Origin of the sequence: Kitasatospora sp. NPDC018619 (assembly GCF_044391605.1) — a bacterium.
Taxonomy (GTDB): Bacteria; Actinomycetota; Actinomycetes; order Streptomycetales; family Streptomycetaceae; genus Kitasatospora.
The window spans coordinates 127298-184968 of record NZ_JBISAI010000004.1 but is presented as its reverse complement, the minus strand read 5'-3'; the positions used below and the strand labels follow the sequence as shown (position 1 = coordinate 184968).

The 57671-nt window shown below is 73.9% G+C and carries 46 protein-coding genes and 1 pseudogene (2 of these 47 running past the window's edge); 26 read left to right on the top strand and 21 right to left on the bottom strand.

The features are described 5' to 3' along the window. A protein-coding gene (locus ACH5AR_RS08030; RefSeq protein WP_396300511.1) for a GNAT family N-acetyltransferase crosses the window boundary here: on the top strand, positions 1–93 show its final stretch. 525 nt of this gene lie to the left of the window's left edge; the window shows 93 of its 618 coding nt (coding positions 526–618); the start codon falls outside the window, past its left edge; its stop codon occupies positions 91–93. A gap of 133 nt (positions 94–226) precedes the next feature. Here the strand turns inward: ACH5AR_RS08030 and trxA are convergent, their stop codons facing one another. The 7 genes from trxA to ACH5AR_RS07995 all read right to left on the bottom strand — a co-directional run bounded on the left by trxA (position 227) and on the right by ACH5AR_RS07995 (position 10803). Continuing rightward, on the bottom strand, positions 227–553 hold the full coding sequence (trxA, locus tag ACH5AR_RS08025; RefSeq protein WP_396300510.1) for a thioredoxin: 327 nt from the start codon (positions 551–553) through the stop codon (positions 227–229). A gap of 131 nt (positions 554–684) precedes the next feature. Further along, positions 685–1650: a thioredoxin-disulfide reductase gene (gene trxB / locus ACH5AR_RS08020; protein ID WP_396300509.1), complete on the bottom strand. Its 966-nt coding sequence runs from the start codon at positions 1648–1650 to the stop codon at positions 685–687. Positions 1651–1823: 173 nt separating this feature from the next. Beyond that, positions 1824–2729 (bottom strand): hypothetical protein, encoded by a 906-nt coding sequence (locus tag ACH5AR_RS08015; RefSeq protein ID WP_396300508.1) that lies wholly within the window; start codon positions 2727–2729, stop codon positions 1824–1826. Then, positions 2726–3436, bottom strand: coding sequence for an RNA polymerase sigma factor SigM (gene sigM, locus ACH5AR_RS08010; RefSeq protein ID WP_396300507.1), 711 nt, complete (start codon positions 3434–3436; stop codon positions 2726–2728). The genes ACH5AR_RS08015 and sigM overlap by 4 nt, the downstream gene beginning before the upstream one ends. A gap of 40 nt (positions 3437–3476) precedes the next feature. Then, a complete protein-coding gene (locus ACH5AR_RS08005) occupies positions 3477–5438 on the bottom strand; it encodes a serine/threonine protein kinase (RefSeq protein WP_396300506.1) in 1962 nt (653 codons plus the stop codon). Between the two features lie 303 nt (positions 5439–5741). Further along, complete coding sequence (gene murJ / locus ACH5AR_RS08000; RefSeq protein WP_396300505.1) at positions 5742–8240, bottom strand: murein biosynthesis integral membrane protein MurJ; 2499 nt, start codon at positions 8238–8240, stop codon at positions 5742–5744. Positions 8241–8298: 58 nt separating this feature from the next. Then, positions 8299–10803, bottom strand: a complete 2505-nt coding sequence (locus ACH5AR_RS07995) for a DUF6049 family protein (RefSeq protein ID WP_396300504.1) — start codon at positions 10801–10803, stop codon at positions 8299–8301. A gap of 365 nt (positions 10804–11168) precedes the next feature. Between ACH5AR_RS07995 and ACH5AR_RS07990 the strand changes: the two genes are divergently transcribed. Further along, positions 11169–12596 carry a CCA tRNA nucleotidyltransferase gene (locus ACH5AR_RS07990; protein WP_396300729.1) on the top strand — a complete coding sequence of 476 codons (1428 nt, stop codon included), beginning with the start codon at positions 11169–11171 and terminating at the stop codon, positions 12594–12596. A gap of 80 nt (positions 12597–12676) precedes the next feature. Here ACH5AR_RS07990 and ACH5AR_RS07985 read toward each other — a convergent pair whose 3' ends face one another. The 5 genes from ACH5AR_RS07985 to ACH5AR_RS07965 all read right to left on the bottom strand — a co-directional run bounded on the left by ACH5AR_RS07985 (position 12677) and on the right by ACH5AR_RS07965 (position 17972). Continuing rightward, positions 12677–13729, bottom strand: coding sequence for a hypothetical protein (locus tag ACH5AR_RS07985; protein ID WP_396300503.1), 1053 nt, complete (start codon positions 13727–13729; stop codon positions 12677–12679). Positions 13730–13761: 32 nt separating this feature from the next. Beyond that, complete coding sequence (locus ACH5AR_RS07980; protein WP_396300502.1) at positions 13762–14466, bottom strand: hypothetical protein; 705 nt, start codon at positions 14464–14466, stop codon at positions 13762–13764. A gap of 109 nt (positions 14467–14575) precedes the next feature. After that, positions 14576–15835 (bottom strand): MFS transporter, encoded by a 1260-nt coding sequence (locus ACH5AR_RS07975; RefSeq protein ID WP_396300728.1) that lies wholly within the window; start codon positions 15833–15835, stop codon positions 14576–14578. Between the two features lie 229 nt (positions 15836–16064). Beyond that, positions 16065–17147, bottom strand: coding sequence for an inositol-3-phosphate synthase (locus ACH5AR_RS07970; RefSeq protein ID WP_396300501.1), 1083 nt, complete (start codon positions 17145–17147; stop codon positions 16065–16067). A gap of 126 nt (positions 17148–17273) precedes the next feature. Next, complete coding sequence (locus ACH5AR_RS07965; protein WP_396300500.1) at positions 17274–17972, bottom strand: PadR family transcriptional regulator; 699 nt, start codon at positions 17970–17972, stop codon at positions 17274–17276. A gap of 519 nt (positions 17973–18491) precedes the next feature. Here ACH5AR_RS07965 and ACH5AR_RS07960 point away from each other — a divergent pair. After that, a complete protein-coding gene (locus ACH5AR_RS07960; RefSeq protein ID WP_396300499.1) occupies positions 18492–20969 on the top strand; it encodes a transglycosylase domain-containing protein in 2478 nt (825 codons plus the stop codon). Positions 20970–21379: 410 nt separating this feature from the next. Next, positions 21380–22957 (top strand): glycosyltransferase family 87 protein, encoded by a 1578-nt coding sequence (locus ACH5AR_RS07955; RefSeq protein ID WP_396300498.1) that lies wholly within the window; start codon positions 21380–21382, stop codon positions 22955–22957. A gap of 21 nt (positions 22958–22978) precedes the next feature. Here the strand turns inward: ACH5AR_RS07955 and ACH5AR_RS07950 are convergent, their stop codons facing one another. The 3 genes from ACH5AR_RS07950 to ACH5AR_RS07940 form a co-directional block, all read right to left on the bottom strand. Next, entirely contained in the window at positions 22979–24013 is a 1035-nt protein-coding gene (locus tag ACH5AR_RS07950) for an alanine racemase (protein WP_396300497.1), read from the bottom strand. A 12-nt stretch (positions 24014–24025) separates the two neighbouring features. Next, a complete protein-coding gene (locus ACH5AR_RS07945) occupies positions 24026–25144 on the bottom strand; it encodes a lipid II:glycine glycyltransferase FemX (protein ID WP_396300496.1) in 1119 nt (372 codons plus the stop codon). 294 nt (positions 25145–25438) lie between these two features. Next, positions 25439–25738: a hypothetical protein gene (locus ACH5AR_RS07940; RefSeq protein WP_396300495.1), complete on the bottom strand. Its 300-nt coding sequence runs from the start codon at positions 25736–25738 to the stop codon at positions 25439–25441. Between the two features lie 320 nt (positions 25739–26058). Between ACH5AR_RS07940 and rpsF the strand changes: the two genes are divergently transcribed. From rpsF to rplI, 4 genes are all read left to right on the top strand, one after another. Continuing rightward, complete coding sequence (gene rpsF, locus ACH5AR_RS07935; RefSeq protein WP_396247356.1) at positions 26059–26349, top strand: 30S ribosomal protein S6; 291 nt, start codon at positions 26059–26061, stop codon at positions 26347–26349. Positions 26350–26445: 96 nt separating this feature from the next. Beyond that, entirely contained in the window at positions 26446–27048 is a 603-nt protein-coding gene (locus ACH5AR_RS07930; protein WP_355256562.1) for a single-stranded DNA-binding protein, read from the top strand. A 79-nt stretch (positions 27049–27127) separates the two neighbouring features. Beyond that, positions 27128–27364 carry a 30S ribosomal protein S18 gene (gene rpsR / locus ACH5AR_RS07925; RefSeq protein WP_030059640.1) on the top strand — a complete coding sequence of 79 codons (237 nt, stop codon included), beginning with the start codon at positions 27128–27130 and terminating at the stop codon, positions 27362–27364. Positions 27365–27381: 17 nt separating this feature from the next. Then, on the top strand, positions 27382–27828 hold the full coding sequence (gene rplI / locus ACH5AR_RS07920; protein ID WP_396300494.1) for a 50S ribosomal protein L9: 447 nt from the start codon (positions 27382–27384) through the stop codon (positions 27826–27828). A 102-nt stretch (positions 27829–27930) separates the two neighbouring features. On the opposite strand, the gene ACH5AR_RS07915 is transcribed toward rplI, so the two are convergent. Beyond that, positions 27931–29277 (bottom strand): MATE family efflux transporter, encoded by a 1347-nt coding sequence (locus tag ACH5AR_RS07915; RefSeq protein ID WP_396300493.1) that lies wholly within the window; start codon positions 29275–29277, stop codon positions 27931–27933. 578 nt (positions 29278–29855) lie between these two features. Here ACH5AR_RS07915 and dnaB point away from each other — a divergent pair. Further along, entirely contained in the window at positions 29856–31373 is a 1518-nt protein-coding gene (dnaB, locus tag ACH5AR_RS07910; protein ID WP_396300727.1) for a replicative DNA helicase, read from the top strand. Positions 31374–31389: 16 nt separating this feature from the next. Here the strand turns inward: dnaB and manA are convergent, their stop codons facing one another. Then, the gene (gene manA / locus ACH5AR_RS07905; RefSeq protein WP_396300492.1) at positions 31390–32595 is read right to left on the bottom strand and encodes a mannose-6-phosphate isomerase, class I; all 1206 of its coding nucleotides are present in this window, start codon (positions 32593–32595) and stop codon (positions 31390–31392) included. Between the two features lie 336 nt (positions 32596–32931). On the opposite strand from manA, the gene ACH5AR_RS07900 reads away from it, so the two are divergent. From ACH5AR_RS07900 to ACH5AR_RS07855, 10 genes and pseudogenes are all read left to right on the top strand, one after another. After that, a complete protein-coding gene (locus ACH5AR_RS07900) occupies positions 32932–33699 on the top strand; it encodes a polyprenol monophosphomannose synthase (RefSeq protein ID WP_396300491.1) in 768 nt (255 codons plus the stop codon). Between the two features lie 213 nt (positions 33700–33912). Further along, complete coding sequence (locus tag ACH5AR_RS07895; protein ID WP_396300490.1) at positions 33913–34971, top strand: MBL fold metallo-hydrolase; 1059 nt, start codon at positions 33913–33915, stop codon at positions 34969–34971. A 16-nt stretch (positions 34972–34987) separates the two neighbouring features. Continuing rightward, positions 34988–35932, top strand: a pseudogene (locus ACH5AR_RS07890) (NTP transferase domain-containing protein). Continuing rightward, positions 35929–37137 (top strand): molybdopterin molybdotransferase MoeA, encoded by a 1209-nt coding sequence (locus ACH5AR_RS07885; protein WP_396300489.1) that lies wholly within the window; start codon positions 35929–35931, stop codon positions 37135–37137. The pseudogene ACH5AR_RS07890 and the gene ACH5AR_RS07885 overlap by 4 nt, the downstream one beginning before the upstream one ends. Positions 37138–37154: 17 nt before the next feature. Next, a complete protein-coding gene (locus tag ACH5AR_RS07880) occupies positions 37155–38195 on the top strand; it encodes a potassium channel family protein (protein WP_396300726.1) in 1041 nt (346 codons plus the stop codon). Between the two features lie 96 nt (positions 38196–38291). Beyond that, positions 38292–39269: an NAD(P)H-quinone oxidoreductase gene (locus tag ACH5AR_RS07875; RefSeq protein ID WP_396300488.1), complete on the top strand. Its 978-nt coding sequence runs from the start codon at positions 38292–38294 to the stop codon at positions 39267–39269. A gap of 155 nt (positions 39270–39424) precedes the next feature. After that, a complete protein-coding gene (locus ACH5AR_RS07870) occupies positions 39425–40231 on the top strand; it encodes a hypothetical protein (RefSeq protein WP_396300487.1) in 807 nt (268 codons plus the stop codon). 196 nt (positions 40232–40427) lie between these two features. Next, positions 40428–41042 (top strand): bacterial proteasome activator family protein, encoded by a 615-nt coding sequence (locus ACH5AR_RS07865; protein ID WP_396300486.1) that lies wholly within the window; start codon positions 40428–40430, stop codon positions 41040–41042. A gap of 301 nt (positions 41043–41343) precedes the next feature. Continuing rightward, positions 41344–42759, top strand: coding sequence for a protein kinase (locus ACH5AR_RS07860; RefSeq protein WP_396300485.1), 1416 nt, complete (start codon positions 41344–41346; stop codon positions 42757–42759). 112 nt (positions 42760–42871) lie between these two features. Then, entirely contained in the window at positions 42872–44569 is a 1698-nt protein-coding gene (locus ACH5AR_RS07855) for a protein kinase (protein ID WP_396300484.1), read from the top strand. Between the two features lie 37 nt (positions 44570–44606). On the opposite strand, the gene ACH5AR_RS07850 is transcribed toward ACH5AR_RS07855, so the two are convergent. Together ACH5AR_RS07850 and ACH5AR_RS07845 are read right to left on the bottom strand one after the other, a co-directional pair. Beyond that, positions 44607–45701 carry a phosphotransferase gene (locus tag ACH5AR_RS07850; protein ID WP_396300483.1) on the bottom strand — a complete coding sequence of 365 codons (1095 nt, stop codon included), beginning with the start codon at positions 45699–45701 and terminating at the stop codon, positions 44607–44609. A gap of 66 nt (positions 45702–45767) precedes the next feature. After that, the gene (locus tag ACH5AR_RS07845) at positions 45768–46427 is read right to left on the bottom strand and encodes a response regulator (RefSeq protein ID WP_396300482.1); all 660 of its coding nucleotides are present in this window, start codon (positions 46425–46427) and stop codon (positions 45768–45770) included. Between the two features lie 426 nt (positions 46428–46853). Here ACH5AR_RS07845 and pdhA point away from each other — a divergent pair, with 426 nt between their 5' ends. From pdhA to ACH5AR_RS07830, 3 genes are read left to right on the top strand one after another with little or no spacing between them, the layout of a single operon-like run. Beyond that, positions 46854–48008 carry a pyruvate dehydrogenase (acetyl-transferring) E1 component subunit alpha gene (gene pdhA, locus ACH5AR_RS07840; protein WP_396300481.1) on the top strand — a complete coding sequence of 385 codons (1155 nt, stop codon included), beginning with the start codon at positions 46854–46856 and terminating at the stop codon, positions 48006–48008. Continuing rightward, positions 48008–48982 carry an alpha-ketoacid dehydrogenase subunit beta gene (locus ACH5AR_RS07835; RefSeq protein WP_396300480.1) on the top strand — a complete coding sequence of 325 codons (975 nt, stop codon included), beginning with the start codon at positions 48008–48010 and terminating at the stop codon, positions 48980–48982. Before pdhA ends, ACH5AR_RS07835 begins: the two co-directional genes overlap by 1 nt. A 15-nt stretch (positions 48983–48997) precedes the next feature. Continuing rightward, positions 48998–50419, top strand: a complete 1422-nt coding sequence (locus ACH5AR_RS07830) for a dihydrolipoamide acetyltransferase family protein (protein WP_396300479.1) — start codon at positions 48998–49000, stop codon at positions 50417–50419. Positions 50420–50500: 81 nt separating this feature from the next. On the opposite strand, the gene ACH5AR_RS07825 is transcribed toward ACH5AR_RS07830, so the two are convergent. Then, a complete protein-coding gene (locus tag ACH5AR_RS07825) occupies positions 50501–51415 on the bottom strand; it encodes an LPXTG cell wall anchor domain-containing protein (protein ID WP_396300478.1) in 915 nt (304 codons plus the stop codon). A gap of 684 nt (positions 51416–52099) precedes the next feature. On the opposite strand from ACH5AR_RS07825, the gene ACH5AR_RS07820 reads away from it, so the two are divergent. After that, positions 52100–53332 (top strand): M64 family metallopeptidase, encoded by a 1233-nt coding sequence (locus ACH5AR_RS07820; protein WP_396300477.1) that lies wholly within the window; start codon positions 52100–52102, stop codon positions 53330–53332. Positions 53333–53513: 181 nt separating this feature from the next. Further along, complete coding sequence (locus ACH5AR_RS07815) at positions 53514–54911, top strand: nitrate/nitrite transporter (protein WP_396300476.1); 1398 nt, start codon at positions 53514–53516, stop codon at positions 54909–54911. Between the two features lie 40 nt (positions 54912–54951). Here ACH5AR_RS07815 and ACH5AR_RS07810 read toward each other — a convergent pair whose 3' ends face one another. Next, positions 54952–55773, bottom strand: coding sequence for a maleylpyruvate isomerase family mycothiol-dependent enzyme (locus ACH5AR_RS07810; protein WP_396300475.1), 822 nt, complete (start codon positions 55771–55773; stop codon positions 54952–54954). Positions 55774–55947: 174 nt separating this feature from the next. On the opposite strand from ACH5AR_RS07810, the gene ACH5AR_RS07805 reads away from it, so the two are divergent. Continuing rightward, positions 55948–56745 (top strand): carbon-nitrogen family hydrolase, encoded by a 798-nt coding sequence (locus tag ACH5AR_RS07805; RefSeq protein ID WP_396300474.1) that lies wholly within the window; start codon positions 55948–55950, stop codon positions 56743–56745. A gap of 150 nt (positions 56746–56895) precedes the next feature. Beyond that, positions 56896–57671 carry the 5' portion of a GntR family transcriptional regulator gene (locus tag ACH5AR_RS07800; protein WP_396300473.1) on the top strand. The gene runs 235 nt beyond the window's last position, so only the first 776 of its 1011 coding nucleotides appear in the window; its start codon is at positions 56896–56898; the stop codon falls past the right edge of the window.

The window sequence follows — 57671 nt, the reverse complement described above, 5'->3', positions numbered from 1 at the left end:
CGCACCACGCTCTCCTGGCGGGGCGACGTGGAGGGGGCGCTGGAGCGGTTGCTGGGCGGCGGGCGCAAGGAGCCCGCGCTGCGGCCGTTCTAGGGCGCGGCCGACACGCCCCTGGGGCCGACGGGCGGGAGGACGACGGCCCGGGAAGGCGACGGGCCGGGAAGACGACGGTGGCGGGGCTCCCTCCGAGGGAGCCCCGCCACCGTGCGGTCGACGACCGGAGGACCTAGATGAACTCGGCCAGCTCGCGCAGCAGCGCGGCCTTCGGACGGGCACCGGTGATGGACTTCACCGGCTCGCCGTCCTTGTAGACGATCAGGGTCGGGATCGAGATGACGCCGTACTTGGCGGCGGTCGCCTGGTTGGCGTCCACGTCGAGCTTGGCGATGGTCAGCTTGTCGCCGTGCTCGGCCGCGATGTCGTCCAGGACCGGGGCGACCTGGCGGCACGGGCCGCACCAGGTGGCCCAGAAGTCGACCAGTACGGGCTTCTCGCTCTTCAGGACGTCGGCCTCGAAGGACGCGTCGGTGACGGTGGTGGTGGCGCCGGCCACGGGAACTCCTCGGGTTAGGACGGAGGGGGCTGCTGCCAGGAGAACAACGGGCGGGCCCGTTCTGTTTCTGCCCGGCGGGGGCGGGGGTGTTCCACGTGGAACACCCCCGGGGAGTGGATCGGGGGAGGGGCTCAGACCGCGACGGCCGCGGCCTTGGCCTCCAGGTCGTCCAGCGAGGCCAGGTAGCGCTCGGCGTCCAGGGCGGAGGAGCAGCCGGTGCCCGCGGCGGTGATGGCCTGGCGGTAGGTGTGGTCCACGACGTCGCCGGCGCCGAAGACGCCCGGGATGTTGGTCCGGGTGGAGGGGGCCTCGACCTTGAGGTAGCCCTCGGCGTCCAGGTCCAGCTGGCCCTTGAACAGCTCGGTGCGCGGGTCGTGGCCGATCGCGATGAACAGGCCGGTGACGGCCAGCTCGCGGGTCTCGCCGGTGGTGGTGTCCCGCAGGGTGACGCCGCTCAGCTTCGGGTCGCCGTGGATGGCCTCGACCGCGCTGTCCCACTCGAAGCGGATCTTCGGGTCGGCGAAGGCACGCTCCTGCATCGCCTTGGAGGCGCGCAGGGTGTCCCGGCGGTGGATGATCGTGACGCTCTTGGCGAAGCGGGAGAGGAAGGTCGCCTCCTCCAGGGCGGTGTCACCGCCGCCGACCACCGCGATGTCCTGGTCGCGGAAGAAGAAGCCGTCGCAGGTGGCGCACCAGGAGACGCCGCGGCCGGACAGCTTGTCCTCGTTCGGCAGGCCGAGCTTGCGGTGCTGGGAGCCGGTGGTGACGATCACGGCGCGCGCCTTGTGCACATTGCCCTCGGAGTCGGTGACGGTCTTGACGTCACCGGTGAGGTCGACCGCGACGATGTCGTCGGGGATCAGCTCGGCGCCGAAACGCTCGGCCTGGGCCCGCATGTTGTCCATCAGCTCGGGGCCCATGATGCCGTCCCGGAAGCCCGGGAAGTTCTCGACCTCGGTGGTGTTCATGAGCGCCCCACCGGCGGTGACGGCCCCCTCGAAGACGAGCGGCTTGAGGGAGGCACGGGCCGTGTAGAGCGCGGCCGTGTACCCGGCCGGGCCGGAACCGATGATGATCACGTTACGGACGTCGCTCACTGCTTCTCCTGGTTCGCATCGCGACCCGCGTTTGCTGCGGGGAGGGCGGTCCTGCTCCGCCGCCCGGGACAACGACTGACCAGTGTCTCGCATTCCCAGGCGGATCAGTACCAGGCGCCCGGAGTCCGGAAGCGGCGTGGCGGAGTTGGCGTGGATCGCATGGGAACTGCCGGTCAGTGGCTGGGAACGGCTCGGTGCAGGACGACCGGGCCGCAGTCGGCCGAGCGCAGGTAGACGTCCACGGAGTCCGGTCGGCCGGGCAGCGGGTAGACCAGGACGTCGACCGGGGCGCCCCGGTACACGCCCCGGTCGGTGGCCAGCGGGGCGCCGGGGGCGGGGGCCGGGCAGTCCGGGGCGCCGGGGGAGGAGGGGTCCGGCTCCGGGCGCGCGCCGTCGGCGGGCAGCGCGCCCTGGGTGGTGGCGGGGCCGGTGGCCCGCAGCCCCGGGGCGTCCTCCGAACGGGCCAGCAGTCGCTGGACCTGGGCGGCGAGTTCGTCCTCGCGGTAGTCGGTGCCCGCGCCCGTCGTGTGCGGGGCCCGGGCGCCGTGGCTGTCGGCGGTGGCGCTCGGGGCGCTGCCCGCACGGGCCGCCACCGCGTCGGAGCGGTCGTCGGGGTGCAGCAGCAGGGCCCCGCCGAGCCCGAGGGCGGCCAGGGCGGCGGCCGTGCCGAGCAGCAGGGCGAGCCGGCGCCGCCGGGGGCGGGAGCGGCCGGGGCCGGTGGCCGCCCCGGACCGTCCGGCGGGTCGGTCGGCGGGTCGGTCCGGGGCGGCGGAGGACGGTGGGACGGGTGCCGGGCCGGCGGCCTCGACGGCGCTCCGGTCGGCTGCGGCTCTGGCCAGTGCCGCGTCCAGCCGGGCGGCGACATCGGCCGGCATCGGTGCGGCCGCGACGTCGCCGAGCAGCGTCCGGACCTCGGCGAGCGCGTCGACGGTCTCCCGGCACTCGGCGCAGCCGTCCAGGTGCCGCTCCAGGGCCGCGACGTCCTGCGGCGCGTCGACCAGGCCTTCGGCGAGGTCGGCCAGCCGCTCCACCGGGGGGTGGTCGTCGGCCGGGACGGGGAAGGAGGGTCGGGCGTTCATCGGGTGCTCGCGTCCCCTTCCAGGATCGTCCGGCCGGTGCTCTGGCCCGTCCCTGTGACGGTGCCGGGGTGCTGCGGGTTCCCGGGGGCGTCGCGGCGGGGCGGGGCGGCGCCGGGGGCGGGCGGTGTTTCACGTGAAACATCCGGCTCGCGCAGGTGCCGGACGAGGGGGAGGAGCCGGGCCCGGCCGCGCGCGCAGCGGCTCTTCACCGTGCCCACCGGGACGCCCAGCACCTCGGCGGCCTCGGCCACCGGGTAGCCCTGCATGTCGACCAGCACCAGCGCGGCCCGCTGTTCGACGGGCAGTTCGGCGAGCGCCGCGGCCAGCTCGCGGTGCAGCTCGGCCCGGACCACCGGGGAGTCGGCCGGTTCCGACGCACCGACCAGGATGTCCAGCCGCTGCGGGTCGTCGTCGAGCGGGGTGGTGCGGCGGGTGGCGCTGCGCCGGGCGCGGTCCAGGCAGGCGTTGACCACGATCCGGTGCAGCCAGGTGGTGACCGCCGAGCGGCCCTGGAAGCCGGCAGCGGCGCGGAAGGCGGACACCAGGGCGTCCTGGAGCGCGTCGGCGGCCTCCTCGCGGTCGCCCAGGGTGCGCAGGGCCACCGCCCAGAGCCGGTCGCGGTGGCGGTCGATCAGCAGGCCGAAGGCCGTCCGGTCGCCGGCGACGTGCCGGGCGAGCAGCGCCGCGTCGTCGTCCGCCACCGTCACCCCTCGACCTCCCCGCAATCCTGCCGGCCCCCCCGGGGCGTCAGCCGAAGGCCTTGACCTCGGCGACGTGGCCGCTGAAGGTGCCGTCGCCGCCCTTCGGCAGCGCGGTCAGCCAGAGCAGAAGGTAGCGCGTGGTGACCGGGGCGTCGAGGGTGTACTCGGCGGTGGTCCCGCTCTTCCTGCCCACGACGGTGAAGGCGTCCAGCTTGGCCTGCGCCGGGTTGGCGCCCGCGGCCGCCCCGGGCACCCGGAGCTCCGCGGTGTGCTCGCCGACGAACTGGGCGCTCACCGAGGAGACCGTCTGCGGCGAGCCGAGGTCGATCAGCAGCCCGGTTCCCGCCTTGAGGGCGGGCGGCTTGGGACCGAACTGGTCGTTGTACCACTGGGTGGACCAGTTGGTGCCGGGGTCGCCGTCCACCGCCTTCGCGGGGTTGTCGCTCCCCTCCGTGCCGTCGCCGAACGGGCTGTACGCCTGCGCGCCCTTGATGGTGAGCGGCACCGGGTTGTGGGTGCTCGCCTGCGGGCTCGGCGCGGCGCTGCTCGCCGAGGGCAGCGGGGAGGCGGTGGCCGCCCCGCTGTGGCGCAGGGTGTCGACGAACTGCCAGGAGGCGACGCCGATCGCCCCCAGCGCGACCGTCCAGGCGGTGGCCTTGACCACCCGGCGCAGCCTCCGCCGCATCCGGTGCGAGGAGGTCGGGCGGGAGGAGGCCGGCAGCGGGGCGACGGTGGCGTCGGCGACCCGGGTCGGGTTGGGAGCGGTGGGCAGTGCGTGGGTGTTGTGCCGCGGCGGGGCCGGGAAGGCGGGGAGCTCGGGCTCGGGCTGGCGGATCCTGGGCAGCTGGGCGATCGCCCGGACCAGCTCCTCCGGCGTGGTGATCGGCAGGGCGTGGTGCGGCGGCTGGTCGAACAGGGCCCGCGCGGCGAGCTCGGACAGGCCCTTGTGCACCCCGGCGCGGACCTGGTCCGGTGCGGCGTTCTGGAGGTCCCTGGGCAGGCCCTGGAGGTCGTAGCGGTCCTCCGGGTACGGCCAGCGGTGGGTGAGCGCGGCGAACAGCAGTGCGCCGATCGCACGGGTGTCGGCCCGCTGGGCGTCCTCGGCGCCCTCGGCGGGCAGTCCGCGCAGCGCGGCGTCCACCGCGATGCCGTTGATCCGGTACTGGCCGCTGTCGGTCCGCAGCACGCAGCGCGGGGTGAGCCGCAGGTGGGCCTGGCCGCGGCGGTGGGCGGCCGCGACGGCGTCGGCGACCTGGCGGACCATCTGGTACGCCTCGTGCGGCTCCATCGGGCCGTTCGCGAGCAGCCTGGCCAGGTCGGAGGAGTGCGGCAGCCACTCCCGCACGACGTAGACCAGCTCGCCCTCGTGGACGGCGTCCAGGACCTGGACGAAGCGCGGGTCGCCGAGCAGCGCGGCGGACTTGGCCGCGGCCAGCACCTTGCGGGCCCGCTGGTGGCCGGAGGCCATCAGGTGGACGCCGACCGCCCGGCGCAGCTTCTCGTCGACGGCGCGCCAGCTGCTGAAGGTCTCGGTCTGGGAGATGCACTCCTCCAGCCGGTACCGGTGGCCGATCATGTCGCCGCTGCGGCGCTGGGGCGCGGGGAGGGTGCGCGGGAGGGTGGCGGTGTCGCGCGGGTCGACGGTGGGCTGGGGGTCGGTGGGGCGGCGGGCGGGGCGGGCGGGCTCGGGGGCGGCCTTCTTCCGGGTCGAGCCGGCGGCCAGTTCGGCGCGGAGCTCCTGGACCGAGAGCGGAGCGGTGATCTCCGAGGTCTCCTCGCCGACGGCGGGCTCCGGCCCGGCGGCCGGCGCGTCCCGCCCGTCCTCGTCCTCGCCCGCGTCGGTGCGCCCGGCGGCAGCGGTGGTGGCGCCCTTGCGGGCGCCCGCGGAGTCGCTCCCGTCGGCGTCCTCCGAGCCCGCGGGCCCGTCGATCGCCGCGGCCAGCGCGGCCTCGTCCGTCGCCGCGTCAGCTGCTGACGTGTCGACGACGGCCTTGGTGCCATCAGCCACCGTGGTCCTGCCTCCCCTTGTGTCGCCCCGGCCTGAGAGAGTCGCTGGAGCCCGAGGGTCGGCGGCCCTGTGCTCCAGGACAATTGTGCCCACTCTTCTCCACCGGGTACGACCGCTGGGACGTCCACTCGGTTGCACGGGGGTGGAGAGATGTGGTGCAGATCCGACACCTGGTCGCCATCCGGGGGCCGGAAGGACCCGGACCGGCCGGCGCCCGGCGTTCGGCCGGACGGGCGGAGGAGCACCCTGCTCCGGTTGACGCCCGGTCAGGGCGCCCGCTCGTCCGGCCGGTGGTCGGACCGGTCAGCGGCCCAGCCGGCCGCGGACCATGCCCAGCATCGCGTTCAGCTCCTCGATCCGCAGACGCTTGGCGACGAGCACGAAGACCGCCAGCTGGACGCCGCCGGCCACGACCAGGGCCGCCACGCTGCCCGGCCAGCCGCCGACCACCTGCTGGACCGCCAGGCTGGCGCCGAGGCCGACCAGGGCGGCCGGCACGCAGGCGGCGGCCAGCCGGCTGTACGTCCGGCCGATCCGCTTGGTGTCCAGCCCGCCGATCCGCTTCTTCAGCTTCGGCAGCGCCACCGTCACTCCGACGGCGTACGCCAGGCCGTAGCCGAAGGCGAGCCCGGTCACCGTCCACTCGGCGGGCAGGACCAGCCAGCACAGCAGCGCGAAGCCGGCCTGGCAGGCCGCGACCCAGACGGTGTTGGAGAACGGCGTGCGGGTGTCCTCGTAGGCGTAGAAGCCGCGCAGCATCACGTACTGGGCGGAGTACGGGATCAGGCCCAGGGCGAACGCCGAGAGCATCAGACCGACGTTGGTGGCGTCGTTCAGGACGGTGGCGTTGCCGCCGACCGCGTAGATCGACCGGCCGATCACCGGGCCGAGCGACAGGAAGAGGAAGGCCGCCGGGACGACCGCCACCGCGGTGGTGCGCAGGCCGTAGGAGATGTCGTCGCGCACCGCGCCGGCGTCCTCGTCGGCCGCCGCCCGGGAGAGCCGGGGGAGCACCGCGCTCATGATCGAGACGGTGATCACGGCCTGCGGGAGCTGCCAGATCAGCAGCGCGTTGGAGAACGCGGCCAGGCCGACACCGTTGTGGCCGGCCGCCGCGGCGGCGGCGCCCGCCTTGGTGGACAGCTGGGTGATCACCAGGTAGCCGGCCTGGTTGGCGAGCACGAAGAAGAACGTCCACTTGGCCAGTCGGGCGGCCTTGCCCAGGCCGTGGCCGCGCCAGTCGAAGCGGGGCCGGAAGCGGAACTCGGCGGCCCGCAGGTACGGGATCATCGCCAGCGACTGGACGGTCAGACCGATCAGGGTGCCGAGGCCGAGCAGCCGCACGCCCTCGGGGGAGACGCCCTCCGGGGTGATGTGGGTGGTGCCGAACCCGCCGTAGACCCAGATGTAGGCGGAGAAGGTGAAGATCACCACGATGTTGTTCAGGACCGGGGTCCACATCATCGCGCCGAAGCGGCCGCGGGCGTTGAGGATCTGCCCCATCACCACGTGGATGCCCATGAAGAAGATGGTCGGCAGGCAGTAGCGGGCCATCGCCACCGTGGTGTCGGCCAGCTCCGGTGTGGCCATCATCGGGTGGGCGATCAGCTGCACCAGCACGGGCGCCCCGAGCACCGCCAGGAAGACCACGCCGCCGAGCCCGACCATCACCAGGGTGAGCAGCCGGCTGGCGTACGCGGTGCCGCCGTCCTCGTCGTTCTTCATGCTGCGCACCAGCTGCGGCACGAACACCGCGTTCAGCGCGCCGCCGCCGATCAGGATGTACAGCAGGGTCGGCAGGGTGTTCGCGGCGTTGTACGAGTCGCCCATCACACCGACGCCGATGGCCGCGGTGATCACCATCGTCCGGACGAAGCCGGTGCCGCGGGAGACCAGCGTGCCGGCCGCCATGATCGCGCTGGAGTTCAGCAGGCCGGAGACCTTGCCGCCCGCCTTGGCGGGCGCCTGCTCGGCGGCCCGCTCCTCGGCCGCGACCTCGGCGAGCGGCTCGACCGCCGGGGGCACCGCGACGGCGGCCACCTGGAGGGTGGCCTCCTCCTCGGAGAGCGGCGGGTCGAACTCGATCGGCGGCACGAAGTGGTGCTGTCCGCCCGGGGCGCCGTGCTGGGGCTGCCCCGGGTAGCCGCCCGCCGACGGGTACGGCACGGGGCCGGCCGGCGGGGCGGCCGGCTGTACGGGCTGCACCGGCTGCACCGGCTGGACCGGCTGGACCGGCTGGACCGGCTGCACCGGCTGGATCGGCTGGGGGGCGGGCTGCGGGACCGGCGGCTGGGCCGCGGCCTGCGCCGGGCGGCCGCCGAACAGCGCGTCCACCCCGACGTACTCGGTGGTCTCGCTGTCCCAGGCGGAGTGCGCCGGGCCCGGCTCCCACTGCGGCCGGGCCTGCTCGGCGCCGCCCCAGTGGCCGCCGGCGGCCTGCGCCGGGGCCTGCGGCCAGGCGGCCTGGGGCGGGGTGTCCCAGCCGGGCTGCACCGGGGGCACCGGGGCGGAGAAGTGCTCCTGGCCCTGGTACGGGCCCGGCGGCACCGGCGTCGGGTAGCCGCCGCCCTGCGGCGGCAGCTGCGGCGGCACGTCGTACGCGGCGGCCGGCGGCTGCGGCGCGGCGGGCCGACCGGCCTGCAGCCCGTACGGGTCCTGGCCGTCCCGGGGGTGCCCGTACGCGTCCGCCGCGTACGGGTCCTGGGCGTAGGTGTCGGCCACGTACCAGTCGCCGGACGGCGACTCGGCGCCCGGCCGGCTCTCACCGCGGCCCGGCGGCCGCTCCTCGCTGCGCCCGGTCATGTCACCTCTTCGCTGTCGTGGGGGGAGGCCGGCCCGGCGGTGCGGGGGATCGGCGGTATCAAGGACCAACCTTCTCATCACCGGCGGCCCGATCCCGGCCATCAGGGCTGCTGCCACGCGGTGTCTGCGCAGGACCGTCACCGGGAGCGCCACCCGGGGCGCCGTCCGCCCCGCCGGCCCCGTCCGCCGCCGCGGCCGGCCCGGCCTCCCCCGCCGGCACCCGCGCGGTGCCCGCGGCCGGGGCGTCGCCGACCGGCTGGTCGCCGTCCTCGTGCGGCTGCCCGCCGCGCCGCTTGCGCTGGCGCACGAAGCGCAGCGCCGCCAGCAGCAGCAGGACGCCGGCGCCCGCGAAGATGTACAGCACCCCGTTGGTGACCGAGGTGACCTCCACCCGGAACTGCTGCGGCTCGCCGTACGGCCGGGAGTCCGGGCCGGTGGTCCACAGCTGGGCGGTCATCTGGACCGCGCCGTTGTTGCGCGCCTCGGCGTTGAAGCGCAGGGTCACGCTCTGCGAGGCCGGGAGGACCAGCTCCTCCTCCTTGCTCACCCGCAGCCTGTTCGGCTGGGCCGAGGTGAGCACCAGCTTCAGGTTGGTGACCGTCTGGGTCAGGTCGTTGCGCACGCTGACCTGGAGCAGACCGGTGTTGCCGGCCAGGGTCACCACGTTCTTCTTCGGCACCTGGACGGCGCCGGTCAGCTCCTTCAGGTACTTCGTGACGCCCGTGCGGTAGGTGCTCCCGGCCGGCGGCTGGTCGCGCCACTCGGTGGACAGCGAGCGGACCATCGCGGCGCTGAACGGGCCGCGCACCCGCTGCGGCAGGGTGAGCACCCGCATCAGGGTGTCCAGGTCGTGCTGGATGTCGTCGGTGCGGCTCAGGTCGGCCGCCGGCAGCTCCGTGGCCCGGGCCTGGGTCGGGTAGTCGGTGGGCGCGGGGACGGCGGTGTTGGCCTTCGGGTCGGCCGCGGACTGGGCCACCGCGTCCAGCTTCACCGAGGAGATCCACTTGCCGTCCGCCGTCTGGAGGGCGTTCGCCAGCGCCTTGGCGCCGCCGGCGCTCAGCTCGCGCGGGGGCAGGACCAGCAGCCCGCGCTGGTTCTGCGGCTGCTCGTGGGTGATCGCGAAGGTCTCGGCGAGGAAGCGCTGGGTGGACGCGGTCTGGGCCTGCGGGCTGTCCAGGTCCTTGTCGAAGAGCGCCGAGACGGTCTCGTCGGCCACCACGGCGCTCTGCCCGCCGCCGATCGGGCGGACCGCGGTCGGGGTGTAGGTGAGCGAGTCCGCCTCCGGCATGCTCGCGCCGTTGACCAGGACCAGGCCGCTGCCCGACTGCTGGGCGACGGAGGCGATCTGCTGGTCGAGGTAGCCCCGGAACGGCCAGGCGACGTCCGCGCGGGTGTCCACGGCGAGCCGGCCCTCGACGGTCAGCCGCCCGGCGGCGGCCGCCTTGCCCAGCGCGGTGGTCATCCCGGCCAGGTCGGAGCCGTTGTGGGCGATCGAAGCGAGGTCCGGGTCGGCGTACGGCAGCGCGACCACCTGGCTGCCCGGCTTGGCCACGGCGGCCCGCAGCTTGTCCAGCCAGGCGCCGGCCGCCGCCGAGGGCGGCACCCCGACGGTGTTGTCGTCCTTGGCGGACTTGCCCGCCCCCTCGGTGCCCGGCTTCTGCACCCGGTAGCCCTTGGTCATCGCGAGCGCGGCGTCCAGCAGGTCCGGGTCGATCACCCAGGTCAGCCCGTTCAGCTTGGCGCCGGTCTCGACCAGCTCGTACAGCCGGCCGCCCGGCGCGAACTCGGTCGCCAGGCTGTCGTCGCGCAGCACCGAGACGGTCTGGTCACCGCTGTCGGTGGTGGTCTGGGCGGCCACCACCGGCGCGTGCACCAGCGGCCAGACGGTGGCGACCTTCGTCGGCTGCGCCTCGGCGCCGCCCGGGTTGTACGGCAGGAAGGTCCGGGCGATGCCCAGGGGGCGGTCGCGCGGGTTGTCGGCCGTCCCGCCCCAGGCGTCCACCGCGAGCTCGTACGCGCCGCTCGTGGAGAACCCGAGGTCGCTCACCGCGACGCTCAGGGTGTACGGCTGGCTCTGCCCCGGGTTCAGCTCCGGCAGGGCGTACTGGGGGGAGTCCAGCTCCACGCCGTCCTTGCTGTCCGGCACCGAGCGGTCGGCCACGTTGGCCAGGTCGCTGCGCCGGTCCAGCGGCTTGTTGGAGTACGGCTTGCGGACCGCCGCGTGGGCGCCCTTGACCGCCGACTTGCCGGCGTTGGTGACCTGTCCGCTGATCGTCACGATGCCGTTCGGGGTGGCCACCTGCGGGCTCAGCGTGTCGATGGTCATCACCACCGGGTACTCGGCCGTGACGGAGGCGTCACCGGCCGGCCGGACGTTGCCGCCGGTGGGCAGCGCGCCGGCCGGGGAGGCCGTGAAGAGGGTCAGGGCGGCCGCACAGGCGGCGGCCAGGCGCAGGCCCGCACGGCGTGTCCGGCGGCCCGGATGACGCCCCTCGGCGGGCCGTTCGGCCCGTCCAGGCTGTCGGTGCGTCCCCAGGCCCGAGTGCCGTGCCGGCTCACTCACTCGCTTCGCCCTCGCCGTTCTCGATCGTTCGCTGCTGATGCTGTCCGTCCGGCGCGGTTCGCCCGACGGCCCCGCCTGACGCGTGGAGCCCTTCGCCCGACGCCGTCGCCGCACCGCCGCCGCGGGGTTCTCCGCGGACGGTGGCGGCGCGCGGCACCGCATCCCCTGTCCGGTGCCCGAGACTCGTCCACCGGCATGGTAACGATGCGGCCCGCCGCGCAGTGTTGCGGGCTGTGGGGTGAGACGCCCGGAACGCGCGGGCGGTTGACCTGTCGGGCCACGTACCCTTGTGAGCCGTGTCCACTGCCAATGAGCCCACCGCGCGCACCGACCGTCCCAGCACCGCCGTCCAGGTCGTCCCAGGCCTGAGCGAGGCCCAGACGCTGGGCCTCCAAGAGCTGCTGCGGGTGTCGCCGGTCGCCGACGAGATCGCCCGCCGGTTCCAGGCGGCCGGTCACCGGCTGGCGCTGGTCGGCGGGTCCGTCCGGGACGCCCTGCTGGGCCGGCTCGGCAACGACCTGGACTTCACCACCGACGCCCGTCCGCAGCAGGTGCTCAAGCTGGTGAAGGGGTGGGCGGACGCGGTCTGGGACGTCGGCATCGCCTTCGGCACGGTCGGCGCCCGCAAGGACACCCCCGAGGGCTCCTTCCTGATCGAGATCACCACCTACCGCTCCGAGGCGTACGACCGCACCTCGCGCAAGCCCGAGGTCAGCTACGGCGACACCATCGAGGAGGACCTGGTCCGCCGGGACTTCACCGTCAACGCGATGGCCGTCGACCTGCCCGGCCGCGGCTTCGTCGACCCGCACCGCGGCCTGGAGGACCTGGAGGCCCGGGTGCTGCGCACCCCCGCCACCCCCGAGGAGTCCTTCTCCGACGACCCGCTGCGGATGATGCGGGCCGCCCGCTTCGCCGCCCAGCTGGACTTCGACCCGGCGCCCGAGGTGGTCGCCGCGATGACGGCGATGGCCGAGCGGCTCACCATCGTCTCCGCCGAGCGGATCCAGGCCGAGCTGAACAAGCTGCTGCTGGCCGCCCACCCGGTCAAGGGCCTGCGGCTGCTGGTCGACACCGGCCTGGCCGAGTACGTGCTGCCCGAGCTGCCCGCGCTGCGGCTGGAGCGGGACGAGCACCACCGGCACAAGGACGTCTACGAGCACTCGCTGACCGTCCTGGAGCAGGCCATCGACCTGGAGCAGGACGGCCCGGACCTCACCCTGCGGCTGGCCGCGCTGCTGCACGACATCGGCAAGCCGCGCACCCGCCGCTTCGAGCCGGACGGCCGGGTCTCCTTCCACCACCACGAGGTGGTCGGCGCCAAGATGACCCGCAAGCGGATGCGCGAGCTCAAGTACTCCAAGGAGCTCACCGAGGACGTCTCGCGCCTGGTCGAGCTGCACCTGCGGTTCCACGGCTACGGCGGCGGCGAGTGGACCGACTCCGCGGTGCGCCGCTACGTCACCGACGCCGGTCCGCTGCTGGAGCGCCTGCACAAGCTGACCCGCTCCGACTGCACCACCCGCAACAGGAAGAAGGCGGCCGCGCTCTCCCGCACCTACGACGGCCTGGAGGCCAGGATCGGCGAGCTGAAGGCGAAGGAGGAGCTGGACGCCGTCCGCCCGGCGCTGGACGGCAACCAGATCATGGAGCTGCTCGGCCTCAGGCCCGGCCCGCAGGTCGGCAAGGCGTACAAGCACATGCTCGAACTCCGGCTGGAGCACGGCCCGATGGAGCACGACGAGGCGGTCGCCGCGCTGCGGGCCTGGTGGGCCGGGCAGCAGCAGGACTGAGCCGGGCCCGGCGCGGCCCGGGAACGACGCGAGGGGTGGCCCCGGCACTCGGCCGGGGGCCACCCCTCGTCCGTACCGGGCTACTTGAGCTGCTGGAGGCAGAGCACGTAGTCCAGGGCCGGGGAGTTGGGGTGCTTGCTGTAGTACGAGCTGTCCGCCTTCGGCTGCTTCTCGCAGACCTTCCCGTCGGAGGTGGCGAGGTACTTGTAGACGATCTTGTACTGCGCCTTGGCGTCGGTGCAGGGCACCACGCTGACCTTCGGGTGGGTGTCGGAGGTCGCGCCGGTGCCGTTCGCGTTGTGCAGGCAGTCGCCGGGGTTGGCCGAGTCCACCTTGCTGTCCGAGTCGTCCGGGGCGGTGACCGGCGGGAGCGTCAGGGTGGGCACCGGCAGGGAGAAGGTCGGCGTGGGGATGACCGGGGGCGTGTAGGTCGGCATCGGCAGCGGCCGGGGCGAGAAGGTCAGCACGGTGGAGGCCGGCACCGGTCCGGCGCCCGGGTCGTCCTTCGTCGGGCCGAGCACGCCGGTGGCGGCCAGGACCACGGCGACCAGGAGCGAGAGGGGCAGCACCAGCATCGCGAGGTGCGGCCGGCCGGTCAGCGGGACGCCCGGGTCGAGCTGCGGCCCGTGGCTGCCCGGGGCGGGCGGCGGCAGCCGCTTGAACCGGCCGTGCGGGACGAGGTTCACCAGCAGGGTGATCGGGGTCAGCAGCCAGGAGACCGGGCTCCACCAGCCCTGGACGAGGGTCCGGGCCGACATGTCGCGCACCGTCGCCGTCCCGCAGGTGCGGCAGAACGGGCCGGTCATCCGCAGCATCCGGTACATGACGAGCATGCCCTGGTGGCCGCGGACGGTGGCGGCCACCGCGGGGTAGCCGCCGCAGAACCGACAGGTCGTGCCGTCCGCCGGCGGCGGCGGGTAGCCGTAGGCGTAGCCGTGGTCGCCCGGCGGGGGCGGGGCGGCGGTCGGGTAGCCGTAGCCGGGCGGCGGGGGCGGGGCGCTGGGGTAGCCGTAGCCGGGCGGTGCCGGCGGCGGCGGGGGCGGGGCGCCGAAGGAGCCGCCGGTGGCGTACGGGTTGCCGTCGCCCGGCGGCGGGCCGTACGGCAGCTGGGGCGGCGGAGGCGGAGCGGACAAGAAGGTCCCCCGGGACGGAGAAGCGGAAGGGGTCAGGACTTCTTCACCGGCGGGACGCCGGTGGTGGCGGCGGGTGCCAGCGGACCGAGGCAGAGCACGTACCGCTTCTTGTTCCAGCGGCGGCCGCTCTTGCCGGAGACCACGCTCGTGGTCTGCGGGGTCTGCCGGCAGCGGGTCATGTCCGTGGTGCCCTCGAACTTCGCCAGCACCCGGTAGTTCGCCTTGCTGTCAGTGCACTTGACGATCTCGACGTCGCGGGTGCCGCTGGCCTGCACGCAGTCGCCGGGCTTGGCGCTGCTGACGCTCGGCCCGGCCACGAAGTAGCCCACCGCCAGCGCCACGCAGCCCCCGAGCACCCCGACGATCCGCAGCTTGGAGCGGAGGCCGCGCTTGGCGGCCGGCGCGGGCTGCGGGGGGCCGTACGGATGGGCGGGCGGCTGCTGCTGCCCGTACGGGTTCGGGCCCGGCTGCCCGTACGGCTGCTGCCCGTACGGCGGTTGTCCGTAGGGCGGTTGTCCGTAGGGCGGTTGGCCGTTCGGCGGCTGCCCGTACGGCTGCTGTCCGTAGGCCGGTGGCGGGCCGTAACCGGGCGGGCCCTGCGGTGCGGGTTGCCCGTAGGCCGGCGGCGGCCCGTACGGTGCGGCCGGCGGCGGGACGGGCGCCCCGTACGGCGGTGCGGCGGGCGGGCCCACGGGCGCCGCCGGAGGCGGCCCGTACGGACTGGGCGGTGTGCTCATCAGTTCGTCCCCCGAAACAGTGTTCTGTCGATCCGACAGGTCCGAGTACCTTAGCGAGTCGGGCGGACCCGGTCGGCTCCCAGCCCCCGCGGGCGCCCGGCGACCCTGGTCACCGGGGGAGCGGGCCGCGGCGGGCGGCCCGCAGGTAGAGGAGCGCCGTCAGGGCGTACACCCCGGCGACCCCGAGCACCACCGCGACGGAGCGGCCGGACAGCGGCAGCACCAGCGCCGTGATCAGCGCGGCGGCCACGAAGGCCACGTTGAACAGCACGTCGTAGATGGCGAAGACCCGGCCGCGGTACTCGTCCTCGACCGTCTCCTGCACCACCGTGTCGGCGCAGATCTTGGTGCCCTGGGTGACCACCCCGAGCAGCAGCGCGGCGACCAGGCAGGGCACCAGCGTGAAGCCCAGGCCCAGTGCCGGGACGAAGACCACCGGGGCGACCAGGCAGGCCGTCATCCACCCGGCCAGGCCCAGTCGGCGGGTGCACCAGGGGCTGACCAGCGCGGCGACGAAGAACCCGGCGGCGGACAGGCCCACCGCCTGGCCGAGGGTGACCAGGCCGGCCGCGCTGTCGGTCGGGTCGTTGAAGGTGTACCGGGCGAGCATCACCACGACCACGATCAGCACGCCGTAGCAGAACCGGGCCGCGGTGACGGCGGCCAGCGCGTGCACGGCCGGCCGGCAGTCCCGGACCAGGTGGCGCACCGCGGCGCCGAGCTCCAGGGCGGCCCGGACCAGTGCCTGGCCGAGCCCGGGGCGGTCCGCGTGCTGGTCCGGGCCGAGCAGGTCGCGGTCCATCCGGCGGGCGGCCAGCGCGGCCGACAGGTAGAGCAGCGCGGCCACCGTGACCAGGGCGGCGTCGGCCCTCGGCCCGGGGGCCATCAGCTGGTGCAGCAGGAACCCGATGCCCCCGCCCGAGGCGGCGGCGACCGTCCCGAGGGTGGGGGACAGCGCGTTGGCGGTGACCAGCTGGCCCTGCTCGACGACCCGGGGCAGGGCGGCGGACAGACCGGCCAGGATGAACCGGTTGAGTGCGGTGACCATCAGCGCCGAGGCGAAGAACAGCCAGGTCGGGGCCTGCGCCAGCAGCAGCGCGCCGGTGACCAGGCCGAGGCCGAAGCGGGCCAGGTTGCCGAAGTAGAGCACCTGGCGGCGGCGCCAGCGGTCCAGCAGCACGCCGGCGAACGGGCCGATCACCGAGAACGGCAGCAGCATCACGGCCAGCACCGAGGCGATGTCGGCGGGGGAGGACTGCTTCTCGGGGGAGAAGACCACGTACGCGGCGAGCGAGACCTGGAAGACGCCGTCCGAGAGCTGGGAGAGCACCCGGGCGGTCAGCAGCCGGCGGAAGTCGCGGCCCTTCATCAGGTCGAGCAGCGTGGCGCGGTGCGCGGACTGGTGGGTGCTGCCGTTCTCGGTGATCGCCACCCGCCCAGGGTGCCATGGAACCGGTCGCCGTTTCACGTGAAACATCGGCCACGGGAACGTGAAGGGCCCGCGATCCGGGGATCGCGGGCCCTTTCGCGGGCCGGGCCCGCTCAGTGCTCAGTGCTCAGCGCACCGTGCCCGGTGCGTCGTGCCCGGTGCGTCGTGCTCAGCGCTCGACCTCGCCGCGGATGAACTTCTCCACGTTCTCGCGGGCCTCGTCGTCGAAGTACTGCACCGGCGGGGACTTCATGAAGTACGAGGACGCCGACAGGATCGGGCCGCCGATGCCGCGGTCCTTGGCGATCTTCGCGGCGCGCAGGGCGTCGATGATGACACCGGCGGAGTTCGGGGAGTCCCAGACCTCCAGCTTGTACTCCAGGTTCAGCGGGACGTCGCCGAAGGCCCTGCCCTCCAGGCGGACGTAGGCCCACTTGCGGTCGTCCAGCCAGGCCACGTAGTCCGACGGACCGATGTGGACGTTCTTGGCGCCCAGCTCGCGGTCGCGGATCTGCGAGGTGACGGCCTGGGTCTTGGAGATCTTCTTGGACTCCAGGCGCTCGCGCTCCAGCATGTTCTTGAAGTCCATGTTGCCGCCGACGTTCAGCTGCATGGTGCGCTCGAGGACGACACCGCGGTCCTCGAACAGCTTGGCCATCACGCGGTGCGTGATGGTCGCGCCGACCTGGGACTTGATGTCGTCACCGACGATCGGCACGCCGGCCTCGGTGAACTTGTCCGCCCACTCCTTGGTGCCCGCGATGAACACCGGCAGGGCGTTCACGAAGGCGACCTTGGCGTCGATGGCGCACTGGGCGTAGAACTTGGCCGCGTCCTCGGAACCGACGGGCAGGTAGCAGACCAGGACGTCGACCTGCTGGTCCTTCAGGACCTGGACGACGTCGACCGGAGCCTCGTCGGACTCCTCGATGGTCTCCAGGTAGTACTTGCCCAGACCGTCGAGGGTGTGGCCGCGCTGGACGGTCACACCGGTCGGCGGGACGTCGCAGATCTTGATGGTGTTGTTCTCGCTGTTGCCGATGGCGTCGGCCAGGTCGAAGCCGACCTTCTTGGCGTCGACGTCGAAGGCGGCGACGAACTCCACGTCACGGACGTGGTAGTCACCGAACTGGACGTGCATCAGGCCGGGGACCTTGCCGGCCGGGTCGGCGTCCTTGTAGTACTCGACACCCTGCACCAGCGACGCGGCGCAGTTGCCCACGCCCACGATGGCTACGCGAACCGAACCCATTCCGGTTGCTCCCTGTGATCTCATGAGGACCGCCGGGGTCGGCGGAACTCGTCCTGCTTCTTCGATGACTGCATGTCCGGGCGCGAGGCGCCCACTGCTGCCGCGCGGCACAGGGCTGGCGCGGTGTCAGCGCTCCTGGGCGGAGCGCCCCGGGCGGTCGTACGGCGGCCCGGACGGGTCGGTGGACCCGGTCTCCTGGCCACGGCCGTCCGAAGTCCTGCGGGGGCCGGCGGCGGTGCCGCCGGCGTCGGGGCCGGTCCGACCGGTGCGGTTGGACCGCTCGGTCTCGATCAGCTCGTTGAGCCAGCGGACCTCACGCTCCACCGACTCCAGGCCGTGCCGCTGCAGTTCGACGGTGTAGTCGTCGAACCGCTCGCGGGCGCGGGCCAGCGAGTTGCGCATCCGCTCCAGCCGCTCCTCCAGCCGGCTGCGGCGCCCCTCCAGGACGCGCATCCGCACGGCCCGGTCGGTCTGGCCGAAGAAGGCGAAGTGCACGCCGAAGTGCTCGTCCTCCCAGGCGTCCGGGCCGGAGTCGGCGAGCAGCTCCTCGAAGCGCTGCTTCCCCTCGGCGGAGAGCCGGTAGACGATCTTGGACCGCTTGCCGTTGAGCGCGGTGGCCGGGACGTACTCCACGTCGGGGTTGTCCTCGACCAGGAAGCCCTGGGCGACCAGGCTCTTCAGGCAGGGGTAGAGCGTTCCGTAGGAGAGCGCCCGGAACGTCCCGAGCAGGATGTTCAGCCGCTTGCGCAGCTCGTAGCCGTGCATCGGGGCGTCGTGGAGCAGGCCGAGGACGGCGAACTCCAGCACTCCTGAGCGTCTGCCCACTGCCGTCCTCCTCCTCCCGTTCGGCGACCGGTCGGCCGGCGCATCCGGCGGTATTCCGCTTCGATGTATCGGCTCGATATATCGAGAACAGTAAACCCGACCTCCGGAACCGGCAAGGGGGACGCGCGTGAACGTGATCACAAGCGGACGCGCGGGGAGTGTTGGCAACGGGCGTGTAATGATCTGTCGCCGTTTTGAGCGCATTGGCAACTGATGTCCGATTAGTTGTATTTCCCTGCTGCGTACGCTGTCGCGTGTGCACGAGGACCACCTCCGGGATCAGGGCGGTTTTGCGGGCATCGGACGTGAACCCTGCCTTCAGGCTGGAAACGCCTCGCGAGGAGTGGCTGGAAGATGAGCGAACGACGGCGAAGGACGCCCAACCCGGGCGGTGAGGGGCAGCAGCCCCCGGGAGGCGGTGGCCGTCGGGGCGATGGGCCGGGGCCGGACGAGCTGCGCTCGGACGGCGTCGGCCGACGGCGCCCGCAGGGCGTCAGGGAGACCGCACAGCAGCCCCGGATGACCCGTGCGGAGATGCGCAAGGCCGCCCAGAAGAAGGGCAAGGGGGGAGCCCGGCGCGGTGCCGCCGCGGCCTCCGCCGCCGCGGCGGCCGGCCCGGGGAAGAAGCGGTTCATCGACTACCCGCGGTTCGGCAAGACCGGCGTCCGGCGCTGGCTGCCGTCCTGGAAGCAGTGGCTGAGCGGTTTCCTGCTGGTCTTCGGCTGCTTCGTGGGCGTGGTGTTCTACCTGTACCAGACCACCAGGGTCCCCGAGCTGAACGAGCTGGTGAAGGACCAGAACACCATCTACTACTGGGCCGACGGCACGGAGATGACCCGCAAGGGCCAGACCAACCGCCAGATCGTCGAGCTCAAGGACATCAGCCCCAACCTCCAGAACGCCGTCATCGCCGCGGAGAACAAGAGCTTCAGGACCGACCACGGGATCGACCCCAAGGGCATGCTCCGCGCCATCTGGAACATGGCGAAGGGGGGTGAGACCCAGGGCGCCTCGACGATCACCCAGCAGTACGTGAAGAACGCCTACCTGAGCCAGGAGCAGACCCTCAGCCGCAAGCTGAAGGAGTTCTTCATCACGCTGAAGATCGACCAGGACAAGGGCAAGGAGGAGATCCTCACCGGCTACCTGAACACCAGCTGGTTCGGCCGCGGCGCGAACGGCGCCCAGGCGGCCGCCCAGGCGTACTACGGGATCGACGCCAAGGACCTCAACGTCTGCCAGAGCGCCATGCTGGCCGGGCTGCTCAAGGGCGCCACGTACTACGACCCCACCAACCCGAACAACAAGGAGCGGGCCCAGGGCCGGTGGAACTGGATCCTGGACCAGATGGTGGACACCAAGGCCATCACCCCGGACGAGCGCGCCAAGTGCAACGTGTTCCCGGACCCGGTCCCGCAGAAGCCCAGCTCCAACATGAACGGTGAGATCAGCTACCTGGTCGACACCGCCAACAAGTACGTGATGGCCACCGACAAGACGATCACCCAGCAGATGATCGACCGGGGCGGCCTGAAGATCTACACCACCTTCGAGAAGGACAAGGTCGACGCCCTGAAGAAGGCCGTCGACGACGTCAAGGCGGAGAACCTCAACCCGCAGAAGCGGCCGGACAACGACACCAACATCCAGTTCGGCTCCGCCAGCATCCGCCCCGGCGACGGCGCGATCGTCGCCCTCTACGGCGGCGACGGCGTGGAGAACGGCCACTTCGACAACAACGCCGACGCCACCGGCGTCCAGGTCGGCTCGACCTTCAAGCCCTTCGTGCTGGCCACCGCGATGCAGACCGGCGTGCAGACCGCGAAGGACGACAAGGGCAAGCCGAAGCGGATCAACGCCGACAGCCGCTACCTGGCCGACGATATGTCCGAGATCCGCAAGCCGGACGGCTCGCTGGTGATCGGCGACGACGGCAAGCCGTACCGGCAGAAGAACGAGGACAGCGGCAAGCGCGGCTACGTCTCGCTGCGGCAGGCCATGCAGTACTCGTACAACGTGCCCTTCGTGCAGCTCAACCAGGACGTCGGCGGCCCGAACGTGGCCGACATCGCGGTGCAGATGGGCGTCAAGAAGGAGAGCCTCGCCGACCCGAAGACGGCGACCTTCCCGCTCGGCACCTCCACCATCAGCCCGATCCGGATGGCCACCGCCTACGGCACCCTCGCGGCCAGCGGCAAGGAGGCCGAGCCGTACTCGGTCACCAAGGTCGAGGTGAGCGGCGTGGAGCGGCCGGGCTTCGGCAAGAAGGAGACCAAGGTCGCGCTGGAGCCGGCCGTCGCCGACAACGTCACCGACGTGCTGGTGAACGTGGCGGTGAACGGTACCGGCAAGAAGACGAAGGACCTGGGCCGCCCGGTGGCCGGCAAGACCGGTACCACCGACCAGAACAAGTCGGCCTGGTGGGTCGGCTACACCCCGCAGCTGGCGACCAGCGTCGCGATGTGGCGCGAGGACCCGGCCAAGCACGAGCGGCAGTCGCTCAACGGCACCGGCGGCAAGGAGTCCATCCACGGTGGTGACATCCCGACGGACGTCTTCACCCGGTACATGAAGGCCGCGCTGGCGAACGAGAAGAAGATGGACTTCCCGACCCCGCAGCCGGTCGGCACCGAGGTGGACTCCTCCGGGGCGCCGTCCACCAACTCGCCGACGGCGGTCCCGACCGCGACGGACACCCCGACGGCCCCGGCCCAGCAGCAGTCGCAGGCGCCCCAGCCGCCGGTGCAGCCGCAGCCCACCCAGACCTGCGTGTCCGGTGTGGACTGCCCCGGCGACCAGCCGAGCCCGTCGCACAGCAAGAACCCGAACCCGGGCAACAGCTGCCTGCCGGTGGTCGGCTGCACGACGCCCGGCCCGACGGAGACCACCCCCTCCGGGGGCAACGGCGGCGGCCGTCCGCCGGGCGGCGGTGGCGGCAAGCCGACGCCGACCAGCACCAGCGGCGGCGGCCTGCAGGGCCTGCCGGCCGGGCAGTAGCCGGACGGAACAGGAAGCGGGGGGGGGGGGGGGGCCCCCCCGGGGGGCCCCCCCCCGGGGGGGGGGGGGGCCCCCCCCCCCCCCCCCCCCCCCCCCCGCGGGGGGCCCCCCCCCCCCGGGGGGGCCCCCGCGGCGCCCCCCCCCCCCCCCCCCCCGGGGGCGCGCGTGCGGGCGGGCGCGCGCCCGGTGCTTACCCCCCCGTCTCCCGGGGGGGGGGGGGGGCCCCCCCCCGGGGGGCCCCCCACCGCCGTTCTCGTCCGGGCCGCCGCCCACCGTCCGCACCGCCGCCGCTTTCGTCCGCACGACCGCCGTTTTCGCCACGATTCGCGCCCCCGGCCCGCCGCCTCGCGGCCCGGACCGTTGCGGGGTCCTCCTCGTCCCGGGCGGGCCGGTGCGGCAGGATGTCCGGCATGACGACGAGCGATCGTGACGAAACCGCCGACCCGGTCGGGTCCGGCGCCGCCGCAGGGCCCCTCCCGGCAGCCGTCGCCACGGCCGCGCCGCCGGCCAACACCGTGGTCGTGCCGGCCGACGAGGACCCGGTGGCGGCGGCCGGCAGCGAGGTGTTCGGCGGGCCCCCCGGCCGCCGCGCGCTGCTCGGCGTCTCCTGGTGGGTCCCGGCGCGCTTCCTGGCGCTCGCGGTGATCGTGGTGTCGGTGCTCGGCATGGTGCAGAAGCTGCCCTGCTACGAGCAGGCCTGGTTCCAGCCGGGCTCGCCGCAGTACGTCCACGCCTGCTACAGCGACATCCCGCACCTGTTCTCCGGACGCGGCTTCGCGGCCGGGCTGCACCCGTACGTGGACCGCATCCCGGGCTCCTCCGGGGACCTCCAGTACCTGGAGTACCCGGTGCTGACCGGCCTGTTCATGCAGGTCGCGGCCTGGCTGACGCCCGGCGGCGGGGACCGGCAGGGCCAGGAGCAGTGGTTCTGGGCGATCAACGCCGGGATGCTGATGGCCTGCGCGGTGGTCGCCGTGGTGGCGCTCTCGCGCACCCACCGGCGCCGGCCGTGGGACGCGCTGCTGTTCGCGCTCGCCCCCGTCCTGCTGCTCAACGGCACCGTCAACTGGGACCTGCTCGCGGTCGCCCTGGCCGCCGTGGCGATGGCCTGGTGGGCCGGTGCCCGGCCGGGCTGGGCCGGTGTCTTCATCGGCCTGGCCACCGCGGCCAAGCTCTACCCGCTGCTGCTGATCGGCCCGCTGCTGGTGCTCTGCTGGCGGGCCGGCAGGTGGCGGGAGTTCCGGGTGATGCTGGGCGGCGCGGTCGGCTCCTGGCTGGTGGTGAACCTGCCGGTCATGCTGGCCAACTGGCGCGGCTGGTCGACCTTCTACGTGTTCAGCAAGCACCGCGGCGAGGACTACGGCTCGTTCTGGCTGATCCTGATGCAGCGCCGCGGCGCCGGGCTGGCCGACCTCGACGCCTACATCGGCGTGCTGATGGTGGTGGGCTGCCTGGCCATAGCGTGGCTCGGCTTCTCGGCCCCGCGCCGGCCGCGCTTCGCCCAGCTGGCCTTCCTGGTGGTCGCGCTGTTCGTGCTGGTCAACAAGGTGTACTCGCCGCAGTACGCGCTCTGGCTGCTGCCGCTCGCCGTGCTGGCCCGGCCGCGCTGGCGGGACTTCCTGGTCTGGCAGGCCTGCGAGGTGCTCTACACCCTGGGCATCTGGTCGCACCTGGGCCTGGTCACCGGCTCCCGGCAGCAGGGGCTCGGCGAGGGGTGGTACCACTTCGCGATCGGGCTGCACCTGCTGGGCACGCTCTACCTGGTGGGCCTGGTCGTCCGCGACGTGCTCCACCCGGAGCACGACCCGGTCCGCTGGGACGGCAGCGACGACCCCTCCGGCGGGGTGCTGGACCACGCCCCGGACGTGGCCGTGCTGGGCACCGCCCGCCGGCTGCGCGAGGAGGAGAGCTACGCCGCGTACGCGCCGGCCGGCGCCGAGCAGTGGCTGGACGAGCCGGGACTGCCGGAGCCGGCCGAGCGGCCGTAGCGGGCGGGCGCCCTCAGCGCCTCAGCGGTCCACGACGCGGTCGAAGTGCGTGGTGGTGTGCCGGACCTGGAGGCCGAGCTCCTCACCGATCACCGGGGGCTTGGTCTCCCCGTCCAGGAAGAGCAGCGAGACCTGCATGTGCGGCGGCTCGGCGAACCAGAGCTGCTTGCCGGCCCAGTGGAACGGCGACTTGGTCTTGTTGACGGTCGCCAGGCCGGCCCGGGCGATGCCCTTGGCCCGCGCGCCCATGCTCGCCACGTACTTGGGCGCCTCCAGCCCGATGCCGTGGGCGGTGCCGCCGGCGACCACCAGGATGTGGCCGTCGGAGGGCGCCGGGTGCTGGCGGTAGCCGTAGCGCTCGCCCTTCTGCAGCGGGGTGACGTCCAGGACGGTGGCGCGCACCTCCAGCGCGGCGTGGTCGCCGAGCCAGAGGCGGGTGCCGATCCGGGCCCGGAAGACGGTCTGCGGGTAGCGCTGGGCCAGCTGGTCCATGCCGGCCGCGCCGAGGTGGCTGACGAAGACGGTGTGCACCGGGATGCCGGCCGCCGCGGCGGTGTCCACCCAGTACGCGACCTCCTCGACCGGGTCGGAGCCGTCCGGCCGGTCCATCGGCAGGTGCAGGGCCAAGCCCTCGAAGGCGACGCCCTCCAGCTCGGCGGCGGCGGTGCGCAGGTCGGCCGCGCTCACGCCGTGCCGGCGCATGGTGGTCATGCACTCCAGCACCACCCGGGCGCCGTGCAGCGCCCGCAGCGCGTCCACGCCGGCCACCGTCCGGATCACCCGGGCGTGCGGCAGCGGGAGCACCTCCTCGCCGACCCGGTACGGGGTGAGCACCAGCAGCTCGCCGCCGTACCACTCGGCGGCGTCGGCCGCCTCGTACGCGGTACCGACGGCGAGCACCCCGGTGCCCAGCAGCGTCGCCTCCTCGGCCAGCCGGTGGTTGCCCAGGCCGTAGCCGTTCCCCTTGGCGACCGGCACCAGGCCGGGGAACTCGGCGAGGACGGAGCGCTGGTGGTTGCGCCAGCGTTCGGTGTCGAGGTAGAGCGACAGCGTCATCGGGCAGCCTCCTCAGCGGCGGGACATGTAGAGGTCGAGAGCCTTGTGCAGCAGCTTGTTGAGCGGGAAGTCCCATTCGCCGAGGTACTCGGCCGCCTGGCCGCCGGTGCCGACCTTGAACTGGATCAGCCCGAACAGGTGGTCGTTCTCGTCCAGGGTGTCACTGATGCCGCGCAGGTCGTACACCCCGCCGCCCAGGGCGTAGGAGTCGCGCATCATCCGCCACTGGATGGCGTTGGACGGCTTGACCTCGCGCTTGTGGTTGGCCGAGGCGCCGTAGGAGTACCAGACGTGCTCGCCGACCACCAGCATCGTGGTCGCCGCCAGCGGCTCGCCCTCGTGGTAGGCGATGTAGAGGCGCATGCGGTTCGGGTCCTCGGCGACGAGGGCCTTCCACATCCGCTGGAAGTACGCCAGCGGGCGCGGGGTGAACTTGTCGCGCTCGGCGGTGACCAGGTAGAGCTGGTGGAAGATCGGCAGGTCGTCGTAGCCGCCCTGGACCACCTCGACGCCGCTCTTCTCGGCCTTCTTGATGTTGCGGCGCCAGAGCTGGTTGAAGTTCTTGTGGATGTCGTCCAGCGAGCGGTTGGCCAGCGGCACCTGGAACACGTAGCGGGGCTGGACGTCGCCGAAGCCCGCGCCGCCGTCCTCGCCCTGGAGCCAGCCGGCCTTGCGCAGCCGGTCGGCCACCTCGAAGGCGCGGGCCTCGTACCAGTCGGCCTCGACGTCGCGCAGCCGCTTGGCCTGCTTGGCGGCGATGGCCTCCTTGATGGTGGGGGCGTTCCAGCGGCGGATGACCACCGGCGGCCCCATCTTCACCGAGAAGGCGCCCTGCGACTTGAGGTGCGCCAGCATCGGCGAGAGCCAGCGGTCGAGGTCGCGGTCGAACCAGTCGATGACCGGGCCCTCGGGCAGGTAGGCGAGGTAGCGCTTGAGCTTGGGCAGCTGGCGGTAGAGGACCAGGCCGGCCCCGACGAGCTGGTTGGCCTCGTCGAACCAGCCGATCGACTCGGACCGCCATTCGGCCTTCACGTCGCCCCACGACGGCACCTGCATGTGGCTGGCCGAGGCGCGGCTCCTGATGAAGGCGAGGTGCTCCTCGCGGGTGATCGTCCTCAGGCGCAGGCTCATTGCTCGGTGCTCCTCGTCGGTCGGGCTGCGGTGGCCCCAGGTTCTCGGGCTGACCTTATCGTCCGGGGCTCCGGCGCCCGTCGCTGCGGGCACGGCGGCGCCCCCGTCGGGTACCTGTCTCCTCTTGCAGATACGCGACGGGGGCGGCGAGGGTTCCGGGCGGGCCCTGTGGGCTCCGTCCCAGGAGGTCCCGGCGGGCCCGGCGGTGCCCGGCGGTGCTGGCGGTTCCAGCGGGACGCGCGGACGGCGCGGGTGGCCGCGCGGAGGCGGTGCAGGGGGCGTGCGGGGGGTGGTTCAGCCCCAGAGGCCGCCGCGGGCGACGCCGAGGTAGAAGCCGAGCGCGGAGGCGCCGAGCCCGATCATCAGGACGAAGCGTTCGGCGGTGGTGACCGAGACGAACATGCCCCACAGGCCCGTGACGATGCCGAACAGGCCGGTCCACGAGGTCAGCAGGTGCAGGTGGTGGAAGAACGAGGTCGTGAAGGCGATCGCGCCCAGCAGGACGGTGACGCCCACCAGGGTGTTCTCGCGGGGGTGCGGGTGGCCGTCGGTGTTCAGCGTGAGGGCGGGCATGCGGTGGACGGACTGGGCCATGGGTCCCACCTCCTGGCGTGGAGACGAACGGGCAGGAATCCCGTTCCGTCCAGATTGCGGTGCTTGGGTCGCTCTCACAACCCCTATGCGTTTTGTTCGGCCGTCCGGGTGCAGGTAGGCTGTGCCGTCTGCACTGGTGTAGTTGTGCCCCCTTTGCGCCCTCTTCCGGGCGACGCCCGCTTCCGGGCGGAGCGGGGCCGGCTGTCGGACCCGCCCGCTACGGTGGGCCGGAGTCGTCACTGCTCCGGTGCCGACGCTACGCACAACCCTCCTGCCACGGAGAGACCGTGGCCGCTGAGTCCAAAGGAGGTGGGTTACTCATGCGTCACTACGAGGTGATGGTCATCCTCGACCCCTCGGTCGAGGAGCGCGCTGTCTCCCCCCTGATCGAGAGCTTCCTCGCTGTCGTCCGCAACGCCGGCGGCAAGGTGGAGAAGGTCGACACCTGGGGTCGCCGCCGTCTGGCTTACGAGATCAACAAGCAGTCCGAGGGCATCTACTCGGTCATCGACCTGAAGGCCACGCCTGAGGTCGTCAAGGAGCTCGACCGCCAGCTTGGCCTGAGCGAGTCGGTTCTGCGGACCAAGGTCCTGCGCCCGGACACCCACTGAGCCACCTCTGAGGCCTTCGGGTCTCGGGTAGCTCGCGTCCGCTGTTTCACGTGAAACAGCGGTGAACGGACATCTTCCCGAGAGGTCATCACCACCATGGCAGGCGAGACCGTCATCACCCTCGTCGGCAATCTCGTCGACGACCCCGAGCTGCGCTTCACCCCGTCGGGTGCGGCGGTCGCGAAGTTCCGCATCGCGTCCACCCCCCGCACCTTCGACCGTCAGACGAACGAGTGGAAGGACGGCGAGAGCCTCTTCCTCACGTGCAACGTCTGGCGGCAGCCGGCGGAGAACGTGGCCGAGTCGCTGCAGCGCGGCATGCGCGTCATCGTGCAGGGCCGACTGCGCCAGCGGTCTTACGAGACCAAGGAAGGCGAGAAGCGGACGGTCTTCGAGGTCGAGGTCGACGAGGTCGGTCCGAGCCTGCGCTCGGCGACCGCGAAGGTCACCCGGGCCAACCGGTCCGGCGGCCCCGGTGGCGGCTTCGGCGGCCAGCAGGGTGGCGGCCAGGGCGGTGGCAACTGGGGCGGCGGTGGCGGCCAGCAGGGCGGCGGCAGCTGGGGTGGGAACTCCGGCGGCGGCCAGTCCGGCCCGTCCGACGACCCCTGGGCCTCCAGCGCCCCGTCCGGTGGCAACCAGGGCGGCGGCTGGGGTGCCCCGTCCGGTGGTGGCGGCTACTCGGAAGAGCCCCCGTTCTAAGAGCTGACAGATTTCGTGCGGCCCGGCAGCCGGCGTCCCCGGACGCCCGCCGGGCCGTGAACCCCAAATGGAGCACACAATGGCGAAGCCGCCTGCTCGCAAGCCGAAGAAGAAGGTTTGCGTCTTCTGCAAGGACAAGGTCAACTACGTTGACTACAAGGACACGAACCTGCTGCGGAAGTACATCTCCGACCGCGGCAAGATCCGTGCCCGTCGGGTGACCGGCAACTGCACCCAGCACCAGCGTGACGTCGCCACGGCCGTGAAGAACAGCCGTGAGATGGCGCTGCTGCCCTACACCAGCACCGCGCGCTAAGAGAGGGTGACCGAGTAATGAAGATCATCCTCACGCACGAGGTGCCGGGTCTCGGCTCCGCCGGCGAGGTCGTCGAGGTCAAGGACGGCTACGCCCGCAACTACCTGGTTCCGCGTGGCTACGCCATCCGCTGGACCAAGGGTGGTCAGAAGGACGTCGACGCCATCCGTCGCGCCCGCAAGATCCACGAGATCCAGACCCTTGAGGCCGCCAACGAGGTCAAGGGCAAGCTCGAGGGCGTCCAGGTCAAGCTGGCCGTCCGCTCGGGCGACGCCGGCCGTCTGTTCGGCTCGGTGACCCAGGCCGACGTCGTCGAGGCCATCAAGGCCGCCGGCGGCCCGGCGGTGGACAAGCGCGCCGTCGCGATCGCCTCGCCGATCAAGACCGTGGGCTCCCACAAGGTCTCGGTCAAGCTGCACTCGGACGTCGTGGCCAACCTCGACGTCGCCGTCGTGGCTGCCTGAGCTCCGTAGCACCAGGCCCGAGGGCCGGACTCCTCCGGGAGTCCGGCCCTCGGTCGTTTCCGGGCCCTCGGTCGGTTTCCGGGCCCGCGGCGCGGCGGCGCCTCAGCCGCGTACCGCCCCGGTCACCAGCCACCGGCCGCCGCGGGCGCGCCAGGCCAGGAAGCCGGCCCGCACCAGCATGAACAGGTTCATCGCCCACCACAGCCCGGCCAGCCCGGCGCCGGTGGCCGGGACGGCCAGGGCCGCCGGGACGAACACCGCGAGGGTCGCGAGCCCGGCCCAGGCCAGGTAGGGGCCGTCCCCGGCGCCCATCAGCACACCGTCCAGCACGAAGACGAGGCCGGCCACCGGCTGGGTCAGCGCGAGCAGCAGCAGGGCGGTGTCCAGCTGGGCCCGGACGGCCGGATCGGGCGTGAACAACGGGACGTACAGCGGGCGGGCGACCACCACCAGCAGGCCCAGCACCACCCCGGAGACGATGCCCCACTCGACCATCCGGCGGGTGGCGGCCCGGGCCCCGGGGACGTCCGAGGCGCCCAGGTAGCGGCCGATGATGGCCTGCCCGGCGATCGCGATCGCGTCCAGCGCGAAGGCCAGGAAGTTGAACAGCGCCATGGTGATCTGGTGCGCGGCCACCTGGTCGTCGCCGAGCCGGGCGGCCACCGCGGTGGCGGTCATCAGCACCGCGCGCAGGCTGACCGTCCGGACCAGCAGCGGGCCGCCGGCCTTCGCTCCGGCCCGGATGCCCGCCGCGTCCGGCCGCAGCGAGGCCCCTTCGCGGCGGCTGCCCCGGACCACCACGACCAGGTAGGCGGCCGCCATCCCGGTCTGCGCGAGCACCGTGCCCCAGGCCGAGCCGGCCACCCCGAGCCCGGCACCGTACACCAGGCCGGCGTTCAGGCCGATGTTGGCGGCGAAGCCCGCGACGGCCACCACCAGCGGCGTGCGGGTGTCCTGGAGGCCGCGCAGCACCCCGGTGGCGGCCAGCACCATGAGCATCGCCGGGATGCCGAGGGAGCTGATCCGCAGGTAGGTCACCGCGTGCGGCGCGGCGGTCGCGGAGGCGCCCAGCGCGTCGGCCGCCCAGGGGGCCAGCAGCAGGGTGAGCAGGACCACCGGTACGGCCAGGCCCAGGGCGAGCCAGATGCCGTCGATGCCCTGCTGCACGGCGCCCCGGCGGTCCCCGGCGCCGATCCGGCGGGCGACCGCCGCGGTGGTGGCGTAGGCGAGGAAGACGAACACGCCGGTCGCGGTGGAGAGCGCGGCCGAGGCGACGCCCACCCCGGCCAGCTGGGGGGTGCCGAGGTGGCCGACGATCGCCGAGTCGGCCATCAGGAAGAGCGGTTCGGCGACGAGGGCGCCGAAGGCCGGGACGGCCAGGGCGAGGATCTCCCGGTCGTGCCGGCGCCGTGAGGGGGCCGGGGCCGGGGGCGGGGACGAGGCGGTCATGGGCTCCAGGCTACTCATCCACAGGTAATGGATGTAAGTGCCTTATGACTATTACTCGAAATCCTGAGCGGTGCGGTTCGTCCGCTCTGTGCCCACAGCCGCTCCGAGCCGTGTGAAGAATTTCTCATGCACAGGCCCTGGAAGAGGTAATCCCAGGTCAAGAGGTTGACGGCGGATCGATCGTCCGGTTGTCCACAGGGACGTCCACAGGGGTGTCCACAGCTTTGCGGCAGTTCTCCACAGGAGAGGGCCGGTCGTCCACACCCCCTGTGGATAACCGCCTTGGCGTGAGGGCGTCCGGCGCCTTAGCGTGGGCCCTCCGCCCGACACTCCCGCCGCCCCCGGCGTCCGATTTGTCGGAGCCGTGGCGTACAAAGAGGAGCGGTTCCGCTCCACCCAGCCACCGGCAATCCCGCTCCACCTACGCACCACTCGCTGAACGGGGAACACGCGTGACCGGCCCCCAGTACGACGACCACGACGCCCCGCCGCCGGAGGAGGACTGGCAGACCGCCGAGGACCCCTTCCCGGCCGGTGCCTTCGACGACGCGCCCTTCCCGGACGGCCCGGGCGACCGGCTGCCGGTCTCGCGCGGCCGCGGCGAGGGGCGTCAGGGCGGTGGCCGCGACGGCTTCCCGAAGGGCGGCTCCCCGAAGGACGGCTTCCCGAAGGTGGGTTTCCAGAAGGGCGGCAAGGGCGGCCGGTCGGAGGGCGGCTGGCAGCGCCGGGACGAGGGCGACGGCGGGGGCGGCAGCGGCGGCGAGGTGGACGGCTTCGAGCGCGTCCCCCCGCAGGACCTCGCGGCCGAGCAGTCCGTCCTCGGCGGCATGCTGCTCTCCAAGGACGCCATCGCCGACGTGGTCGAGGTGCTCAAGCCGGCCGACTACTACCGGCCCGCGCACGAGATGATCCACGGCGCGATCCTCGACCTCTACGCCCGCGGCGAGCCGGCCGACCCGATCACCGTGGCCGGCGAGCTGACCAAGCGCGGCGAGCTCCAGCGCGTCGGCGGCGCCTCCTACCTGCACACCCTGGTCAACTCCGTCCCGACCGCGGCCAACGCCGAGTACTACGCCCAGATCGTCAACGAGCGCGCCGTCCTGCGCCGCCTGGTCGAGGCCGGCACCCGGATCGCCGGCATGGGCTACGCGGCCGAGGGCGACGTGGACGAGATCGTCAACGCCGCCCAGGCGCAGATCTACGCCGTCACCGAGCAGCGCACCAACGAGGACTACGCCCCGCTCGCCGACATCATGGAGGGCGCCCTCGACGAGATCGAGGCGATCGGCTCCCGGCAGGGCCAGATGTCCGGCGTCCCGACCGGCTTCGCCGACTTCGACCAGCTCACCAACGGCCTGCACCCGGGCCAGATGATCGTCATCGCGGCCCGCCCCGCGATGGGCAAGTCGACGCTCGCGCTGGACTTCGCGCGGGCGTGCTCGATCCACCACAAGCTGCCGAGCGTGATCTTCTCGCTCGAAATGGGCCGCAACGAGATCGCGATGCGCCTGCTCTCCGCCGAGGCCCGGGTGGCGCTGCACCACATGCGCTCCGGGAACATGACGGACGACGACTGGACGCGCGTCGCCCGCCGGATGCCCGACGTCAGCGAGGCACCGCTGTTCATCGACGACTCGCCGAACCTGTCGATGATGGAGATCCGCGCCAAGTGCCGCCGACTGAAGCAGCGCAACGACATCAAGCTGATCGTCATCGACTACCTCCAGCTGATGCAGTCCGGCGGCTCCCGGCGGGCCGAGAACCGCCAGCAGGAGGTCTCGGACATGTCCCGTAACCTCAAGCTGCTGGCCAAGGAGCTGGAAGTGCCGGTCATCGCGCTGTCCCAGCTGAACCGTGGCCCCGAGCAGCGGACCGACAAGCGGCCGATGGTCTCGGACCTGCGCGAGTCCGGCTCGATCGAGCAGGACGCCGACATGGTCATCCTGCTGCACCGCGAGGACGCCTACGAGAAGGAGTCCCCGCGCGCGGGCGAGGCCGACCTGATCGTCGCCAAGCACCGAAACGGCCCGACCGCGACGATCACGGTGGCCTTCCAGGGCCACTACTCGCGCTTCGTCGACATGACCCGGGACTGAGCGCGGGCCCCGGGCGTCAGACGGTGACGGTGGCGCGGAAGAGCGTGCTGCCGGTGCCGGCGAGGCGGGTCGGGGTGCCGGTGGCGGGGAGGAAGGCGGACTGGCCGCGGGCCAGGTCCAGCACGGTGCCGTCGGCGGCGGTCAGGCGGGCGCCGCCCTCGGTGCAGAGCAGGATCTGCGGGGTGCGGCCGTCGACCTCGCGCTCGGCGCCGTCCAGGACGAAGCGGGAGAGCCGGAACTCGTCGATCGGGACGGGGTAGAGCTGCTCGCCCGGGGTGCCCTCGACCGCGGCGGGCTCCAGCGGCTCGGGGGAGCCGGCCTCGAAGACCAGGACTTCCAGCAGCTCCGGCACGTCGATGTGCTTCGGGGTGAGGCCGGCCCGCAGCACGTTGTCGGAGTTGGCCTGGAGCTCGACGCAGACGCCGGACAGGTAGGCGTGCGGCACCCCGGCGCCCAGGTAGAGCGCCTGGCCGGCCCGCAGCCGGACGTGGTTGAGCAGCATGCCGGCGACCACGCCGCGGTCCTCCGGGAAGTCCTCGGCGATCCGGGCGTACGGGGCGTACTCCCCGTCCGGGTCCGTCCCCGCCAGCACCCGGACGGTCTGCCGGACGGTGGCGGGGTCCAGCGCGAGGGCGGCGGTCAGGGCGCCGCGCAGGGCCGCGGACTCCCCTCCGGCCTCCGGCCGGGAGGTGCCCCCGCCGGCGGCCAGCGGCTCGATCACCGGGGCGAGCCCGGGCACCCCGAGCCCGGCCAGCAGCCGGGCCGCCCCGGCCGGGCTGCGGAAGCCGCACAGACCTTCGAACTCGCCCAGCGCGCAGACCATTTCGGGCTTGTGGTTGGCGTCCCGGTAGTTGCGCTCCGGGGCGTCCAGCGGGATCCCGAGGGCGTTCTCGGCGGCGAAGCCGGCCCGGGCCTGGTCGAGCGTGGGGTGGGCCTGGATGGACAGCGGGGTGCCCGCGGCCAGCACCTTGAGGAGGAACGGCAGGGTCGGGCCGAACCGGGCCACGCTCGCGGCGCCCAGCTCACCCTCCGGGTCGGCCGCGATCAGCTCGTCCAGCCGGCGCGGGCCCTCGCCGCGGTCGGCGCGCGACGGGGCACCGGGGTGGGCGCCCATCCACAGCTCGGCCTGCGGCTCACCGGTCGGCCGCTGCCCGAGCAGCTCGGGCAGGGCGGTGAGCGACCCCCAGGCGTACGGGCGGACGGTGTTGACGAGCCTGTCCATGCGCGCGGTCCTACTCCTTCGCTGTCTGGGCGGCCCCGGACGTCCCGGGTCCGGATCGCCGGGGCGGGGCCCGTCGGCGCGGGAGGCCGGGCACGGGCAAGGGAAACGACCCTAGCCGACCGGTGTCTCCCGAGGGGAAACGGCGGGCACCGGGTGGGAGTGCCGCGGCCGGGCCGGTGGTTCCCGGCGCGGTAGTAGGATGCCAGGACGCAGTAGCCTCCGCCCTGCGCGCAGTTCGCCACCGGGGTCCTCCCGGCGGGTTGCCGGCGGAGCCGCGTTCCAGAGTGCGGGCGCCGGTGTTCCGAGACCCCCCGCCATCGGCCGAGAGGTTTGTACGTGACCGTGAACCAGCAGAGTTTTGCTGATCTCGGCAAGGTCCTGGTGATCATCCCGACCTACAACGAGGCGGAGAACGTCGAGCGGATCGTCGGCCGGGTCCGTGCCGCCGTCCCCGAGGCGCACGTCCTGGTCGCCGACGACAACAGCCCCGACGGCACCGGTGAGCTGGCCGACAAGCTGGCCGCCGAGGACGGGCAGGTCCACGTCCTGCACCGCAAGGGCAAGGAGGGCCTGGGCGCCGCCTACCTCGCGGGCTTCCGCTGGGGCATCGACCGGGGCTACGACGTCCTGGTCGAGATGGACGCGGACGGCTCGCACCAGCCCGAGGAGCTGGACCGGCTGCTCGGCGCGCTGCGCGGCGCCGACCTGGTGCTCGGCTCGCGCTGGGTGCCGGGCGGCCGGGTGGTGAACTGGCCCAAGTCGCGGCTGCTGCTCTCGCGCGGCGGCTCGACCTACTCGCGGCTGATGCTGGGCGTGCCGATCCGGGACGTCACCGGCGGCTACCGGGCGTTCCGCAAGGAGACCCTGCTGGGCCTGGGCATGGACGAGGTCGCCTCGGCCGGGTACTGCTTCCAGGTCGACCTGGCCTGGCGCACCGTGAAGGCCGGGTTCAAGGTCGCCGAGGTGCCGATCACCTTCGTCGAGCGCGAGCTCGGGGCCTCCAAGATGAGCCGCAACATCGTGGTCGAGGCGCTGTGGCGGGTGACCACCTGGGGCGTCGGCGACCGGCTGGCCCGCCTGCGCGGCGGCGCCCCGCGGCGCTGACCGACCGGACCCGCCCGTGGGAGGGCCCGCCCGCCGGAGCCGGTGGACGCGCCCTCCCGCACGTCCGGGCCACCCCGGCGGGCGCCGTCCGGTCCGCGGTGTGACGTCGGTCGGAGCCGGGCCCCGCCTGGCGCGCCTTCCGCGCAATCGGCCGCCGGTGCTCCCATGCTGTAGGGCGCAGGACATCCGACCGCCGACCAGAGGGAGCAGCCCGTGACGACGTCCCCGCCCGAGGAGAGCGCCGGCGCGGAGCGTGCCCAGGACGGGCCGGCCGTCCCCGCCGCGCCCTCCGGCCCCGACGGCCCGGCCGCGGGTTCCGTGCCGCCGGAGCCCGGGCAGCCGGCCCGCCCGCTGGAGGTCGCCGTCTTCACCGGCCCCGAGTCGGCGTTCTTCGCCACCTCCACGCTGATCCTCGGCGAGCGGACCGCGATCCTGGTGGACGCCCAGCTGACCCGCAGCGCCGGGCGAGAGCTGGCCGAGTGGGTCGCGGGCAAGGGCAGACGCCTGCTCGCCGTGGTGGTCACCCACCAGCACCCGGACCACTACTTCGGTGCCGAGGAGGTGCTGCGGCTCTTCCCCGACGCGCAGCTGCTGGCCGCCCCGGCCGTGGTCGAGGGCATCCGGCGCACCGTCGCCGCCAAGGTCGCGCAGTGGAAGCCGGTGTACGGCGACGACATCCCGGACCACCCGCTGATCCCCGCCCCGCTGCTGCCGCAGCCGCTGATGCTGGACCGCCAGGTGATCCCCGTGCTGCTGCTCGGCCAGGCCGACTGCGGGGACTCCACGGTCGTCCACGTGCCGAGCATCCGTACCGTGATCGCCGGGGACTTCGTCCACAACGGCACCCACCCCTGGACCGCCGACACCACCCCGGCCCAGCGCACCACCTGGGGCCACAACCTGGGCCGGATCGCCGACCTCGGCGCGGACCGGGTGATCGCCGGCCACCGGGCCCCGGGCCAGGGCGACGACGCCGCCCGGGTGCTGGCCTTCACCGGCGAGTACCTCCAGGACTTCGACCGGCTGCTGGCCGAGCACCCGGACGACCCGGAGGCGCTGGTCACGGCCATGAACGAGCGGTACGGGGAGCTGACCCTGCCGTCCTTCCTGGCCCTGGCCGCGGCGGCCAACACCGCCCGCGCGGCCTCGGCCCCGGCGCGGGGCGAGGCCGGCGGCGAGCCCGGGGCGGGCGAGTCCGCGGGCGGCGGGCCCGGGCAGGGGGAGCCCGGGCAGGGGAAGTCCGAGCAGGGCGGCGGGCCCGCGGCCGAGTAGGGCGGATACTGGCCGCATGACGCCGTACGACGCGATCGTCCCGGCGGGCGGCGGCGCCCGGCGCCTGGGCGGCGCCGACAAGCCCGGCCTGACGGTGGGCGGCACCACCCTGCTCGACCGGGTGCTCGCCGCCTGCGCGGGAGCCCGGACCACCGTCGTGGTCGGCCCGGTCCGCCCGACCGCGCGGGCCGGCGTCCGCTGGACCAGGGAGCAGCCGCCCGGTGGCGGGCCGGTCGCCGCCGTCGCGGCCGGGCTCGACCTGGTCACCGCGGACACCGTGCTGCTGCTCGCCGCCGACCTGCCCTTCCTGGACCGGTGGACGGTGGAACGGCTGGTCGCCGCCCTCGACCGGGCCGGGGCCGACGGGCAGTGCGCCGTCCTGGTCGACGCGGGCGGCCGCGACCAGCCGCTCGCCGCCGCCTACCGGACCGCCCCGCTGCGCGCCGCGCTGGCCGGCCTCGGCGATCCGGCCGGCCGGCCGCTGGGCCGGCTGGTCGGCGGGCTGGCCCGGCTGCGGGTGGCCGACACCGCCGGCGTCGCCCAGGACTGCGACACCTGGGAGGACCTGGAGCGGGCCCGCGCGCGCGACCGGAGCTGAGGCCCACCGCGCCGGCCACCGACGGGTGGGCGAAACGACGCGCCCCGCACCCGGGGGGCGGACACCTCGGTGAAACCGCCGATCGGGCAGCATGGGCGCATGGAGCGCACGCTGGAAGACTGGATCGCCGAGGTCAAGGCCGACCTGGGCATCGACCTGGACGTCGACGTCCACGGCCTGCTCGACGTGGCCCGGGTGGTCGCGCACGGGGTGGCCCGGCCGGCCGCGCCGCTGACCGCCTTCCTGATCGGCTACGCGGCCGCCCAGCGGGGCGGCGGGGCGGCGGCCGTCGCGGAGGCGGCCCGGCGGACCGAGGCCCTCGCCGAGGGCTGGGGCGCCGCCGACCGGCCGGGCGAGTCGTGAGCGCGGTCGGACAGCCGAGCGCGGCCGCACCGTCCGCCGTTCCCCGCGCGCGGAGTTGGCAGCTCGCCCGGGAGACCGCGCGGCGGGCCGGGCTGCGCCCGCTGCCCGGGCTCTGCGTCCCGCTCGCCGAGGCGCTCGGGCGCACCCTGGCCGAGCCGCTCGGGGCACTGACCGACCTGCCGGCCTTCGACACCTCCGCGATGGACGGCTGGGCGGTCGCCGGGCCGGGCCCGTGGCGGGTGGCCGGCCGGGTGCTGGCCGGACGGGCCGAGCCGGCGCCGCTGGCCGACGGCGGCGCCGTGGAGATCGCCACCGGCGCCCAACTGCCGCCCGGTGCCACCGCCGTCCTGCGCCGTGAGCACGGGCGGACGGACGGCGCGCTGCTGCACGACCGCGGCCCTCGGCCGCTGACCAACGGTCAGGACGTCCGTCCGCGCGGCCAGGAGTGCCGCCGGGGCGAGGAGTTGCTGCCGGCCGGCACGCCGGTCGGGTCGGCCGTGCTCGGCCTGGCCGCCGCCTGCGGCCACGACCGGCTTCCGGTCCACGGCCGACCGGAGGTCCAACTGCTGGTGCTGGGGGACGAGTTGCTCACCTCCGGGGTGCCCGGGCCGGGTCTGGTGCGGGACGCGCTGGGGCCGCTGCTGCCGCCCTGGCTGCGGGCCGCCGGGGCCGGTACGCCCGAGGTCCGCTACGTCCGGGACGACTTCGGGCTGCTCCGGGACGCGCTGCGGCACTCCACCGCCGACCTGGTGGTCACCACCGGCGCAACCGCCGCCGGCCCGGTCGACTTCCTGCACCGGGCGCTCACCGAGGCCGGGGCCCGGCTGCTGGTGGACGGCGTCGCGGTGCGGCCCGGGCACCCCATGGTGCTGGCCGAACTGCCCGGCGGCCGCCACCTGGTGGGCCTGCCGGGCAACCCGCTGGCCGCCGTCGCCGGGATGGTCACCCTCGTCCTGCCGCTGCTGCACGCCCGCGGCGGACGGACCGTCGGCGCGCCCGTCCTCGCCCCGGCCGCGGTCGACCTGCCGGGGCACCGGACGGACACCCGGCTCCAGCCGGTCCGGCGGGCGGCCGAGGGCGTCCTGCCGCTGGCCTTCGACGGACCGGCGATGCTGCGCGGGCTCGTCCGGGCCGAGGCGCTGGCCGTGGTGCCGCCCGGCGGGGCGGCGGCGGGGGAGACGGTCGAACTGCTGGAGGTGCCGTGAACCGGATCCGACGCACGATGGCGCCCGGCACCGAGCCCTGGGCGGACGCCGGGATCGTGCTGCCCGCCCGCCGGGCCGAGCCCGCCGTCCGGCAGGTCGGCTCCCGGCTGCTGCTGGCGCTCGCCGTGCTGGTCGCCACCACGTTCATCGTCTGGTTCGACCGGGACGGCTACAACGACAACGCCGGGGGCGGGGTGAGCTTCCTGGACGCGGCGTACTACGCCACCGTGACGCTCTCCACCACCGGGTACGGCGACATCACCCCGTACAGCGACACCGCCCGGCTCACCAACATCTTCGTGATCACCCCGCTGCGCGTGGTGTTCCTGATCATCCTGGTCGGCACCACCCTGGAGGTGCTCACCGAACGGACCCGCCTGCAATGGCGGTTGAACCGCTGGAGGTCCACCGTGCGCGAGCACACCGTCGTCATCGGCTACGGGACGAAGGGCCGCAGCGCCGTCGACACCCTGCTCGGACAGGGAGTGCGGAAGGAGGAGATCGTCGTCGTCGACCCGCAGCGCAAGGTGATCGACCACGCCGCCCAGCACGGACTGGTCGGGGTGGTCGGCGACGCCACCCGCACCGACACCCTGGTGCGCGCCGCACTGCCCACCGCCGCGCGGGTGGTGGTGGCTCCGGAACGGGACGACACCGCCGTGCTGATCACCCTGACGGCCCGGCAGCTGAACAAGGCCGCCACCGTGGTCGCCGCCGTCCGGGAGGACGAGAACGCGCCGCTGCTGCGGCAGAGCGGCGCCGACGTGGTGGTGACCAGCTCCAGTTCGGCCGGGCGGCTGCTCGGGATGTCGATGCTCAGCCCGCACGCCGGTGCGGTCATGGAGGACCTGCTGACGTACGGCAACGGGCTGGACGTGGTGGAGCGGCCGGTCACCCGGGCCGAGGCCGGGCACAGCCCGCGCGAGTGCGCGGACCTGGTGGTCGCGGTGGTCCGGGGCCGGCGGGTGCTCAACTACACCGAGCCGGAGGCCGCGGTGCTCCAGCTCACCGACCGGGTGATCGTCATCAAGTCCAGCACGGCGGCGCCGGCCGGTTGAGCCGTACCGGCTGCCCGGCGGGGGCCGTACGCCGGCGCCGTGCCGATCGCCCGCGTCGCGCCGTCGGACGGCCCCGGCCCGCAGTAGGTTCGGGGCATGCATGCGATGACGATTCCCGTACCCGGCGGCCCCGAGGCACTGGTCTGGGCCGAGGTGCCCGACCCGGTGCCCGCCGAGGGCGAGGTCCTGGTCGAGGTGGCGGCCACCGCCGTCAACCGGGCCGACCTGCTCCAGCGGCAGGGCTCCTACAACCCGCCGCCCGGCGCCTCGCCCTACCCGGGGCTGGAGTGCGCCGGGCGGATCGTCGCGCTCGGCCCCGGGGTCTCCGGCTGGGCGGTCGGCGACGAGGTGTGCGCGCTGCTGGCCGGCGGCGGCTACGCGCAGCGGGTCGCGGTGCCGACCGGGCAGCTGCTGCCGCTGCCCGCGGGGCTGTCCGCCGAGCAGGCCGCGGCGCTGCCCGAGGTCGCCTGCACGGTGTGGTCCAACGTCTTCCTCACCGCGCACCTGCGGCCCGGGGAGACGGTGCTGCTGCACGGTGGCGCGAGCGGGATCGGGACGATGGCGATCCAGCTGGCCAAGGCGGTCGGGGCCCGGGTCGCCGTCACCGCGGGCGGCCCGGAGAAGCTGGCGCGCTGCGCCGAGCTGGGCGCGGACATCCTGGTCGACTACCGCGAGCAGGACTTCGTGGAGGTGGTCCGGGAGGCCACCGGCGGGGCCGGGGCGGACGTGGTGCTGGACATCATGGGCGCCAAGTACCTCCAGCGGAACGTGGACGTGCTGGCGGTCAACGGGCGGCTGGTGATCATCGGACTCCAGGGCGGGGTGAAGGGCGAGCTCGACCTCAACACGCTGCTGCGCAAGCGCGGGGCGGTGATCGCCACCAACCTGCGCGGGCGGCCGCTGGCGGAGAAGGCGGCGATCGTCGCGGCGGTGCGGGAGCACGTGTGGCCGCTGGTCGAGTCCGGGGTGGTCAGGCCGGTGGTGGACCGGGTGCTGCCGCTGGCCGAGGTGGCCGAGGCGCACCGGGTGCTGGAGCGCGGGGAGCAGGTCGGGAAGGTCGTGCTGCGGGTCTGAGCGGGGCGGCGCCCGGTGGCGGGGCCGGGGGCCGGGGCGCAGGGGCACGGGCGGCCCGACGTGCCGTAGCGGTCGGGCCGTGCGAATCTGGTCCGGAGCAGTCCCGCCGCCGATCCCGCCCCCGGGCGCCGTCGGCCGTCGGAAGGACTCCGACCGTGGCCGCATCACCGTACGCATCCCTCGGGCCGCTGCCCGTGACGAAGCACCACCGTCGAACTCCCGCCCGCGGTACCTCCCCGCGCTGCCCGGGCCGCGGCCGCCGGCTGGTCGCGGCGGCCGTGCTGGGGCTCGCGCTCCCGCTGGCCGCCGCCCCGGCGGCGGCCCTGCCCGTGCCGGGGGTGCTCTCGCTGCCCACGGCCTTCCCCCCGCCGCAGGCGGATCCGGGCGGGCCGGGCGCCGAGCCGGGCATCGAGCCGGGCGCAGACCAGGACGCGGACCGGGCCGCGGACGGGCCGAGGGCCCTGCCACCGCGCCGGCCGGGGCCGCGTCCGCACCCGGGCGGCGGTCTCCCGCCGGGGCACCGGCACCGCCCGGCCTCGGCGCCCGAGCGCTCCGAGGCCGCCCCGGACCAGGCGCCGGACCAGGCACCGGAGCAGGCCCCCGAGCAGGTTGCCGAGCAGGCACCGGACCAGACCCCCGAGCAGGCACCGGAGCAGGTTGCCGAGCAGGCGCCGGAGCAGGCCGCCGACCAGGCTCCCGAGCAGGGCAGCGAGGCCGAGCAGCCGCAGCCGGAGCCGGACACCGCCGAGGGGCAGACCCCTGGCGACGCCGCCCCGGACCGGACCGCCCCCGACCCTGCCGCGGCCGTCGCCGGACAGCCGGTGGCGGCCGTCGCCGGCGTGCCCACGGTCTTCCCCGCCCGCTGGCAGGACGCCTCCACCACCCAGCTCCCGCTCGGCGTCGGCCTGGGGCTGATCGGCTGCGGCCTGGGCCTGGTCGGCGTGCGGCTGCGCAAGGGCTGAGGGCCGCTGCGAGGGCTGAGGGCGGCGAGGACGGAGGGGCGGCGCCCGGCCGCGCGGCCGGGCGCCGCGCGGGAACTGAGTACCCGTACGGATACCGGCGCGGGGCCCGGGGGCGTACCGTCGTCACAGGTGGCGCAGGACGGCGGGACACCGGGGGCTTCCGCCCGACCAACCCCAGTGAGAGAGAATGTTGTTCATGACGAATCCGATGAACGAGCGCCCGTCGCAGGAGCCCTTCCGGGCCGCCGGCGGGCAGTCGCAGGACGGCCAGAAGGTGCTGATCGTCGGACCGGACGGGCTGCCCGTCGGCCAGGGGTTCGCCGGTGCGGCCGGGGACGGGGACGACGAGGGCGACGCACCGCGTGAGCTCCCGGTGACCGAGATGGTCGAGCAGCCGGCCAAGGTGATGCGCATCGGCAGCATGATCAAGCAGCTGCTGGAAGAGGTCCGGGCGGCGCCTCTCGACGAGGCGAGCCGGGTCCGGCTGAAGGACATCCACGCGAGCTCGATCAAGGAGCTCGAACTGGGGCTGGCTCCGGAGCTGGTCGCCGAGCTGGAGCGGCTGTCGCTGCCGTTCACCGACGACACCATCCCGACCGAGGCCGAGCTGCGGATCGCCCAGGCCCAGCTGGTCGGCTGGCTGGAGGGCCTGTTCCACGGCATCCAGACCGCCCTGTTCGCGCAGCAGATGGCGGCGCGGGCCCAGCTGGAGCAGATGCGGCGGGCGCTGCCGCCCGGCCTGACCAGCGGCGAGGCGGACGAGGACGAGCCCGGCCAGGGCCGCGGCACCCGCTCCGGCCCCTACCTGTAGCCGCGCCCGGCGGGGTACCCGCCGGTAGCCGGGGCCCGGTCCGTCCGGTCCCGCCCGGCCGCCGCCGGCCGGACGCACCGGGACGGCCCGTCCCGGGCCGGGCCGCCGGGACCGGGGGACGACGGCCCGCGGCCCTGGACCGATCACCGTCGGCGCGAGCCGATACCCTGGCCCCTGTCGCCGCCGGTGGAACCGCCGCGGCAGGGGTCCGCCAGGCCAGCGGGCCGGGCCCACCACGCACGGACGAGACCGAACGTCAGGCTGCGGCGAGCACGCCCGCGCCGAGGGGGAGCAGAGGACCATGAGCGAGCAGGGCAACGCGGCGGTCGAGGGCTTCTCCCTGGGCAACGGGCGCTACGTGCTGCAGCGGCTGCTGGGCGAGGGCGGCATGGCCTCCGTGCACCTGGCCCACGACCGCGTGCTGGACCGGCAGGTCGCGCTGAAGAGCATGCACAGCGAGCTGGGCCGGGACGACTCGTTCAAGGAGCGGTTCCGCCGCGAGGCCCAGGCGGTGGCCCGGCTGGAGCACCCCAACATCGTCACGGTGTACGACAGCGGCGAGGACGTCGCCCCGGACGGCTCCAGCACGCCGTACATCGTCATGCAGCTGATCGACGGCAAGGGCCTGCGGGACGCGATCAACGAGGCGGTCGGCCAGTACGGCGCGATGCCGGCCGAGGAGGCCCTGAAGGTCACCGTCGGCGTGCTGAACGCGCTGGAGGCCTCGCACGACATGGGCCTGGTGCACCGCGACATCAAGCCCGGCAACGTCATGTTCGACCGCAAGGGCAACGTCAAGGTCATGGACTTCGGCATCGCCCGGGCGCTGGAATCGGGCGTCACGTCGATGACCCAGACCGGCATGGTGGTCGGCACCCCCCAGTACCTCTCGCCCGAGCAGGCGCTCGGCAAGCCGGTGGACGCCCGCTCCGACCTCTACTCGGTCGGCGTGATGCTCTTCGAGATGGTCACCGGGCAGCTGGTCTTCGACGGGGACTCGGCGTTCTCGATCGCCTACAAGCACGTCCAGGAGGAGCCGCCGGCCCCCTCCACCCTCAACCGCGCGATCACCCCCGAGGTGGACGCCTTCGTCGCCCGGGCGCTGCGCAAGGACCCGGCGCACCGGTTCCAGAGCGCCGCGGAGATGCGGGACGAGGCGGAGCGGCTGATCGCGGCCGCCAAGGGCGGCGGCAGCGGGCACAAGCTCCAGGCCAGCACCCCGCTGGTGATCAACGAGGGCCCGCGCGCGGTGCACGCCGCTCCGCAGGCCCCGCAGACGCCCGCGCCGCAGTACCCCCAGCAGGGCGGCGCGCAGCCGCAGTACCGGACGCCGCCGCCCGCCTACCAGACCCCGCAGCCGCAGGCCCCGCAGGCGCAGTACCGGACCCCGCCGCCGGCCTACCAGACCCCGCCGCCCGCCTACCAGGCGCCGCACACGCCCCACCCGCAGTTCCTCCAGCAGGGGGCGCCGCAGGCGCACACCCCGCCGCCGCGGCCGGTGCCGCCGTACCAGCAGCCGAAGGCGGCCGGCGGCGGCTGCTCGACGGCCGTGGTCGTGATCGGCATCATCGTCGGCGTGCTGGTGCTCGCGGGCATCATCATCGCGATCGTGGTCAACAAGGCGAACGAGAAGACCGGCGGAAAGTTCGGCCACGCACAGAGCCCCGCAGCCGTGCTGGTCCTCGACGCCCCCGCCGACCGCAATGGCCTGCTCTGACGGTTTCCGGCCGGTTCGGGGGTGCCACGGTCGTCCGCCGGAAGCGGTAGCGTTCGGGGATACGTAAGCGACAGGGCACCGCGATCCGAGCGAACGCCCGGGGCGAGGAGCGATGGCACAGACGCAGCAGCCGGACGACGACGCGGGTGTCCGGGCGGTCGGCCGGACCGGCGCGAGCCCGAGGATTCCCGAGCCCGGCGGCGAGGCTCCCACCTCGGCGCTGCCGCCGGTCGCCGCGGGCGGCCCGCAGACCCCGGGCCGCGGCACCGCCGTGCCGCTCAGCACGGTCGGCGACGGCCGCTACCGGCTGACCCACCGGCTCGGGCGCGGCGGCATGGCCGAGGTGTTCGCCGCCGAGGACGTGCGGCTCGGGCGCACCGTGGCGGTCAAGCTGCTGCGCGGCGAGCTGGCCCAGGACGACGTCGCCCGGCTGCGCTTCACCCGCGAGGCGCACGCCGTCGCGGCGCTCAACCACCATTCGATCGTCGCGGTCTACGACACCGGCGAGGAGTACGTCGGGGACGAGTCCACGCCGTACATCGTGATGGAGCTGGTCGAGGGCCGCACCGTCCGCGAGCTGCTGGCGGACGAGGAGGCGCCGCCGGTCGACCAGGCGCTGATCATCATCGCCGGGGTGCTGGAGGCGCTCGCCTACAGCCACCGCAGCGGCATCGTCCACCGCGACATCAAGCCCGCCAACGTGATCATCACCAACACCGGCGCGGTCAAGGTGATGGACTTCGGCATCGCCCGGGCGCTGACCGGCGGGGCCACCACGATGACCCAGACCGGCATGGTCATGGGCACCCCGCAGTACCTGTCGCCCGAGCAGGCGCTCGGCAAGCCGGTCGACCACCGCTCGGACCTGTACGCGGCCGGCTGCATGCTCTACGAACTGCTCACGCTGCGCCCGCCGTTCACCGGCGACACCCCGCTGTCGGTGGTCTACCAGCACGTCCAGGACCCGCCGGTGCCGCCCTCGCAGGCCAACGGCCGGGTGCCGACCGGCCTCGACCCGCTGGTGCTGCGCTCGCTCGCCAAGAACCCGGACGACCGCTTCCAGGACGCCGACGAGTTCCGCGCCCACGTCCAGCACGCGCTGCGCGAGATGCACGGCGCGGGCGGGGCCGCCTGGGCCGGCGCGGGCGACACCGGCGCGACCCAGGTGCTGCGGCCGGACCAGACCGCGGCCACCGCGGCCTTCGGCGCCGTGCGCCCGGGCGACCAGACCTCCGTGCTGCCGTACCCGACGGGCGGCGCGCACACCGCCTACCCGGCTGCGCCCGGCGGGTACGGGGGCGACGGGCAGGGTGAGGACGGCGACGGCCACGGCCAGGGGCGCCGGCGCGGGCCGTGGGCCTGGGTGGCCGGTGCGATCGCCGTGGTGGTCGCGGCCGGCGCGGGCATCGCGTTCGCGTTCAGCGGCGGCGACAAGCCCGACCACTCGGTGCCCCCGACGCAGCCCCCGGCGGTCACCAGCACCGAGACCGTCGCGCCGTCCCAGAGCGGCGGGGTGACGACCCCGCCGCCGTCGTCCTCCGGCGGCCGGAAGACGCAGCAGCCGAGCGACCCCAACGGCACCAACGGCACCGGCAGCTGGAACAACGGCACCAACATGTCGCCCTCGCCGGGCCCGTCCAGGCACACGTCGGCCCCGACGCCCACCCCGACGCCCACCCGCAGCTCGACCGGGACGGCGCCGGCCACGACGGCGCCGGCCTCGACGGCGCCGCCGGCGACCTCCGGCCCCACCGGGGGCGCGACGAAGCCGCCGCCGGACACCAAGACGACGGTCCCGGTCGTCCCGTAGCCGCCCGGCGCGGCCCTACGCAGCCGCCCCGGCTCGGTCAGTTGGCGAAGGCGTCCAGGACCTGCTCGTACTCCTGGCACCACCACGCCAGCTGGCCGGCCGAGGCGGGGTAGAGCGCGTCCGCCCGGTGGTCGGCCCGCTGGTAGCGCCACTGGAGCATCCAGAAGTCGTTCAGCCGCTCCCACCAGACCCGGTGGACGGCGGCGGCCAGGTGTTCGGCGGTGGCGGCGCCGGAGGCCCGGTAGGCCTGCGAGTAGCGGCGGACCCGCACCAGGTCGAGCACGCCGGAGGCCCGGTCGTTGAAGAGCAGCGTGGCGGCCCGTACGGCCTCCTCGGCGCGCGGCTGCGGGCCGAGCTTGTCCCAGTCCAGGACGGCCGCCACCCGGCCGCCGCGGGTGTCCCACAGCAGGTTCAGGCCGTGGAAGTCGCCGTGGGTCCAGCCGGTGGGCGGGGCGGCCTCCGGAGCGGGGCGGCGCCCGGCGTGCTCGGCGAGCAGTTCCAGCCGTTCCGTGAGCCGTTCCACCACCAGGGCGTCCAGGTCCCCGGCCGGGTGGTGCTCCCGGGCGCGGCGCCGCAGCTCGCGGGCGAGTCCGGCGCTGTCCACGGGGTCGGCGCTGGCGTAGCCGGCCGGTTGTTCGAGTGGGGCGCACACGTCGTCGAGTGCGCCGTGCAGCTGGCCGAGCAGCGCGCCGAGCGCGTCGCACTGCGCGGGGTCGAGCTCGTCGCCGTGCCGGTGCCGGCCGTCGACCCAGGGGAACAGCGCGAACATCCGGCCGCCCCAGGCGGCCACCGTCCCGGACCGTCCGGCGCAGGCCAGCGGGGGTGCGACGGGCAGTCCGAGGGTGTGCAGCGCGGCCATCGCGCGGTGGTGGGCGAGGATCTTCGGACGGCTGGCGGTGGCGGAGTCGACGTAGCACTTCAGGAAGTACGGACCGGCCTCGGTGGTGACCAGGTACCCCCGGTTCAGCAGGCCCTCGGCGACGGGTTCGGCGGTCAGCAGCCGGCCCACCCGGTAGCGGGCCAGGACCTCGGCGAGCGCCTCCCTCGGTACGGGTGGACTGAGGGTCCCCATCGGCGGTGCGGAGGGATCGGGGCGGGCCGGGGCGCAGGCGAGGGTCTGGCTGAAAGTCACGTGCAGAGGTTATGGCCTTCTTGCGGGGGCCCTTGACAAACCGTCAGTTCTGTGAAAGCCGCCGGGTCAGTACTGGTGGTCGGCCTGGTGCCGCGCCACGAAGGCGGCTGCCTGGGTGCGCCGCTCCATGCCCATCTTGGCGAGCAGACTGGAGACGTAGTTCTTCACCGTCTTCTCGGCCAGGTGCAACTCGTTGCCGATCTGACGGTTGGTCATCCCCTCGCCGATCAGGTCGAGGATCCGCCGCTCCTGCTTGGTGAGCTGGGCGAGCCGCTCGTCCTCCTTCTCGCCGCCGTCGCGCAGCCGGGCGAGCACCCTGCTGGTGGCGACCGGGTCGAGCAGCGAGCGGCCGGCCGCGACGTCCCGGACGGCGGTGATCAGGTCGGTGCCGCGGATCGCCTTCAGCACGTAGCCGGAGGCGCCGGCCATGATCGAGTCGAACAGCGCTTCGTCGTCCGAGAACGAGGTCAGCATCAGGCACTTGATCTCCGGCAGCCTGGACCGGACCTCGCGGCAGACCTCGACGCCGTTGCCGTCCGGCAGCCGGACGTCGAGCACCGCCACGTCCGGGTGGACCGCCGGGATCCGGGTGAGCGCCTCGGCGGCGGTGCCGGCCTCGCCGACCACCTCGATGTCGTCCTCGACCGAGAGCAGGTCGTGCACGCCCCGCCGGACGACCTCGTGGTCGTCGAGCAGGAACACCCTGATTCGTCCGTTATCAGTCACGTCCAAAGCCTCCCATATCACCGTACGAAAGACCTGTCACTCACATCTCCCCACCCCCGCGATCCGGCCGGGACCGTCCGAAACCGATACCGAGAACCCCCTTACGTACGGGCGTCCGCCCGGATAACGTGCGCTGGTGTCCTGAAGGCGCTCGAATTGAGAGCTGCGTCACGCCGGCCGTCACCCCCACCCTTTCGACGGCGAGCCGAACGCGGCACCCTCGGGGTTGTAGGCCCTGAACAAGTAGGACGTCCTAGCGCAAGCGCGTCGAGGGCGGACGCTGGGTAACGTTCTCGTGAGGGACGCCGTCGGAACAGGATCACCACCTGCCCCGCAGTGGGAGCGCACACCCACGCGCGCCCCGCGAGGCGGTGACCGGACCGGTCACCGGCGACCCCGGGCGGCCGGACAGACCGAGGAGTGAACGTGACCGTCAAAAGCACGGCGAGGGCTCGCAAGAAGGCGGCCCCCGGCGTCCCTGACACCCTCCGTGCCACGGGCAAGGACGCCCAGCCGGAGCTCGTCCAGCTGCTCACGCCGGAAGGCGAGCGGGTCGAGCACCCGGACTACCCCCTCACCACCACTCCCGAGGAGCTGCGCGCCCTCTACCGCGACCTGGTGCTGGTGCGCCGGTTCGACGGCGAGGCCACCGCGCTGCAGCGCCAGGGCGAGCTCGGCCTGTGGGCCTCGCTGCTCGGCCAGGAGGCCGCCCAGGTCGGCTCCGGCCGGGCCATGCGCCCCGGCGACTACGCCTTCCCCACCTACCGCGAGCACGGCGTGGCCTGGTGCCGCGACGTCGACCCGCTGAACCTGCTCGGCATGTTCCGCGGCGTGAACCACGGCGGTTGGGACCCGAACGAGAAGAACTTCCACCTGTACACCATCGTGATCGGCGCGCAGGCCCTGCACGCCACCGGGTACGCGATGGGCATCAGCAAGGACGGCGCCGACGACGCGGTGATCGCGTACTTCGGCGACGGCGCCTCCAGCCAGGGCGACGTCAACGAGGCCTTCACCTTCGCCTCGGTCTACAACTCGCCGGTGGTCTTCTTCTGCCAGAACAACCAGTGGGCGATCTCCGAGCCCACCACCACCCAGACCAGGATCCCGCTGTACCGCCGCGCCTCCGGCTTCGGCTTCCCGGGCGTCCGGGTCGACGGCAACGACGTGCTGGCCTGCCTCGCGGTCACCCGCTGGGCGCTCGACCACGCCCGCAGCGGCAACGGCCCGGTCCTGATCGAGGCGTTCACCTACCGGATGGGCGCCCACACCACCTCCGACGACCCCACCCGCTACCGGCACGCCGAGGAGACCGAGGCCTGGAAGGCCAAGGACCCGATCACCCGGCTCCGCGCCCTCCTGGAGAAGGAGGGCCTGGCCGACGAGGAGTTCTTCGCCGCCGTCGACGCCGAGAGCGAGCAGCTGGGGCTGCGGGTGCGCGAGGGCGTGCGCAGCATGCCGGACCCGGACCCGACCCTGATCTTCGACCACGTGTACAGCGAGCCGCACGCGCTGGTCGATGAGGAACGGGCCGAGTACGTCGAGTACGCGGCCTCCTTCGAGGCGGGGGAGACCCACTGATGGCCGGTCAGCTGAGCATCGCCAAGGCGCTGAACGGAGCGCTGCGCAAGTCGCTGGAGAACGACCCGAAGACTGTCCTGATGGGCGAGGACATCGGCAAGCTCGGCGGCGTCTTCCGGATCACCGACGGCCTCCAGAAGGACTTCGGCGAGGACCGGGTGATCGACACCCCGCTCGCCGAGTCCGGCATCATGGGCACCGCGATCGGCCTGGCGCTGCGCGGCTACCGCCCCGTCGTGGAGATCCAGTTCGACGGCTTCGTCTACCCGGCCTTCGACCAGATCGTCTCCCAGCTGGCCAAGATGCACGCCCGGGCGCTGGGCCACGTCAAGCTGCCGGTCACCGTGCGCATCCCCTACGCGGGTGGCATCGGCGCGGTCGAGCACCACAGCGAGTCGCACGAGGCGTACTTCGCGCACACCGCCGGCCTGCGGGTGGTCACCCCGGCCAGCGCGCACGACGCGCACTGGATGCTGCGGCAGTCGATCGAGTCCGACGACCCGGTGATCTTCCTGGAGCCCAAGCGCCGCTACTGGGACAAGGGCGAGGTCGGCGACGCCGCCGACCTGGGCCTGCACGACGCCCGGATCGTCCGGCCCGGCACCGACGCGACGCTGATCGCGTACGGCCCGATGGTCAAGGTCTGCCTGGAGGCCGCCGCGGCCGCCGAGGAGGACGGCCGCCGGCTGGAGGTCGTCGACCTGCGCTCGCTCTCCCCGGTGGACTTCGCCGCCCTGGAGGAGTCGGTCAAGCGCACCGGTCGGGCCGTCGTGGTGCACGAGGCGCCGGTCTTCCTGGGCATGGGCGCCGAGCTGGCCGCCCGGCTCACCGAGAAGTGCTTCTACCACCTGGAGGCACCGGTCCTGCGGGTCGGCGGCTACCACGCGCCGTATCCGCCGTCCCGGGTCGAGGAGGCTTTCCTGCCCGACCTGGACCGCGTGCTCGACGCCGTCGACCGCGCGCTCGCGTACTGATCACGGGGAGCGAAGATGACCACCGAAGTTCGCTCGCTCCGCGAGTTCAAGATGCCCGACGTGGGCGAGGGCCTCACCGAGGCCGAGATCCTCAGCTGGTACGTCAAGCCGGGTGACACCGTCACCGACGGGCAGGTCGTCTGCGAGGTGGAGACCGCCAAGGCGGCGGTGGAGCTGCCGATCCCGTTCAACGGGGTGGTCGAGCGGCTGCACTTCCCCGAGGGCGCGACGGTCGACGTCGGCACCGTGATCATCTCGGTCGCGGTGGCCGGGGCGGCGGGGGCCGAGGCTCCGGCCACCCCCGCCCCCGCCGAGGCCGCGGCTCCGGCGGCTGCCGCGGAGGCCGAGCCCGAGCGGCGCGAGGTGCTGGTCGGGTACGGCCCGCGCACCGGCGCCGCCCAGCGCCGGGCCCGGCGGACGACCACCACCAAGGTCGCCGCGACCAGGCCCGCTCCGGCCGCGGCCCCGGAGGCCCCGGCGGCTGCGGCCCCGGCCCCGGCCCCGACTCCGGCCGTCGAAGCGGCCGGCGGGGAGCGGCCGTTGGCCAAGCCGCCGGTGCGCAAGCTGGCCAAGGACCTCGGCGTGGACCTGCGCGCCGTCACCCCGACCGGCCGGGACGGCGTGATCACCCGCGAGGACGTGCACGCCCACGCCGCCGCCCAGGCCGCCCCGGCCGCCCCGGCGGTCGAGACCGCCGCCGAGCCGGCCGTGCTGCCGGCGCCGGTGTCCGCCGCGGGCGACGTCCGGGTGCCGGTCAAGGGGGTCCGCAAGGCGACCGCGCAGGCGATGGTGGCCTCGGCCTTCACCGCCCCGCACGTGACCGAGTTCGTGCAGGTCGACGTGACCCGCACGATGAAGTTCGTCCGCCGGCTCAAGGAGAGCGGCGAGCTGGGCCGGGACGTCCGGGTCAGCCCGCTGCTGATCGTCGCCAAGGCGCTGGTCACCGCGATCAAGCGGCACCCGGAGATCAACGCGCAGTGGGACGAGGCGGCCCAGGAGATCGTCCTCAAGGGCCAGGTGAACCTCGGCATCGCCGCGGCCACCCCGCGCGGCCTGATCGTCCCGAACATCAAGGACGCCGGGTCCAAGACCCTCGCGGGCCTGGCCGCCTCGCTCGGCGAGCTGGTCGAGACCGCCCGTCAGGGCAAGACCCCGCCGGCCGACATGCAGGGCGGCACGATCACCATCACCAACGTCGGCGTCTTCGGCGTCGACACCGGCACTCCGATCCTCAACCCGGGCGAGGCCGCCATCCTGGCCTTCGGCGCGGTCCGGGAGCTGCCGTGGGTGCACAAGGGCAAGGTGGTCCCGCGTCAGGTGACCACGCTCGCGCTCTCCTTCGACCACCGCCTGGTGGACGGGGAGCTGGGCTCCAAGGTGCTGGCCGACGTGGCCGCGCTGCTGGAGCGCCCGAAGCGCCTGATCACCTGGGGCTGACGGCCCCGGGGGCCGCAGAAGGGGCCTTCCCCCGCACCATCGTGCGGGGGAAGGCCCCTTCCGCTGTGACCGCCCGTCCGACTACCGCTGGGGACGGAGTCGGCGCACGGCGACCAGGACGCCGGCTCCGAGGGCCAGGAACAGCCCGGAGCCGAGGGCGAGGAAGGTGTTGGTGCCGGAGGAGCCGGTCTGGGCGAGTTCGGGGGTGCCGGCGGGTGCGGTGGTGGCCGGGGCGGCGGTCGGGGCGGTGCCCTCGGCCTTGCCGGTCCCGGCGGCCTTCTCGGCGGCGGGCTCGGCCTCCTTGGCCTCCTTGGTCGGCGTGGGCTTGGGCTTGGCCGGGACGGTCGGCTTGGCGGGCGCCGCCGGGTGCACCACCGCGACCTCGGTGCTGGCGCCCCGGCCCTCGTTCGGTGCGACGGTGACCTGGAGCCCGTCGATGCCCTTGGCGACGTCGGCGGAGAGCGCGAGCCGGAAGCGGTAGTCGACAGAGCGGCCGTCGGCGAGCGGCGCGCCCAGGGACGGGACGGTGCCCCCGACCGCCGGGTCGCAGCCGTTGCGCAACGTCACGCGCTTCCAGCTGCCGTTCGACATGACCTCGGCGGTGACCTGGGAGGGCTTCGGGGTGGCGCCCTTCGTGTTGAAGACCGAGATGCCGGGGAAGATCCGGTGGTAGTCGGCGCCCGTCCTGTTGGAGAACCGCACGCTGAACTCCACCGCGGGGCCGCCGGCCGTGATCGCGGCGGGGGCCTTGAGGAACGCGCTGGTGGCGCCCTGGCCGTGCAGCTCGACGGACCGGTCCTGCTCGTCCGCGGCGGAGGGCTTCGCCGGAGCGGTGACGGGTGCGTCGTCCGGGGCGCCGCAGGCCCAGGCGGTGTCGGTGGCGAGCAGCTGCACGCCGCCGACGAGGACGGCGGTCGCGGCGAGGGTGGCGAGGCGGCGGCGGCCGGAGCCCACGCGGTCGTTCTTCGCGAAACGGTTGATAACGGACAGGCGCATGACGTGACTCCCCAATGGTCATGGGCGAACGGTGTGTGGAGGTGAAGACGGCCGGCCCCGCTCCTGTCGGGCGGGAGCCCCCCGGGCTCTGCCGGTCTCGTGCCTTCACTGGTATGGACGCGCATCCCCGGCGGGGGTTGCAGGCGGATTCGAAGAAGTTTTTCGGGCTGTCCGGGGGCCTCGGCGGTCCGGCCCCGCGGGCGGGGTCAGCGCTGGTGGCGCAGCCGGCGCACGGCGACCAGGACGCCGGCTCCGAGGGCGCGGCGGCCGGAGAGCGAGCGGCCATTCTTCGCAAAACGGTTAATAACGGACGTGCGCATGGCGTAGGTCCCCAGGGAGGTCGTGCTGGTGGTGTGAGTGGGTGAAGACGGCCGGCTCCGCTCCGCGTGAGTGGAAGCGCCCCCCGGCTCCGCCGGTCTCGCTCTCCGTGCCTTCATCCGTATAGACGCGCGTCCCCGGCGGGGGTTGCAGGCGGATCCAAAAAACTTTTCGGGGTTCCCCCGGCGGGCCTCGGAGGCCTTCCGAGTGATGGTTGGTATGACCTGAATGATCCGGAAAGTACGGATCGTTCGGCCAGGTCGGTGACTTTTTCGCGGCCGGACAGGGGAGTCCCGGCCGCCCGGGTACGTCTCCGCTCCCCCACCCGGGCGACGCCGGGTGCCCGGACCCCGGAGGACGCACCGCATGCCGCCTGGCAACCCTGGCCGTCTCGTCCGGAGTCTGGCCGCACTCGTGCTGGTGTCCGCCGCCGCCCTCCCGGCCGGCCTGGAGCTGTTCGGCCCCTCGCCGTTCGGCGTGATCGGGGCGGGGGCCCCGGCCGACCGCGCGGTGCCCCCGCACACCGCCCTCCGCGCCGACCAGCGGATATCCGCGGCCGCCCCGACCGTCGACATACGCCGCACCGGGGACCCGGCCAACCGGATCACCCTGGTGCTGCTGGGCGACGGCTACACGGCCGGCGAGCAGGACCTCTTCCGGCGGCAGGCCGACCGGGCGTGGCACGCGCTGATGGACATCGAGCCGTTCCGCACCTACCAGGGCTTCTTCAACATCCGCCGGGTCGAGGTGGTCTCCCCGGTCTCCGGGATCGCCGAGTCCGGGAGCCGCGGCCACCGGCCCACCACCCCGCTGGGCATGCACTTCTGGTGCGAGGGCACCGCCCGGCTGCTCTGCGCCGACGAGGCCGCCACCGCCCGGTACGCGGGGACGGGCGCCGGGCCGCAGTACCTGATAGCCCTGGCCAACTCCACCGAGTACGGCGGGGCCGGCGGCACCGGGGTGACCACCCTGGCGGGCGGCAGCCCGGACGCCGGGCGGATCATCCAGCACGAGATCGGGCACACCGTGGGGGACCTCGGCGACGAGTACGACAGTGCCCCGGACGACGCCGACTACCCGAACCTCGCCACCGTCAACGCCGACGAGATGCGTCGGAAGCAGACCAAGTGGTGGCGCTGGCTGGGCGCCGAGTCCCCGGACGGCGCCGGGGTGATCGGGGCGTACCGCAGTGCCAACGGCCTCTACCGGCCCACCCCGGACTCGGTGATGCGCACCCTGGGCAGCGCGTACAACCTCCCCTCGCGGGAGGCGATCATCGAGGAGCTGTACCGCAGGGTCCGGCCGACGGACGCCCCGGTGCCGGCCCCCGGCGAGGTGTCCGGGCGGCCCCGGCTGGACGTCCGGCCGCTGCCGCTGACCGGCCCGCGCCGGCTGAGCGTGGAGTGGAAGGTGGACGGCGTCCCGGTGGTGCCGCAGTCCCCGGACGGCTCCTGGCTGGACACCGCGGCGCTGGAACTGGCCCCGGGCCGGACGGCCACCGTGACGGCGACCGTCCGGGACACCACCGACTGGGTGCGGGACGAGGCCTTCCGGGAGCGCTACATGACCCGTTCGGTGTCCTGGACGCTGACCGGCTGAGGCCGGACCGGCCGCCGGACCGCCCGGATCCGCACCAGGACCGCTCCCGGATCCGCACCCCCCGATCAGGCCCCGGTCGGGCCCCCGATCAGGCCCCGATCAGGCCTCGGTCAGGCCGGATCAGGCCGGAGCAGGACCGGATCTGGGCGTCGGATCATAGGATGACTAATCTGGTCGGACTATGACCGTGGAGCCCGCTCGTTCAGCCCCGTCCCTGTCCGTCCCCGCTCCCCGATCCACCGCCGAGCCCCCGGCCCGGCCCCGGTCCGCGCCCGAGCCGCCCGGCGGCCGCGCGGCCTGGCTGGCCTGGTCCGTCGGCGTCAGCGTCTACATCCTGGCCGTCATCCACCGCACCAGCCTGGGCGTGGCCGGACTGGACGCCGCCGACCGCTTCGGCATCGGTGCCTCGGCGCTCTCCACCTTCTCGATCCTCCAGGTGCTGGTCTACGCGGCCATGCAGATCCCGGTGGGCCTGCTGGTCGACCGGTTCGGGCCGCGCCGGGTGCTGCTGCTCGGCGTGCTGCTGCTGAGCACCGGCCAGCTGGCCTTCGCGTTCAGCTCCTCCTTCGGCCCCGCGCTGGCCTCCCGGGCGGTGCTCGGCTGCGGCGACGCGATGACCTTCATCAGCGTGCTGCGGATCGCCGCCCGGTGGTTCCCGGCGGCCCGGAACCCGTTCGTCGCCCAGCTGACCGGCCTGGCCGGGATGGGCGGCAACCTGGTCACCACCGTGGTGCTCGCCCGGGCGCTGCACAGCGAGGGCTGGACGCCGACCTTCACCGCGATCGCGCTGCTGGGCGTGGCGGTGTTCGCGCTGGTCGCCGTCTTCCTCCGGGACGCGCCGCCGCACGGGGAGGCCGCCCTCCGGCCCGGGCCGGGAGGGACGGACGGCGCGACCGGGACGGACGGCACGGACGGCGCGGACGGCGCCCGGCCGAAGGTCGGCCGCCAGGTCCTCGCCTGCTGGCGGGAGCCGGGCACCCGGCTCGGGCTGTGGATCCACTTCACCACCCAGTTCCCCGGCAACGCCTTCGGCCTGCTCTGGGGCCTGCCCTACCTGGTGCAGGCGCAGGGGATGACCCGAGGCGGGGCGGGCGGGCTGCTGACCCTCCTGGTGCTCAGCAACATGAGCTTCGGCTTCCTCTTCGGCCGGCTGCTCTCCGCCTCGGCGCGGGCCAGGATGCCGATCGTGCTGACCGTCATCGCGACCACCGCGCTCGGCTGGGCGCTGGTGCTGGCCTGGCCCGGCGGCCACCCGCCGACCTGGCTGCTGGTCGGGATCATCCTGGTGATGGGCAGCAACGGCCCGGCCTCGCTGGTCGGCCTCGACTACGCGCGCGCCCGCAACCCCGCGCAGCGGCTCGGCACCGCCTCCGGGATCGTCAACATGGGCGGCTTCATCGGCACGATGATCACCCTGTTCGGCATCGGGGTGCTGCTGGACGCGCTCTCCCCGGCCGGGGCCGGCGCGTACTCGGCCACCGCCTTCCGCTGGGCGTTCTGCTGGCAGTACGTCCCGCTGGCGGTGGGCACGGCGATGATCCTGCGGCTGCGCCGGAAGGTCGCGGCGCAGGCGGGCTGAGCCCGGAGCCCGCCGGCCCCGGGCTCGCGGGCTCCGGGCCTCAGAGGGTGACCGAGAAGTTGGCCAGCACCCGTTCGGCGAGCTCCCGGTCGCCCTCGACGGTGACCGGGCCGGGCCGGCCGCGGCCGCAGGCGAGCCGCAGGTACGTCTCCCAGTCCATGGTGAGCTGGACGTCCGGCGCCAGGCTGATCGACTCGTCCACGGTGCAGCGGCCGGCGGCGTCCACCCGGACGGTGCGCAGGAACTCCACCGGGCCGGTGACGTCCAGCACCAGGGCCGTCCCGGCCGGCACCCCGGCCTTGTCGGAGACGGCCTTGGGCAGCAGCTCCAGCAGCAGGTCCCGGGTGATCAGGGCGGCCGGGGCGTCCAGGTTGCCCGGGACCTCCAGGGCCCGGCGCAGGTCCTGCTCGTGCACCCAGACGTCGAAGGCCCGCATCCGCAGCAGCTCGTGGTACGGGACGTCCCTGGCCAGCGGGCCGGCCGGCCAGCGCACCGGCTCCTCGGGCGTCTGCTTGGCGTTCCGCAGCGCCCGGGAGCGGCGGATGATCGTGTACTCCAGCTCGCTGGTCATCTCCAGCGCGGTGTGGCAGCGGCGCTTGTCGACCGGCAGTTCGACGTAGCGGGCGAACTCGGTGGTCACGTGACGGAGGTCACGCGGCAGCGAGTGGATCGGGCGGGGGTCGCCGAGCAGGTCGGACTCGACCGCGATCACGTGCGAGACGACGTCCCGCACGGACCAGCCGGGGCACTCCGTGGCCCGGTTCCAGGAGCCCTCGGGAAGGGGGGCGACCAGCTCCGATATGGACTCGATGGTCTGGGTCCACGCCTCGGTGTAAGCCTGCACGGTCTGGTTGTCCGTCACGGGAATCTCCGGCCCTCCGTCAGCTTCCTTGCCGCCTGTGCCCCGCGGTCGCGGCGGACCGGGATGGTCCGGCTTTCCGGGCGCACACGCTAACCGCACGTTACGCTGCCGGGAGACAGCTGGGCAGCGCTTTCGGGTGACGATCGTAGGTCTCTTGTCGTGGACGGTGGTACTGTGCGCGCTTCATTGATCCAACTCGCGGTCTCCGACGCGGAGCCGCCCGCCGAGCGGAGGGCCCGGGCGGCGGCCCTGGTGCGGGCCCAGCAGGGCGCCGACCTGGTGGTGCTCCCGGAGCTGTGGCCCCTCGGCGGCTTCGCGTACGACCTCTGGTCGGACGGCGCGGAGACGCTGGACGGGCCCACCTCGGACGCGATGTCGGCCGCCGCCCGGGCCGCCGGGGTCTGGCTGCACGCCGGCTCGGTCGTCGAGCGCGACCCGGACGGTCCGATCTACAACACCTCGCTGCTGTTCTCCCCGGACGGCGAGCTGGTGCACACGTACCGCAAGATCCACCGCTTCGGCTTCGACAGCGGGGAGGCGGTGGTGATGGGCGCCGGGCAGGAGATCGTCACCGCCCCCACCGACTTCGCCACCCTGGGCCTGGCCACCTGCTACGACCTGCGCTTCCCGGAGCTGTTCCGGGCGCTGCTGGACGCCGGCGCGCAGCTGCTGGTGGTCCCGGCGGCCTGGCCGGCCCGGCGGCGCGAGCACTGGACGCTGCTGGCCCGGGCCCGGGCGGTGGAGGAGCAGGCCTTCGTCCTGGCCTGCAACACCGCCGGGACGCACGCCGGGGTGGAGCAGGCCGGGCACAGCATCGTGGTGGACCCGTGGGGCCGGGTCCTGGCCGAGGCGGGGGCGGACGAGGAGGTCCTGACGGTCGAGTTCGACCCGGCCGGGGTGGCCGCGGCGCGCGAGGAGTTCCCGGTGCTGCGGGACCGCCTGCTGGGGATCCCGGCGCCCGTCCAGCGCTGAGCGGGGCCGGGGCCGGGAGTTTCCGCCGGGCCTTCCGGAGGGTTGGTTCGTACCTGGGTCGATCGGGTTTGAGAAGATGAGCACTCGTCGTGTTCCCCGCCGGCCCGTGCCAGGGCCTGCCCGGTCGGCCCGCCCGAGGAGGTCGCGCCCATGCCAGACAACGGCGCAGGCGACACCCCCCGCCCCGTCATCCACCGCAACAGCCTGCGCGAACAGATCGCCGGCGCGCTGCGCGAGGAGATGATGGCCGGCCGACTCGCGGCCGGCCGCAACTTCACCGTCAAGGAGATCGCCGAGCTGTACGGCGTCTCCGCGACCCCGGCCCGCGAGGCCCTGGTCGACCTCGGCGCCCAGGGCCTGCTGCGGGCCGAGCACCACCGCGGCTTCACCGTGCCCGAGCTGGGCTGGGACGACTTCGTCGAGATCTTCGAGTCCCGGGTGCTGATCACCGACAGCTTCCACCGCCAGTACGTCGCCCGCCGGGCGCTGCCCGACCTCAGCCGGCTGCCCTCGCTGCACCGCCGGGCCGATGCCGCGGTGCGGGCCGCCCGGGCCGGGAACCTGGACGTGATGGTGGGCTGCGACCGCCGGTTCTGGCAGGAGGTCGGGGCGCTGCTCGGCAACCGCCGGATCGCCGACTACCTGGACTGGCTGCGGGTGCAGTCCTGGATGTTCGCCGCGCGCTACCTGCGGGAGCTGCCCGCGCTGGGCGGGGTCTGCTGGGAGCGCCACCAGGACCTGGTCCGGGCGATCGAGGCCCGCGACTCGGTCGGCGCGCACCGGATCGTCTGCGAGTACAACCTGTACACCGTCCGGCTGCTGGCCGGGCTGGCCGGCCAGCCGCTGGAGTCGGTGACGGTCCTGGGGCTGCTCACCGAGTTCGTCGGGCAGGAGCCGCCACCGGTGCCGGTCGAGCCCCCGCCCGC

Bases quoted from the DNA above. Each gene is read 5' to 3' on its own strand.
- ACH5AR_RS07945 (WP_396300496.1), bottom strand. From the start codon at position 25,144: ATGAGCCTGCGCCTGAGGACGATCACCCGCGAGGAGCACCTCGCCTTC.
- ACH5AR_RS07930 (WP_355256562.1), top strand. From the start codon at position 26,446: ATGGCAGGCGAGACCGTCATCACCCTCGTCGGCAATCTCGTCGACGAC.
- ACH5AR_RS07950 (WP_396300497.1), bottom strand. From the start codon at position 24,013: ATGACGCTGTCGCTCTACCTCGACACCGAACGCTGGCGCAACCACCAG.
- ACH5AR_RS07955 (WP_396300498.1), top strand. From the start codon at position 21,380: ATGACGACGAGCGATCGTGACGAAACCGCCGACCCGGTCGGGTCCGGC.
- ACH5AR_RS08015 (WP_396300508.1), bottom strand. From the start codon at position 2,729: ATGAACGCCCGACCCTCCTTCCCCGTCCCGGCCGACGACCACCCCCCG.
- ACH5AR_RS07940 (WP_396300495.1), bottom strand. From the start codon at position 25,738: ATGGCCCAGTCCGTCCACCGCATGCCCGCCCTCACGCTGAACACCGAC.
- manA (WP_396300492.1), bottom strand. From the start codon at position 32,595: ATGGACAGGCTCGTCAACACCGTCCGCCCGTACGCCTGGGGGTCGCTC.
- ACH5AR_RS07825 (WP_396300478.1), bottom strand. From the start codon at position 51,415: ATGCGCCTGTCCGTTATCAACCGTTTCGCGAAGAACGACCGCGTGGGC.
- ACH5AR_RS07975 (WP_396300728.1), bottom strand. From the start codon at position 15,835: ATGAAGGGCCGCGACTTCCGCCGGCTGCTGACCGCCCGGGTGCTCTCC.
- rplI (WP_396300494.1), top strand. From the start codon at position 27,382: ATGAAGATCATCCTCACGCACGAGGTGCCGGGTCTCGGCTCCGCCGGC.
- rpsR (WP_030059640.1), top strand. From the start codon at position 27,128: ATGGCGAAGCCGCCTGCTCGCAAGCCGAAGAAGAAGGTTTGCGTCTTC.
- ACH5AR_RS07815 (WP_396300476.1), top strand. From the start codon at position 53,514: ATGACCGTGGAGCCCGCTCGTTCAGCCCCGTCCCTGTCCGTCCCCGCT.
- ACH5AR_RS07960 (WP_396300499.1), top strand. From the start codon at position 18,492: ATGACCCGTGCGGAGATGCGCAAGGCCGCCCAGAAGAAGGGCAAGGGG.
- ACH5AR_RS07855 (WP_396300484.1), top strand. From the start codon at position 42,872: ATGGCACAGACGCAGCAGCCGGACGACGACGCGGGTGTCCGGGCGGTC.
- ACH5AR_RS07980 (WP_396300502.1), bottom strand. From the start codon at position 14,466: ATGAGCACACCGCCCAGTCCGTACGGGCCGCCTCCGGCGGCGCCCGTG.
- ACH5AR_RS07820 (WP_396300477.1), top strand. From the start codon at position 52,100: ATGCCGCCTGGCAACCCTGGCCGTCTCGTCCGGAGTCTGGCCGCACTC.
- ACH5AR_RS07875 (WP_396300488.1), top strand. From the start codon at position 38,292: ATGCATGCGATGACGATTCCCGTACCCGGCGGCCCCGAGGCACTGGTC.
- ACH5AR_RS07915 (WP_396300493.1), bottom strand. From the start codon at position 29,277: ATGACCGCCTCGTCCCCGCCCCCGGCCCCGGCCCCCTCACGGCGCCGG.
- ACH5AR_RS07865 (WP_396300486.1), top strand. From the start codon at position 40,428: ATGACGAATCCGATGAACGAGCGCCCGTCGCAGGAGCCCTTCCGGGCC.
- ACH5AR_RS07970 (WP_396300501.1), bottom strand. From the start codon at position 17,147: ATGGGTTCGGTTCGCGTAGCCATCGTGGGCGTGGGCAACTGCGCCGCG.
- ACH5AR_RS07835 (WP_396300480.1), top strand. From the start codon at position 48,008: ATGGCCGGTCAGCTGAGCATCGCCAAGGCGCTGAACGGAGCGCTGCGC.
- rpsF (WP_396247356.1), top strand. From the start codon at position 26,059: ATGCGTCACTACGAGGTGATGGTCATCCTCGACCCCTCGGTCGAGGAG.
- ACH5AR_RS07880 (WP_396300726.1), top strand. From the start codon at position 37,155: ATGGCGCCCGGCACCGAGCCCTGGGCGGACGCCGGGATCGTGCTGCCC.
- ACH5AR_RS07830 (WP_396300479.1), top strand. From the start codon at position 48,998: ATGACCACCGAAGTTCGCTCGCTCCGCGAGTTCAAGATGCCCGACGTG.
- murJ (WP_396300505.1), bottom strand. From the start codon at position 8,240: ATGACCGGGCGCAGCGAGGAGCGGCCGCCGGGCCGCGGTGAGAGCCGG.
- ACH5AR_RS07860 (WP_396300485.1), top strand. From the start codon at position 41,344: ATGAGCGAGCAGGGCAACGCGGCGGTCGAGGGCTTCTCCCTGGGCAAC.